The organism is Haloferax sp. Atlit-4N, from assembly GCF_003383025.1.
Classification (GTDB): Archaea; Halobacteriota; Halobacteria; order Halobacteriales; family Haloferacaceae; genus Haloferax; species Haloferax gibbonsii.
In genome coordinates this window covers 1,596,766-1,651,393 of sequence record NZ_PSYY01000001.1, presented here as the reverse complement: position 1 = coordinate 1,651,393, position 54,628 = coordinate 1,596,766, and the positions used below count along the sequence as shown (strand labels likewise).

Here is a 54,628-nt window from a genome sequence, read left to right as displayed (position 1 = left end):
CTCGCGGACGAGGTTCCGCGAGCGTTCGAACTGCTCGGCGTGGGGCTGGCTCTGGTGGAGGCCGCCCTCCGAGAGGTCGAGTTCGTACCACGTGTAGCCGCCCTGCAGGCGGTCGGGCGCGCGGAGGCTCACGACGTGGACGTGGTCGGGGAACTCCTGTGCGATAGACAGGAGGTCCTGTTCGTTCGAGCCGCGGCCGTGGAGCAGGACGACGGCGGGAGCCGGCCCGTCGCCCGGTTCCGACGGTTCGACGTGGACGTGTTCGAGAGGGATATCGGACATGGACGGCGGTAGGCCGCGGCGAGTCTTGAATCCCCGAGTGACAACGGGGTAACCGGGTGACGCCGCCGTCGACGCCGCGGTTCGCTTCGGCGTGCGTGCGGGTGTGTGACGCTCATTCGTGGGGAAGCGCGGTGGTTAAACGGCTCCGTCCGCAACGATGGGGCAATGAGTCAGGACGCCACCTCGGAGGGAGACCTTCGAAACACCGGGATGTCGCTCAAGCACGACCGGGAGTGGGACTACGAACTCGAACAGATCGTCGAAGCCATCGAGGAGCGCGACGCCAAGCGCGTCGGCCTCCAGTTCCCCGAGGGACTGAAGCGCCGCGGCCCGGCGGTCGCCGACGACCTCCGACAGCTCTGCGACGACGACGTGACGTTCATGCTCTCCGGCCAGCCGTGCTACGGCGCGTGCGACCTCGACACCTACCTCATGCGGCGGACCGACGTGTTCGTCCACTTCGGCCACTCGCCGATGAAGGAGTCGGACAAAATCATCTACGTCCCGCTGTTCTCCAACGTCGACCCCTTCCCCATCATGGAGGACGCGCTCGACGACATCGAGGGCGACGAGGTCGGTCTCGTCACCACCGCCCAGCACATGAACCGCTTCGAGGACATGTGCGACTGGCTCGAAGAGCGCGGTTACACCGTTCAGACCCGCAAGGGCGACGACCGCCTCACCTACGAGGGACAGGTCCTCGGCTGCAACTACGCCTCCGCGGACATCCCGGCGGACGACGTGCTCTACGTCGGCGGCGGCAAGTTCCACCCGCTCGGCCTCGCGATGGAACACCCCGACAAGAACGTCGTCATCGCCGACCCCGTCAACAACGTCGTCACCATCGCCGACACGCGGAAGTTCATGAAACAGCGCTACGCCTCGGTCCACAAGGCGATGGACGCCGAGAAGTGGGGCGTCATCTTCTGTACGAAAATCGGCCAGGGTCGCATGGAAATCGCCGAGAAGATTCTGGAGGACAACGAGAACGCCTACCTCATCACGATGGACGAGGTGACGCCCGACAGGCTCCGGAACTTCGACATGGACGCGTTCGTCAACACCGGCTGTCCGCGCATCACGACCGACGACGGCCCGCGCTTCCACAAGCCGATGCTCACGCCGCAGGAGTACCGCATCGCCGTCGGCGACGAACCCCTCGACTCCCTGCAGTTCGACACGTTCCACGGCACCTGGTAGCCCGAGACTCCCGGTGAGCGCCCCGCCCCGGCGCGTGGCTCTCGCGACGCCGCCGAGGGGAGCGTCCTGTTTCGACTCTTCCGCCTCGCTTCGGACGTATCCGATTTCCTGACAGTCCATCCAGAATACCTATACGGGTCGCCATTCGACGGACACGTATGGTCCCTCCACGAACACGAACCGCCCTCCTGAGCCTGCTCGGCGTCCTCGCGCTCGCGGGAACCGCCGCCGCGCAGAACCTCGAATCCGCACAGCAGCTTTCGCCGGTGTTCCGCGCCGGCGGGAGCTTCCTCATCGACCTCGTCGTCGGCGGCATCCTCGTCGCCGCGGCCCCGGCGTACACCAGAGACGCCATCGCCGAGATTCGGGACGACCCCGGCGGGTCGTTCCTCTGGGGTCTCGGCGTCGGCATCGGCGGCCTCATCGTCCTCGTCCTCCTCGCAATCACCATCATCGGCCTCCTCGTGGCGATTCCGGGGTTCCTCGCGTTCATTCTCCTCAGTATCGTCGGGAGCGCGCTCGCAACCGTTCTCCTCGGGTCGCTCGTGACCGGCGTCGCCTCCGGCGGGCCGCCCTCGCTGGGCGTCTCGCTCGTCGTCGGCGCGCTCGTCGCGGCGGTCCTGTCGCTCGTCCCCATCATCGGCGGCGTCATCCTGTTCGTCGTCGACACGCTCGGGCTCGGCGTCATCGGACGCAACCTCTACCGCTCGTGGTCCTGACCCCGCGCCGACGCTTCTGACAGGCGACTCTCAGGAGCCACCACAACATTCAGGGTACCGGTAGCGAATGGGTCAGACAGATGCCGACGACCCACCTCTCCGTCCTCGGACTCGACGTGCAGCGGGTCGTCACCCCGCTCGAAGCAGGCGACGTCGATGCCGACCGGGTTCGTCTGGTCCGCGACGAGGCCGACCCCGAGCAGGGTCGCGACCCGGACGACTGCGCACCCGGCGCGCCGCGAGCGAGCGCACACGCCGCGAAAGCCGTCAGCGAACGGCTCGCCGGTCGGGGAACGCTCGACGAGGCACGGCTCCCCTTCACCGGCTCTTTCGAGGAGCTGTACGCCGCGACGACCGACCTGCTCCGCGAGGCGGCCGCGGACGGCGACGTACGGGTGAACCTCGCCGGCGCGCCCCCGCAGGTCGCCGCCGCCTTCTACGCCGCGCGAACCGCCCTCGTCGACGGCGGCGAACTCGACCGCGGGACCGTCTCGCTTCTGACCGTCCCCGCGACCGACCGTCCCGACCTCGCCGCCATCGACGACCTCCGGACCCTCGTTTCCGACGTCGAGGCCGCGTCCGACGCGTTCGCCGAGTTCCGCCGCGTCGCCGACGGCCCCGCGGCCGCCGCCGTCGCCCGACAGCTCCGAATCGCCCTGTCGGACCTGCGAGACGCGCTCGCCGAGGCCAGCGGCGAATCTCGGTCACGTCCGAACTCCCGCGCCGGCCGAACCGCGGGCGCTCGCGGGGCGCGCTCCAACGGTGACTCGCCGCTCGGCGCGATGAGTTCCTACGTCGGGCGCGCCCGCGAGCAGCTCGCGGACCTCGTCGAGTCCGAGGCACCCCGCCCGGACCCCGAGGACACGCGCGACCCGAACGCGGTGCTCGATGCGCTCGACGCGTGGCTCGACGACGAGAGCCGCCTACTCGCGTCGGTCGAGGAGAACCCCGGCGAACTGGTCGCCCGCTTCCGAACGAGCTGTGAGGCGCGCTTCGGGAAGTTCGAAGACCGGGCGACCATCGAGCTGTTCGAGTCGCTCGACCGCTTCGAGGCGCACCTCGACGCCTATCTGGACGCCCGGGCGCAGCTCTCGGCCGCCGCCGGCCCGGTCGCCGAGCGGACGACGGACCTCACCGAACGGGCCGCCGAGGCCGCGACGAGCCTCTCGGAGCTCGACGAGGCGGGCCACGCGACGGGCGAGTCACCTCTCGAACTCGACGGCCACGCGCTCTCGCCGCTGGGCGACCTCGAAGCCACGATTCTGTCCGTCCTCGCCGGCGGCCCGCCGCGCTCCCGCCAGCGGACGCGTCGCGCGGTCGCCGCCGAACTCCGCGAGCGCGCCGAACACCACGGCATCGTCGCCGGCGCGCGCGACGAGGAGACGTGGTCGGCCTTCGATTCGTTCTGCGTGGGCGTCGCTCGCGATAGCGTGACCGGCGACCGATTCGAAAAGCGGCTCTCGAACGCGCTCGCCCCGCGCCTCGACGTGGCCGTCGAGGGACTCACCGCGAACGGGTTCGTCACGACGCGCGAGCGGGAACGCGGCCGCGACGCGCTCGAACCCACGGACGCGGGTCGGCTCTGGACGTCGACGACCGACTGGGAGTCGTTCCGAGAGACCGTCGTCGACGACCTGCTCCGCGACTGCGTCGAACGCGACGAGGGCGTCGCGGACGCGTAGCGCGGCACGGTCCGATTCTCAGACCGCGTCCTCGATGAACGACACGGCATCCTCCGGCGAGTCGCACGGTTCGAACCCGTCGAGCGAGCCGACCTGCTGGGTTCTGAGCCCGGCCGCGGGGCGGTCGAAGACGTTGGCGTAGCCGATTTCCGAGAGGGTTCCGCCGCCGCCGTCGATGGCGATGACGGCGTCGCCGTTCATGGCGACGAGCGCGTTTCTCGCGTGGCCGAGACCGGTCGCGACGGCGATATCGACGTAGGGGTTCGCCTCGTCGCGGTCCTCTCCCGGGAGGACGCCGATGGTCGTGCCGCCGGCGTCTTTTGCGCCGCGGCAAGCTGCCTCCATGACGCCGCCGAGACCGCCGCAGACGACCGTGTGGCCGCGCTGAGCGAGCAGGCGGCCCACGTCTTCGGCGATAGTTTCGACCGGGTCGGGGACGACGCTGCCGCCGACGACGCTCACGCGCACGGCGAACCCTCCGCTCCGCGCTCTGCGGTGTCCGCTCGGCGCTCGCCGTGGTGACTGATTGCTGCGGGCATGGAGTATCGGACCGCGTCGAAGAAGATAAGTGCGGGGCCGCGTCGGTGTTCGGTCGCGTCAGAACTCGTCTGTTCGCCGTGCGTCGTCGTCCAGCGGGGAAACCGCTTCCCACGCACCGCACGCGCGCATCGTCCGAGCCATCGACGAGAAATCCGCCGTTTGTTTGTGAGTCCTTGACATGGTAATTGATGCCATGTGTGCCTACACTAAATATCTTGTCGGGGTACTACCTTATACACCACATACACCACCCGATTCTATTGCGTTCTACGGTATTTTCTCGTATCGTACGGAAATCGTCCGAATTCTCGGACGCGCCACCGACGAGTGTCGCCCGCGGCGGCGACTGTCGCGACGGGTCGAACGCGAGAGAGCGCAACGCTTAGTCCCCCCGCGCGAGGACACGTGTCTATGACAGTCAGCGACTGGAGCGACTGGCTCCCGCGCGCGGTCGAATCGGCCGACCCCGAGACGGTGGCCATCTGGTATCTGGGATGCAACGGGTTCGTCATCAAGGGCAGCGAGGGCACGACGCTGTTCGTCGACCCGTACGTCGGCATCGGCGACCCGCCGCGGACGGTCCGCATGATTCCCGTCCCGTTCGACCCCGAGGACGTGACCGAGGCCGACGCGGTCCTCGCCACGCACGAGCATACTGACCACGTCCACGGCCCGAGTCAGGCACCTATCCTCGAGAACACGGGCGCGACGTTCGTCGCCCCCGACGACTCGCTCGCCGTCGCCTACGACGACGAAGCGTGGTTCGACGACTACGACCTCTCCGACGACCAGTTCGAGGAGGTCACCGAGGGCGACAGCGTCGAAATCGGCGAGTTCACGGTCCACGTCGAGCCCGCCTACGACCCCGACGCGAGCCACCCGGTCGCCTACGTCTTCGAACACGAGTCCGGCACGTTCATCCACGGCGGCGACACCAAGCCCGCCGAGGAGTTCGCCGACATCGGCGAGCGATACGACCTCGACCTCGGCATCCTCGCGTTCGGGACCATCGGCAACATCCCCGACAAGGAGACGGGCGAGCCGATTCGAACGAAGTGGTACAACGACGAGAACCAGATTATCGAGGCCGCCAGCGACCTCGACCTCGACCGCCTCGTGCCGACCCACTGGGACATGTGGAAGGGCATGACCGCCGACCCGAAGGTGCTGCACCACCACGCAAAGAGCTTCGAGGCCCCGCGCTCGCTCGACCTCGTCGAAATCGGCGACCGCGTCGACCTCTGAGGTCGCGTCCAGAACCGCGTTTCCCGCGACGGCCCTTTTAGCGACGGTCGACACAGGCGGACAGTCACCGCGTCGAAACGGTCGAATCGAGAGACCGCGGCGGGGTAGCCCCACGGCCCCCGGTTGTTTTATAATGGATGTCGGGAAAGTGGCGGCCATGAGCCGCGAGTCCGAAGGGGTTACATCGGTTTCCGACGGCGAGGTTACGGTCGAAAAGACCTTCGCCGCCGACGAGTTTCCCGTTCCCGCTATCAAGTTCGTCATCAGTTCGACGCGAGACGAGGCGACCCGAATCCGGGTCATCGACCGCATTCCGGAGTCGTTTCCCATGGAGAGCGTCGGGTTCCACCCCGAGTTCGAGAGCGACAACTGGACGGCCTACAAGGACCACCGCGTCGAGTACGAGCGGACGCTCGACCCCGGCGAGGAACTCGTGACGGTCTACGGCATCCGCATCACCGACGGCCACGACCAGACGGATTTCCTCGAAGAGCCGACGCTCGAACGCATCCCGGTCGACGGCGGTATCGACCCCGACGACATCGACGACATCCTCGGCGAGGACCGCAGTCAGCTCGTTCGAGACGTGCTCGCGGGGAACCGCGAACCGCTCCACGACGAGTCAGACGCCGACGCGGATGGCGAGGACGAAGGGGAAGTCGTCCTCGAAGAACCCGCCGCCGACGAGCCCGTTGAGGCCGAACTAGAGGCCGAACTGGAGAGCGAAGCCGAGGCGGGTTCCGCCGCGTCCGACGGTTCCGAACTCATCGACGACGCGGAAACCGACGACGACCTCGCGGCCGCCTTCGAGGGGGAAGACGACGGGGACAGCGAGGCGGGCGAGGTCAGCCAGGTCGACGCCGACGTTCTCGGCGACGACGCGGAAGTCGACGACGCGGAAACCGACGACGGCTCCGCCGACCCAACCGGCCCGCGCGCGGTCGCCACCGACACCGCGCCGGCCGTCACCGCGCATCTTGAACAGCCCGATGTCGACGCCGACGCCGGTGCGGACGCCACCGCTGACGCGGACGCCGAACCGTCGGACAGCGAGTCGGGTGAGGTCGGCGACGCGGACGCGGCCGGAAGCGCACCAGCGGCCGACGCGGACACCCTCGTCGGCGCGCTCGCGGCCGAGATTCGGTCGGGGTCGGCCGACGAGGAGGACATCGAAGTCCTGCGCGAGGCGGTCGACGCCGAGACGCGCCGGAGCACCGACGTTCGCATCCGCCGTCTCCAGTCGCAGATGGAGGACCTCGCGGCGTACTCCGACGCGCTCGCCGAGTTCATCGACGAGGAGGGGACCGGGAGCGAACTCGTCTCCGAGTTCCGCGCCGAGATGACCGCGTTCCGCGAGGACCTCGACGCCCTCGACTCGATGGTCGACGGCGCGGTCGAGTCGGTCGACGACGCGACCTCCCGGCTCGACGCGGCCGAGGAGACCATCGCCGCGGTCGACGAGCGCTCCGACCGCGTGGCGACGCGAGTCGCGGACGCCGAAGGTCGCCTCGACGACCACGACGGCCGGCTCGAAGGCCTCGCGTCCGACCTCGAAACCGCGGACGGCACGCTCGACGACCACCACGGCTGGCTCGAATCCCACAACGAGCAGTTCGAGGCCGTCGAGGGCCGCCTCGACGACCACGACGGTCGGTTCGAGGACCACGGCGAGCGGCTCGAAACCGCCTCGCGGAACATCGACGCCGGCTCCGCGCGCCTCGACAGCGTCGAGGAGACGCTCGCCAAGCGCGAGGAGGAACTCGTGACGGTCCGTGAGCGCCTCGACGACATCGCCGGTCGGTTAGACGAGACCGTCGAGCGGCTCGAAGGGACCGAAAACAGCGCCGCGGAAGCGACCGAACAGGCCTCGACGCTCCACGCCGAGGTCGGCGACATCCGCGAGGACATCGCCGAACTCGACGGAGATATCGTGGAGACGCGCGAGGCCCTCGACGACCGCCTCGCGGACGTTCAATCGCGGGTCGAAGACGCCGCGGCCGACGAGGAAATCGAGGCCCTGCGCGACGACATCCAAGAGCTAAACGACACCGTCGCCGAACTCGAAACCTTCCGCGAACGCCTCGCGGGAGCGTTCGGAACCGGCATGGGCGGCGGCCCGGCCGCCGGCGGCGACGACGACGGCGAGGCGGAGTAGCCCGACCGAGCGCGCTCCCGAGGGACGTTTTCCCGAAGCGCAACCTGTTTAGCGGGCCGTCCCGACGTTCCGATGATGACAGAGACGGTGCGCGTCGCTGTTCCGCGAAAGGGTCGCCCCCTCGAAGCGGTGCTCGAACGGTTCGCCACGACCGAGAGCATCGCCGAGGTGGCGGACGAAATCACCTCGACGCTCCGATACGAGAAGTCGGTCACGAAGGGCCATACCCAGCCGGAACACGACGTGTACGAGCGACTCGCGGACTACAGCGACCTCTCGGACCCGGCCGCGCCGGAGTACACGCTCCTGCGCGACGACCGAGACGGGATGCCGCGGCGCATCGTCTTCGACAGCGTCGTCCTCGAAATCGACGGGGTCGACATTCACCTCGTCGGGCGCGAGGAGCCGTTCCGCGCGCTCCGGACCCACGAGTTCGGTCTCGGCTTCGACAGCGCCGACCTCGTGCTCGAAGAGGTCGTCAAGCTCCGCCCCGAGGGCCTCGGGAGCATCGAGGACGTGAACGCCCGCATCGACCCGATGGACACCGACGTTCGGGTCGTCTCCGGCCTCGGCGACACGGTCTATCACACGCTCATGGCCGACCCCGAACTCCTCCCGCCGGGCTCCGAACTCGACCGCGACTTCGTCGCGGACTACGAGGGCGAACTGTGTATCTCGCCGCGCTACGAGCGCCTCGTGGAGGCGGTCCTCGGCACGCGGTGTCTCGACGACGTGACGTTCGCGTATCCGAACGGCGCGCCCGAAGAAGAGGCCGCCATCGCGGAGACCGGTCTCGGCGTCTACCTCACGATGACCGGGTCGACCGCCCGCGAGCACGGGCTCGTCCTCGGCGAACACCTGTTCCCGAGCGAGACGGTCCTGATGGAGAACGTCGCGGAGGCGACGCCGGCCGCGGAAACCGTCAAGCGGGCCATCGCGTCGCCGGAGTTGGAGACCGAACTGAAGGTCTGACTACGTCGAACTCTCGTTTTTCGGGTCCGCGTCGCCGCAGAACATCAGCGTCGAGAGCGTCCGCGCCTCGAAGCCGCCGTCGTCGGTGAGCGAGACGGTCGTGTTCGACGCGTTGCAGTCGAACTGTGATTTTTCGACGGTGACTGCTTCGGTCGTTTCCTCGCCCGACCCGTTCCGCCGAGCGACGCGGAGCGTGACCTCGCGGGCTTCGGTCAGCGACGCGCCGACCCGCGCGCCGGGTTCGAGGCGGTAGGTGCCGCCGAAGGCGACCGCGCCCGCGGGCGTTTCGTAGGCGAATTCGACCGTCTCCGCCGCGTCGGTCGGGTTCACGACGGCGAGGCCGTGGGGCTTGGTGTCCTCGGTCGGGAGGGTTCCGTCGCCGAGCGCGACCGTGACCGCGCCGTCGGCCGCGACGGTGTGCGGCCCGCAAGCCATCCGCGTCGAGGCCCCGGAGACCGAGACACCGCCGTCGCCGGGCGAGAACGCGGTCCACGAGCGGTTACAGTCGAAGTCGGCCGGCCCGACTGACTCGGTCGCCTCGGCGTCCGAGGTGATGTCGGTAACCGTCAGTTCGTACACCGCGGGAACGCGAAGCGAGACGTTTACCGTCGCGTCGCGGTCGAGTTCGTAGGTCTCCGTGTGACCCGGCCCGAGCGGGCGAGAGACGTCGATGCGGGCGGTCCACGGCTCGTCAGTCGGATTTTCGAGGCGGACGTGGTGCGGTTTCAGCCGCCCGTCGTCGCTGGCGGGGCCGTCGCCGACGACGGCCGTGAGGCGCTCGCCGGTCGCGACCGAGACGGCGTCGACCGGCTCGGGCGTCGGCGTCGGGTCGGGAGTCGGATCTGTCGTCGAGTTTCCGTCGTCGTCAGCGTCGTCAGCGCCGTTGCCGGCACTCGCGATACAGCCAGTCAGCGCCGCCGCGAGGCCGGTTCCGGCCGCGGCGAGGAGGGTTCGTCGTTGCACGTCCCTCCCAACGTGTAGGGGTCACTTCCCCCTGTGTATGGCTCAAACGCGCCTTTGAGTCCAGACCGCGCCGAGGCTCACGAGGACGGCGAGGACGACGCCGACGAGGAGAACGAGCGCACCGGGACCGGCGAGGTAGGAGGCGACGAACTCCGCGACGCTCGGTTCGGGGGCGGCCGGAGCCGGCGCGGCGTACCGGACCTGCGGTCGCCGCGCGGTCCACAGCGCCTGCACGGCGACGCTACCGACCAGCGTGACGCCCACGCCGGCGACCAGCGTCCGGAGTCCGGAGGAGAGCTTCGACTCGGTCCGTTCCGCGCCCGCGAAGAGGACGACGGCCGAGCGGGTCGGGCCGTAGACTGCCATCTCGCGGCCCTGCGCGGACACCCACGTCGTCACGGGTTCTATCAGCTCGGCGTCGACCAGTCGCTCGACGTGGTAGCCGACGGTCTGGAGCGTCGTGTCGAGTTCGTCGGCCAGTTCCGAGGCGGGGCACGGGTTGTCGTAGACGGCGGCGAGGAGCCGTCTCGCGGTGGCCGACGAGAGCGCCGACAGAACCTCGTCCGCGTCGTCGTCGTCGAGTTCGACGAGAAGCGGGCTTAGGGACCGGTCTCGAACCGATGCTGCAGCGGGTTTCAGTGGGAGCAACGAACTCACGGTCTCGGCCGTCGTTCTCGCTCCGCGGATAAAGAGACGGGCATGAGTCAAGCGTCCGTTTGACCCTCGCCCCTCGCGCGAGTACCGCTCTCCCGGAGTTAGTAGGTGCTAGCGACACGTCGATGGCCGCTCGCGGGGTAGTACGACCGTGAACCAGAGTCGAACGAACCCAACGGAGGAACGGAGATGAACGGCGACGCGGTCCGGTACGAGAGCGACCACTTCAAGGCGACCGCCGGCTGCGGTGCCCGAAAGCAGAACCTGCAACTCGTCTTCTTCGACGCGCAGTATCCCGAACCGGAGCGGACGGCGGACGGTCTCCAGTCGGTCGAGAGCCAGACGATGAGCGCGCTCGAACGCGTCGAAGCGGCCGTCGAACGCTCGGGGCTCGAGTTAGACGACGTGCTTCGGACCACGGTCTACACGACGGACCTCGACCGAATCGATGCCATCGAGTCGGCATACGACGCCTATTTCGACGCCCGACGGCCGGCGATGACCGTCGTCGGCGTCTCCGAACTCCCGAACGACGCCACCGTCCAAATCGAGGCCACGGGCGTCAAACGATAGGTCGCGCGCCCACCAATTCAATATAGCGAGATACAGTTTACAAGTCGCGCTTCGGACAGCGATTACGCACCTCAGCGGAGCGAGTAGATGTTCGATTCGTACGTCTCGCGCACTCTGTCGCCCCAATTGTGGGTGTACGTGTCGATGATGTCGCCGGCGACGTCGCCGCGGAGGTACTTGACGATGCCGCGGTCGCCGGTCCGGTCCCGGAGGTGGGTGGTGAAAAAGTGCCTGAAGTAGTGCGGCGTGACGTTCTCCTCGCGGTCGCCGCCCGCCCGGTACCACCCGGCGTCGGCGGCGTGAGAGGTGACGACGTGGTGGACGGCGTCGGGTTCCAGTCGTTGGCCCCAGCCCGATGCGGTGCCGACGAAAAGCGGCTCCGCCGGCGACGGCGAATCCGGTCGAATCGCCAGCCAGCGCAGTAGGACGCCTTCCAACTCCTCGTCGACCGGGACCACCGTCGACCGCTTTCGCTTGTTCGAGGCGGTCCGCGCTTCGCCGTTGGTGACGCTTCCGACGCTCGGGTCGGCGGCGACGTATATCGACGGCCCGCGTCCGTCGAGGGCGGCGCGGGTCGATACACCGGACAGGGGTGTATCCACTGACAACGACACGTCTCGAAGGTCGAGATTGCACAGTTCGCCGACGCGCATCCCGGTCTTGAGGAGGGTGACCACCAGCGCGTAGTCCAGCGGATGGGCGATTTCGCGGACGAACTCCCGCATCTGGGGGACCGAAAGCTCCCGACGGGCGGGGTTGGTGTCGATGCGCTCGTCCATCTCCTCCATCACGAGGCTCATCGGATTTGAGTCGAACGCGCCGACCTGCGCCATGTAGGCGTAAAATCGGTGGAGGTAGGAGGCGTACGTCGCCACGGTGCTCGGCGCGACGTCGCGGTTTCGCAGGGTGTGTATCCACGCCATGCAGTCGCGGTGGGTCGCGTCGTCGACCGACCGAGCGGTCCCGGAGGGGTTCCGCGAGGGGTCGCCGAGGAAGGACTCGAACGCCCGGAGGACGCGCTCGTAGGCGTCGCGGGTCCGGTCGGTCTTCCCGTGGTAGGTCATATCCTGCAGGAAGTAGCCGACCGGGTCCTCCGCGTCGGTGGGGCGCTCAGCGGCCATCGCGCTCCGCCAGCGTGTAGCCGCCGTGTCGCCCGCTGTACACGACTCGGCCGCTCGATTGCAGCTCCTGCAGCGTCGATTCGAGGCGGTCTTCGATGTCGTCAGTCAGCGCCGAAACGAGGTCGTCCCACGACCGGTGAGAATCGACCGCGAGCGCCTCGACGATTCGGGCCTCGAACTGGCCGTTATTTTCACCTTCATTATCTTGATTTGAACCGCCGTTCTGGAGCCCCGTTTTCACCCCGTCAACCCCGGGGGTTGTGGCCGTCTCATCGCCTCTCGCCGGAACGTCGAAATCGCGCCGACCGGCCTGTACCATCGTTCTGACAAATTCGCTCTGGCTCATCCCGAGTCGGTCCGCGTGGTCCTTCCAGATGGCCTTCTGGTGGGCCGGGAGGTAGGTTTGCACCGTCGCGCGGTCGGCCTCGTCGCTCATGGACGGGTCGACACGGGGGTCGGTATTCAATCTACCGGCACAGTCCAGAATAAGAGAAGTTATCCTGAGTAGTACATGCGAATTTCTCGCGGTGAAATTGAGTTATCCTGAATTGTGCAATCGCATTTTCGGCGGTTTGCATGTAGTATTCGGGATATTAGAATACCTCGGAGAACGCCGATTTCGGACGTTTCGAGCGAATCTGAGACTCGACCAATTTTCCGTTGCTTTCAATAGGTCGAATTTTACACAATAGCTTCCCATTTCTGTGATGACAACCCATTTTTGGATGGCATTCCTTGCATCGTTTACCCCCGGAGTAACACATGGAAGAACCACTTACACGAGTTTCGTTATTTCACTTCTTAATTTACTGAATTATTATAGAAACGGATACCGCTGGGCTTAGACTCTCTTTTATTTCTTTACAGTAATTTATGAAATATTCTAGACATAATTTCTGACTATTTTCTAGGAAATATATTTGCGAGACGACGCACTATCTGTGTTCTCTCGAACGGGTATATTTCGACCAGAAATGACTCGATATCTTTTCGATTATATCCATTATCGAACGCTGAATATATGTCGTCGGACGGTCCTTCGTTTCGGAATAAATTCAGCTGTGATTATATTGATGTCACTACGTAGAATTCTCCCGGAGTGTTGTCTGATTCGAACACGCAACTACCGGGGTGACGCCGTTCCGAATTCGCTCGAAGACGAACCTAACCGAGGTCTTTGCCGGCCCGATTCGTTCTCTTTTGACGCCTTCACAGCCCTCGTCTTCGCGGTGAGCCAGCAACTCGGGACGTGCTCCCCATCTCAGGTGAAGCGGCGCTTGACGGCGCTGTGGCCGTTCTGACGGACTCGCGTGAATCCCGAGTTTCGGTGGCTTGCTTTCGGTCGGATTCGACGAACCACTCGCTCGGCGACGATGACCGTTCGAGCGAATCACCTCCCCGACCGCCGACTCGTCGAGCTGACCGTCTCGAATTTCGAATGCGACGCCGCACTCCGTCTGCACGACCGGACTCGCGGCCGCGTCCCCGCAACCGTTGTACTTCCGACGCGATACGAACCACCGAGCCGCGAGCGACGCGGCTGTCGCTCTGTGATGCTGACGTAGATTTCAGCACTATCGACTCTTGGAACTCAGACGTTCCACGTCAGCGTTCTCAGTCATCAACTCTCTCGATATCTCGGTCCCTCTGTCGAGTCGTCGCTTGTCCGATCCGAGACTCGTATATCGTATTTCGCTATACACAACCTCGGTTCTCGGGCTCAACCGATTTCGGAAAATTCGACGTCCTGTCGAACCCAGCCGATTCGCGTCGGAGGTGTCGGGACAGCCGTGCGCTGGCGGCTCTTCCTCGGCGTGCTACGCCTCGACTCGCTCTATCAGTTCGGGGCCGTCGTTGGCGGGGCTGTTCACCCGCGTCGAGACGGGGTAGGCCGCGAGTTCGTCGTCGGGGTAGGTGTCGAGGAGCGCCGCCGCCTCGTCGGGGTCGCCGTGGAGCCACGTCTCTTCTTCCTCGGGGTCGAGGACGACGGCCATCCGGTGATGGAGCTCGGAGATGAGGTCGTTCGGCTCGGTCGTGACGACGGTGAACGTCTCAAGCGGCTCCTGTTCGCGCGAGGGGCCGCCGCTTCCGAAGTCGCCGAGGCCGGTCTGTTTGGTCGGCGGCGTCCACCGCTCCCAGAGGCCGGCCATGGCGAACGGGCGGTCGTCATCGAAGGCGACGCGGTAGGGCTGTTTTCGCCCGCCGCGGTCGACCCACTCGTAGAAGCCGTCCGAGGGAACGAGACACCGGCGGGCCTCGTAGGCGTCGGCGAAACTCCGCTTCTCCCGGACGGTCTCCGCGCGGGCGTTGATTCGGTCGTTGCCGACGCTGGCGCTGTCGGCCCACGAGGGGACGAGCCCCCACTTGAGAAAGCGGAACTCGTCGTCCGCTTCGTTGGTCACGACCGGGAGTTCCTGGCCGGGCGCGCAGTTGTACCGCGCCGAAAGCGGGCGCGTCGGCGTCGCGTCGAACCGCGCTTCGAGTTCCTCGGGCGGGGTGAACAGCGTGTAGCGGCCGCACATACCCCCGGCTTCGGGCCCTGCGGGTAAAACGCCCGCGGCGGGAGCGTCCGGGTGCGTGCCGGGAGCGCGGCCGCCGACCCACGACGACGCATTTAGGGTCGCCGACGCCCCCCTGTCGGACATGCGAATCGAGAACAGCTTCATCCCCGTCCGCGGCGTGGGCGAGCGGACGGAGCGGAACCTCTGGCGGGCCGGGTCGACCCACTGGGACGAGTTCGACGCCTCGCTCGTCGGCGCGAAGACGGGCGACCGAATCGAGACGTTCATCGCGGACGCGTACGCCCACCTCGACGACGGCAACTCGCGGTTCTTCGACGACTGCTTCCCCTCGGGCGAGCGCTGGCGACTGTACGAGAACTTCCGCGACGAGACGTGCTTTTTCGACATCGAGACGACCGGCCTCTCGCCCGAGCGCGACTCGGTGACGACCGTCTCGTTCTATCAGGACGGCGAGACGACGACGCTCGTCAGTGGGGAGGACCTGACCGCCGACGCCCTCCGCGAGCAGTTCGCCGACGCGAAACTCATCGCGACGTTCAACGGCGCGCGCTTCGACGTGCCGTTCCTCGAGACCTCGTTCGACGTCTCCGTCGACGTGCCACACGTCGACTTGATGTATCCGTGCCGAACGCTCGACCTCACGGGCGGACTGAAGCAAATCGAGAAAGACGTGGGTATCGACCGCGACCGCCCGGACATCTCCGGCCGCGACGCCGTCCGCCTCTGGCGCGAGTACGAGCGCGGCGACCAGTCGTCGCTCGATACGCTCGTGTCGTACAACCGCGAGGACGCGGTCAACCTCGAACGCCTCATGGAGACGGTCACCGGCCGTCTCCACGACCGCGCCTGCGAGGGACTCGACGCCGAACTCGCCTGAATCGGTCGCCGAGGCGTGTTCGCGGCCGTATTCGGTGAGGGTCGACGACCCGCGAGCGCGTGCCGGAACCCCGCGCTTTTTTCATCCCCCGAAGCGACGCGCCGCACATGACCGACGACCCCGACGCCGACGCCGAGGCGGACGACCCCGCCGATTCGACCCCGCCGTCCGAGGATGCGACCGAACCGACCGACGGCGACGAGCCGGGCGACGCGGAAGCGACCGTCGAAGCGGCGGACGGCGGCACGGACGAGCGCGACAACGGCAACGGCAACGGCGACGATACCGTCCCGCACGTCGAACTCGACCTCTACGAACTCTCCGTCCGCGTCAGCGGGCAGTCGAGCGACGAACTCGACGACGTGGAAGCGTCGGCGACCCGCCTCATGGACTACCTCGTCGACCACGCGAAAGAACTGGAAGACCAGCCTGATAGCCGCGGACTGAGCTAACACCGGCCCTTGCACGCCACGTTTTTGGCAAACCTAAAAGTTCAAGAGTGACGGTCGATAACCCCGTCCAATGACCGAGTACACCTTCGACGACCTCGCGGTCGTGATGGGGACGTACAACGAAGAACAGGCCATCGGGTCCGTTCTGGCGGACATCGACCGAATCACCGACGGGCGCGCCGAGGTCGTCTGCGTGGACGGTTCCGACGACCGAACGCCCGAAATCGCCCGCAAGATGGGCGCGCGCGTCATCGAACAGGAACCGCAGGGGTACGGCGTCGCGGTCGAGGCCGCGGTGCTCGCGCCCGACCGGCCGGTCGTCGTCACCACCGACTGCGACGACACCTATCCGATGGAGTATCTGCCGAAGTTCCTCGACCTCATCAACGACGGCTACGACGTGGTCTCCGGGGACCGAATCACGAAGGGCGCGGAGACGATGCCCCGGCTCAACCGCGCGGGGAACATCGCATTCGCCCGCCTCGCCAGCTACCTCATGGGCGCGACCGTCCACGACACGACCACCGGGATGCGGGCGTACCGCCGGGAACTCCTCCACGACATCGAGTGGACCGAGAACACGGGGTTGTCGGCCGAACTCCTCATCCGCCCCGCGATGCGCGGCTACAAAATCGCCGAGGTGCCCATCCCCTACCGCGAGCGCGCCGGCGAGACGAAACTCGACCCCTTCGCCGGCGGTGCAGCCATCGGAAAGTCCATCGTCAAGGTCTGCCTGGAAGAGCGACTTCGGCTCTGAGCGGCCGTTTCGATCGCTTTCTGCCTTCAGGCCCGACTCCGAACTGACGACCCGCGACGGTCGTGCGCATCGATACCTAACCGCACACTTCTCATAGGCGACTCGGTCGAATATCGGGTATGGATTCGACAACGAACCGACGCCGGGTTCTCGCCGCACTCGGTGCCGGTGTCGCTCTGTCCGGCTGTCTCGGAAGCGACCCGCCGGTCGCGGACGACGACGCGGGAACCGATGGCGCGTCCGAGCCCGCCGACACATCCGATTCCACCGCGGGCGAGTACTCGGGTCCGTTCGAGCTTCCGGTCCCCGAGGACGAACTGCGCCGCGGCGCGTCGAAAGACGCCATCCCGGCCATCACCGCCCCCGTCTTCGCGGCCGACTGGAGCGGGTTCGACGAGGTGGACGCGACGCTCGACGACGGCGACGAGGTGGTCGGCGTCGAACTCGACGGCGTCGCCCGCGCCTATCCGCTCGCGGTCCTGAACTGGCACGAAATCGTCAACGACGACTTCGACGGTCGTCCCGTGGTCGTGACCTACTGTCCGCTGTGCGGGAGCGCCGTCGTCGCCGACAGGCTCGCCGGCGGCGAGCCGACGTACTTCGGCGTCTCGGGCCTGCTTTGGATGTCCGACCTCGTGATGTACGACGACCGGACGAACTCGCTGTGGAGCCAGGTGCTCGCGACCGCGATTCGCGGGGAACTGACCGGCGAGACGCTATCGCTTCTCCCCTCGACTATCTCGACGTGGGGCGAGTGGCGGGCGGCCCACCCCGAGACCGAGGTGTTGGTTCCGCCGCCGGTCTCCGGCACGATTCGCGGGCGGCAGACCCGCCGGTACGACGTGAACCCCTACGCGAGCTATCAGCAGTCGAGCGCCATCGGCATCGGCTTCAACGACGCGGCGGACGACCGACTGCACCCGAAAACGTCGGTCGTCGGCGTCGCCGCCGATGGTGTCGCCCGTGCTTATCCGCTCGACGCGGTCGAGCGCGCGGGCGTCGTCAACGACACCGTCGGCGGCCTCCCGGTCGTCGTGGCGGCCTCCGCCGAGGGAACCCTCGTCGCCTACGTCCGCCGGGTCGACGGCGACTCCGTCGAGTTCGAACGCGACGGGCCGGTTCTCGTCGCCGCCGGGTCGCGGTGGACCCTCCTCACCGGCCGGGCGCTCGACGGCCCCCACGAGGGGTCGGTCCTGACGCGGGCCAACGACCGCTCGCCGATGTTCTGGTTCGCGTGGGCAGACTTCAACCCGGAGACGGAGATTTACGGGGTAAAGAGCGCGACCGGCGAGGAGGAGTAGTCGTTCGCGCGGCGAGCGCGCGTGGTTCGAGGGCGATACGCGGAGAAACGGAGTTTCGGTCGTTCGGACGGCGGTTACGACGAGTTCAGGATGTCGCGGACGCGCCGGGGCTCGCCGGAGAGGGAGGGCTCCTTCTCGACGATTTTCAGCACCTCGTGGTCGGTCACGTCGGGGTAGGACTTCCCGATGGCCTCCTCGATGAGGGCCTTTTCGAGACGGAACTCCGTTCCCTCGTAGACCACGTCTACGCCGTCGTCGTCGAAAGAGAGAATCGTCATACCTGTCTTTGTTTTCCGCGAGTAGTTAAATACGCGTCGTCGTCGCGAAACCGGCGGCCCCCGTCGTGTCTGACGGTCGTCTTGCGGACGGTTTATTACGGCACGGGTGTTGGTTCGGAGCGTGTCACTGGGTACGGACCCGCTCGATGCGCTCGAAATTCCCGACGGGACGACGGTCGAGGAACACGACCTCGTCACCGACGGCGACGTCGTCGTCGGCGGGCAGAGCACCGTCGAGTTCGGCGTCCGCGGGCGGAACGTCCTCGCGGGCGAGCGCGTCACCTTCGGCGGCGATATCGAGGCCGAAGCCGACTGCCGACTCGACATGCTCGACGACGTGGCCGGCAACGTGCTCGTCGGCAACGACGCCTACCTCGGCGAGCGCGTCCACATCGCCGGCCGCCTGATGGTCTCGGGCGACCTCGACATCGGCGACGACGTCGACATCGAAGAGGGGTTCGAGGCCAACGGCTGGATCGTCATCCGCAACCCGATTCCGACGCTCGTGTTCTACTTTATCGTCCTCTCGCAACTCCTCCGACTCGGCGAGGACGAGGCGGCCGACGAACTCGCCGAAACCCTCTCGGGCGAGTCGCCGCACGACCCGCTCGTGATTCCCCGGAACGCCACCGTCTCAGACGACGCGTGGCGCGTCTCGACGCCCGCCCACGTCGGCTCCGGCTGTCGAATCCACGGCAACATCCGCGCGAAGTCCATCGACCTCGCCGAGGACAACAACGTCTTCGGGAGCCTCCGCGCCCGCGACGACATCGTCGTCGGGAGCGGAACGCGCATCCACGGCGACGTCACCACCCGAAACGGCGAGGTCCGCATCCACGAGGACGCTCGCGTCCTCGGCGACGTGTCCTGTAACGACCTCGTGCTCGAAGCCGGCGCGCACGTCGACGGCACGATGCGCGCCCGGGGCGAGATGCGCATCCACCGCGATAACCTCCCCCGCGAGGCCGAGTAACCGGAACCGGGTCGCCCGAGCGACCATGCCGCCCGTGCGCCGCGATAGCAACAGTCGCCGTTTGTGCTTACCCAACGATTAATCCCTCACGTGGTGAGTGTCGTCTATGGACAATCGACTGAAACTTCTCTCGGTCGCCCTCCTCGTCCTTCTCGCCGGGTGTACCGGCGGCGCGGCTGACGGCGGTGCGGGCGGGTCGGAGAGCGTCTCGCTCGCCGCCGATACGACCGTCTCCACGGAGGCCGAACAGGCGGGCGGCGACGACCTCCCGCAGGTCCAGCGGCGGGCGGTCATCAAGAACGGCCAGATAGAACTGACCGTCGACGAGTTCAACGAGTCGCGCGACGCGGTCGAATCGACCGCCGAATCCTACGGCGGCTACGTCAGCGACTCCAACGAGTACGTCAACCGCCGGAGCGGCGGCACCTACCGCTCGGGCCAACTCGTCGTCCGCGTCCCCTCCGAGGACTTCTCGGCGTTCATGGCCGACATGAAGGACCTCGGCGAGGTCGAGCGCGTCGAGACGAACTCGCAGGACGTGACCGACCAACTGGTCGATATCGAAGCGCGGTTGAGCAATCTCCGCGCGCAGCGCGACCGCCTCCGCGAACTCTACGAGTCGGCTAACACGACCGAAGACGTGCTCGCGGTCGAAGAGCGCCTGACGGACGTCCAGACCGAAATCGAGCGGCTCGAAGCCCAGAAGCAGTCGCTCGAAGACCGGGTCGCGCTCTCGACCGTCCGCGTCTCGCTGTCGGAGCGGCCGCCCGGCCCGGCGCAGTGGTACGACACGCCGGTCTTACAGGCGTTCTCCGAGTCGGTCAACGGCGCGTTCGTCGCCCTTCGGGCGCTCGTCGTCGCCGTCGCCTACGCGATCCCGTACCTCGTCGTCTTCGGCGGCCTCCTCGCGATTCTCGGGAGCGGGGTGGTGCTCGCCGGCCGCGCCGCCTACAGACGACTGACGGACTAACTGTTCGCCGGCTTCTTTTCGTCGCTCGCGCCTCCTCGCACGCGAGCGTTTTTCCGCGTCCGCGACCATCGTCGAGCTATGCTCTCTCTCGCGTTAGCCGGCAAGCCGAACGCCGGCAAATCGACGTTCTACACGGCCTCGACGCTCGCCGAGGTCGACGTGGCGAACTACCCCTTCACGACTATCGACGCGAACCGCGGCGTCACGCACGCCCGCACCCGCTGTCCCTGTCTCGACCGCGACGAGCGCTGCGGCAACTGCGAGGACGGTATCCGCTACGTCGCCGTCGAACTCGTGGACGTGGCCGGGCTCGTCCCCGGCGCGCACGAGGGCCGCGGCCTCGGCAATCAGTTCCTCGACGAACTGACGAACGCGGACGCCATCGTCAACGTCGTCGACGCCTCTGGGGGAACGAACGCCGAGGGCGAACCCGTCGAAGTCGGGAGCTTCGACCCCGTCGAGGAGGTCGACTTCATCGAGGAGGAACTCGAACAGTGGCTCGCCGGCATCGTCCACAAGAACTGGGAGTCCGTGGTCCGCAAGTCGCGGTCGCCCGACTTCGACATGGACGACGCCCTCTCGGACCTCCTGACGGGCGTCGGCGCGAGCGAGTACGACATCGCCGCCGTCCTGCGCGACCTCGACTACTCGCCGAACCCCCAAGACTGGGACGACGAGGACCGCGTGGAACTCGCCCGCGCGATTCGCCGGCGGACCAAGCCCATCGTCCTCGTGGCCAACAAGGTCGACATCGCGCCCCCGGAGAACCTCGAACGACTCGCCGAGACCGGAAAGCCCGTCATCGCCGCCACCGCGGACGGCGAACTCGCCCTTCGGCGGGCCCGCGAGGCGGGCATCATCGACTACCACCCCGGCGACGACGACTTCGAACTCGTCGGCGACGTGAGCGGCGCACAGGAGAAGGGCCTCGAACGAATCCGCGACCTGATGGGCGAACACGGCGGCACCGGCACGCAGGAGGCCATCGACACCGCGGTCTACGACGTGCTCGACCGAATCACGGTCTACCCGGTCCAAAACGAGTCGAAGTGGACCGACGGCACGGGTAACGTCCTCCCCGACGCCTTCCTCCTTCCGCGGGGGTCGACGCCGCGGGACCTCGCGTACGCGGTCCACTCCGACATCGGCGACGGCTACCTCCACGCGGTCGACGCGCGAGCGAAACGCCGCATCGCCGAAGACCACGAACTCGAAGAGGGCGACGTCATCAAAATCGTCTCGACGGCGAAGTAACTGTCACAGATTCGTCTTTTCTGCGAATTTTGTCGCTCTTCTTGGGTCAGTACCTCGTCCGCCACGCTACTGATAAACTAAATAACGCTATACAGAATTGGAGTTCAGCAGCTCACCGACGTACGACAGAGGAACGGGTCGAGAGTATCGTTCACCGGGGCGTGGCGGTCGCTCGTCCGGGTTTACGCGATAAAAATGGAATCACCGGTTCCTAACCGACTGCGGCTTAGAGGTCTTTGGCGACGCGAAGTTCCGTATCGGTGACCGTCTCCACCGACGCGGCGGGTACTTCGATGTCGTCGCCGTCGGCGTCGCCGAAGCCGAGGCCCTGTACGACTGCCTCGGCGATGTCTGGGTCGGGTTCGACGTACGCGATTTGGGCGTCCGTGTCGACTTCGGTCACGATTCCGATCTGTTCGGCTTCCTCGTCCATGAGGAACTTCCCTTCGTCGGCGGTCGAGAGAACTGACATCCGTCCAATCGTTACTTCCGAGTGACATAATAACCTACGGCCCCGTACGAACGCTGATACTCCTCGCCCGCGTACGGAACGCATGACAATCAGTTCACAGGTCTCCGAGGCCGACGCTCGTCGGCTCCCGCTGTCCGAGACGCGGGTGCTTCTCGGCGTCGGACTGGCGATTGCCCTCGTCGCCGGACTCGTCTTCCGCGTCGTCGGCCAACTCGTGTTAGTGCCCTCCCGCCCGCTGGTCACGGCCGCGGTGTTCGCGCTGACGGTGCCCGTGATGTGGGCGCTCGCGGTCGGCATCTTCCGGTGGCGCGGGCTCTCCGGCGGCGCGAAACGGGAGGCTGCGGCGCTGCTCGTCGTCCCGGGCATGCTCGTCGACGCGGTCTCGACGGCGCTGTTCTCGGTCGTCTACCCGAACATGGGCCTCGAAGCCGCGGGGCTCTTCGGGGGGCTGTTGCTCTTGGCGTACGCGACGGTCCTGGTCGCGGGCTTCGTCGGTCGGTGACCCGATTCGGGCTGACGCTCCCATCGTCCAGCCGCCGCTCGGCGACGGTGCGGCTCTCCTTTCCTCTCTCCTCCTCAGCCACGCGCGATGACGCGAAAAATAGGACGCGAAGCGGCGGTTTGATTCCGACTCGTCAGTCGGAGTCCGACGAGGAACCGAAGGCGGTCGGGACGCTCACGTCGGCGTGTTGCGAGAGGTAGTACGCGAACGCGAACAGCGCGACGACGCCGATGCCGAGGAGCGCCAGCGAGCCCACCCCGTAGCCGCTCGCGAGGAACAGCCCCGTCGCGACGGCTCCGCAGAGGACGGCGTACGGAATCTGCGTGTTCACGTGGTCGACGTGGTCCGCGCCGGCGAACATCGACGAGAGGACCGTCGTGTCGCTGATGGGCGAACAGTGGTCACCGAACAGCGAGCCGGTGAGGATAGCGCCGATGGCACCGGGGAGCGGCGCGCCGAGCTGGTAGGCAAGCGGCACCGCGACGGGGAACATGATACTCATCGTTCCCCACGACGTGCCTATCGAGAACGAGATGATGGCCGCGGCGAGGAAGACGACCGCGGGCAGGATTTCTGGCGTGATGACGCCCTCGGCGACGCTGACGACGAACGCACCGACGCCGAGCGCCTGGCTGACGCCGCCGATGGTCCACGCCAGCGAGAGAACGGCCACGGGGAACATGACCATCTTGAATCCCTCGAAGATGGCGTCGCTGACGGCTTCGAGTTCGACGCGGGCGTGGCCGACGAGGATGGCGAGCAGCAGCGCGCACGCCGAGAAGACGCCCCAGAGGATGGCGTCGGCGGTGGCCGCATCCTTCAGCGCCTCGACGGGTGCGACGCCGGGCCAGCCGCCGGAGTACAGCAGGCCGAAGCCGGTGACGGCGACGAGCGCGACGATGGGCGCGGCGAAGTACCACCAGCGCGAGTCGACGTGCTCGGGCGTGACGATGTCCTCCTCGCGCGTCTCGATGAGGGGGTCGGCGTCGTCGCCGAGGAGCTTCCCCTCTTCTTTCGCGCGGCGCTCGGCGCGCTTCATCGGCCCGAAGTCCCAGTCCATCACGACGAGGATGAACACGAGCGCGACCGCGAGCAGGCTGTAGAAACGGAACGGAATGCTCTGGAGGAACACCACGAAGGCGCTCTGGTCGATGCCGAGCGAGGCGAACTGCTCGCGGATGAGTCCGACCTCGAAGCCGACCCACGTCGAGACGACGGCGACGCTCACCACGGGCGAGGTGGTCGAATCGAGCAGGTACGCGAGCTTCTCGCGGCTGATGTCGAACTTGTCGGTGATGGGGCGCATCACCGAGCCCGTAATCATCGTGCTCGCGTAGGAGTCGACGAAGATGAGCATCCCGAGGACGCTCGTCCCCAACGCGGCCTGTTTCCGTGTCTTGATGCGGGCGATGATGCGCTGTGCGAGCGCGTTCATCCCGCCCGAGAGGAATATCATCCCGAGCATCGCGCCCGAGAGGAAGGTAAACAGGAGGAGTTTGCTGTTGAACGACTCGGTCACGTTGTTGATGACCAACTGGAGGGAGTACGCCGCCCCGCCGATGGGGTTCCATCCCACCAGGATGGTCGCACCGATCCAGATGCCGGTGAAAAGCGAGAGGAGCACCTGCCGGCTGAGCAGCGTCAGCACGATTGCGAAGAGCGCCGGCAGCAGGCTGATGACTCCCTGCGTCTCTGCGGGCATGACAAACGTTTCGTCACCGGCTCCCGAATTTAAGGGTTTTCACTTCGAACGCCGAGAATAAGACGTATCGGATGCCGTGAGTTGTCGTAGTTCGGTCGACGAATCGTCCGATAACGGCCGTGAGCGAATTTCAGACGACCGCGTCGTACGCCTCGCCCATTATCTCGATGGCCTCGCGGAGCGACTCGGTGTCGGTCGCGTACGACAGGCGGGCGTAGCCGTGGCCGTGCTCGCCGAACGCCTCGCCGGGGACGATAATCACGCCGCGGTCGATGCACTCGTCGACGAAGCCCTCGGGAACCTCGGGCATGACGTAGAACGCGCCGCCCGGCGACGGGACGGTGAGGCCGATGTCCTCCAGCCCCTCGACGACGAGGTCGCGGCGCTCGCGGAACGTCTCGGTCATCTCCTCGATTCGGTCCTGCGGGCCGCTGAGCGCGGCTTCGGCAGCGAACTGCGCCGGCGCGGAGGCGCACGCCTGCACGTACTGGTGGACTCGGAGCATGCGCTCGACCCGGCGGGTAGAGCCGTACACCCAGCCCAGTCGCCAGCCGGTCATCGAAAAGAGCTTCGAGGCCGAGTTGACGACGACGACGTTGTCGGTCTCGGCGAACTCGATGGGCGAGCGGTGTTCGCCCTCGAAGACCGTGTACTCGTACACCTCGTCGGAGATGCAGAGCACGTCGTGCTCGTCGGCGATGCGGGCGAACTCGGCGATGTCGTCGGGCGGCGACACCGCGCCCGTCGGGTTGCCGGGGCTGTTGACGACGAACGCCGCGGTGTCGTCGGTGATGGCCTCTTCGACCGCCTCGGGGTCGAGCGTCAGGTCGTCGCGGAGGGGGACCGGCACCGGTTCGCCGCCGGCGAGTTTGGTGAGCGCGTCGTAGGAGACGAAGCCGGGGTCCGGGATGATGACCTCGTCGCCCTCGTTCACGTGCGCCTCGATGGCGATGTGGAGCGCCTCGCTCCCCCCGGCCGTGGCGATGACGTCGCCGGGGTCGAGGTCGACGCCCTGGTCGCGGCGGTGCTTCTCGGCGATTGCCTCGCGCAGGCTCGGGAGCCCCTTGTTCCCCGTGTAGCCGTCCGCCTCACCGGCCTCGATGGCCTCGACGGCCGCCCGTCGAGCGTGGTCCGGGGCCGGGAAGTCTGGCTGGCCCAACCCGAGGTTGATAGCGTCTTCGCCAGCCGCCTCGAACACCTTGCGAATGCCGCTGATGGAGATGCGCTCCACCCGGTCGGAGAAGTGCGTCATATCCTATCCCGCGTCGCGGTTCGGGATAGTTCTTCCCACGCACGGTCGCGGCCGACCCGTCGGCTCCGTGACGTGACCGACGTACAGTAACGGATTTTACTGCCGCTATCTTGGAGGAGACAATTCAGGAAAACCGACTGTTTCAACCCCGAATGCGGCCGTGAGATGGATTTTCATCGGTTCTCGCGCGTCATCTACCGCGTCTATCGTTACCGCGTACGCGCCCGGAATAAGGCGCTGATTCGTAACGATGGCAATGACAGAGGCACCACGCTCGACTTCACTCAGCCGTAGACGATTCCTGCAGGGCTCCGGCCTCGCCGCGACCGCCGGCCTCGCGGGCTGTCTCGGCGGGTCCGGCGGGAGCGGGCTGGACGAACTCAACGTCGCCTACATGCCCATCTACCCGGACATGCAGTACTTCGTGTTGGAAGAAGAGGGGCTGTTCGACCAGCTTTCGGTCCCGGTCGCGGGCAAGAAGTTCTCCGACGGTCCGAGCATCGTGCAGGCGTCGGCGACGGGCGACTTCGACGTGATGATGTTCGGCATCGTCCCGGCGATGATTGTCATGGACAAGGGCATCCCCGCGAAGATCACCGCGGCGAACATCAAGAACGCGATGCAGATTCTCGCCACCGACGACTTCGCCGCCCTCTGGGAGGAACACGGCGCGGACGCCTTCGCCGAGTTCGAGGCCCGAGAGGGCCGGAAGTTCACCTTCGGCACGTTCCCGCCGGGGTCGGTCCCCGACATCCTGCTCCGCTACTGGATTCAGAACACGCTCGGGCTCGACCCCGAGGAGGACGTGAACATCAAGGGCCTCGGCGGCGCGGCCGCGGTCCAGCAGGCGCTCCTCTCGAACAACATCGACGGCACGAGCATCATGGAGCCCGTTCCGACGGTCATCGAGGCCAACGACGCGCCGTTCCAGCCCATCGCGTGGGCGGGCGACTTCATGCCCGGCCAGCCCGCGGCGGTCACGCTCATGCACGACCGCCTCCGGCAGGACAACCGCGACCTCGCCACGGAGTTCGTCGAACTCCACCAGCGGGCGACGAACTTCGTCGCCGACAACCCCGACACGGCCGCCCAGCACGCGAGTTCGGTCATCGGCGAGAGCGCGCTCCCGGTCGAGACCGCTCGCGCGGCGCTCGACTCCCCCGCGTCGGACTTCATCACCGACCCCCACGATATCGAAGGCGGCGCTGAAATCTTCGCCGACTACGCCCAGACGCTCGGGAAGACGGAAGCGCAGTTGACCGTCGACGAGATGTTCGATTACGGCATCTACGACTCGCTATGAGCAACGACGAAGTCGGCAGCGGCGTCGCCCTCTCGGAGACGGAGGCGGACGAGCGACTGCTCGACCGGCTCGCGGGGTTCTCCTCTGAACAGACGGGGCTCGCGGTCGCCGGCTTCGCGGGCTTTCTCGCCGTCTGGTACGTCGCCGCGCTGTTCCAACCGACGTATCTGCTCCCCTCGCCCGTCGAGGTGCTGGCGGCGTTCGTCGTCGAACTCACCGCGCCGGCGTCGCTTTCGATTCCCTTCACCGGCGCGGAACTCCCGGCGACTCGACTGGTGGTCAAGCTGATTCAGAGCCTCTACCACTACGTGCCGGGCCTGCTCATCGGGACCTCGCTCGGCGTCTTCGCGGGCGTCGCCATGGGCTGGAACACCCGCGTCGACAGCGTCTTCACGCCCGTCACGCGCCTCCTCCGGCCGATTCCGCCGCTGGCGTGGATCGGCTTCGCCGTCATCTGGCTCGGCGTCAACCACCAGGGCGCGACGTTCATCGTCGCCATCGGCTCCTTCTGGATTAACTTCTACAGCGCCTACGGCGGCGTCGAGGGGGTCTCCGAGGACCTCAAAGAGGTCGCCGCGAGCCTCGGCGTCGACGACGACTGGACGATGATTCGGAAGGTCGTCATCCCGGCGGCCAGCCCCTCGATCATGACCGGCATCCGGACGAGCATCGGCCAGTGCTGGATGATCGTCGTCGCGGCCGAACTCATCGTCGGCGTCGGCGTCGGCTACGAGATTCTCAACACGGCGCAGAACCTCGCCATGGACGTGTCGGTCGCCTACATGCTCGTCATCAGCATCGTCTTCCTCGTGAGCGACGGCCTGTTCCGCCGGGTCGAACGGCGGGCGCTGGAGTGGAGAGCATGAGCGGGGACGCGAACGCGGGAGCCGACGCGACCGCGACCGACCCCGACGAGACCGCGACGGTCCGGGTCGATTCGCTCGGCAAGACCTACGCTTCCGACCGCCGGACGGTCGAGGCGCTGTCGGACGTCGAGTTCGCGGTCGAGGACGGCGAGTTCGTCTGTATCGTCGGTCCCTCCGGCTGCGGCAAGACGACGCTGTTCCGCATCATCGCCGGCCTCGAAGACGCCACGTCGGGCGCGGTCACCCTCGACGGCTCGCCCGTCACCGGCCCCGGCACCGACCGCGGCATGGTGTTTCAGGAGTACGGGCTGTTCCCGTGGCGAACCGTCGCCGAGAACGTCGCTTTCGGCCTCGAAGAACAGGGCGTCGAGGAGCCGGCGCGCTCGGAGCGCGTGACTGAGATGCTCGAACTCGTCGGTCTCGACGGCTTCGCCGACGCCTACCCGAAGGAGCTGTCCGGCGGGATGAAACAGCGGGTCGGCATCGCCCGCGCGCTCGCGGTCGACCCCGAACTGCTCCTCATGGACGAGCCGTTCGGCGCGGTCGACGCCCAGACCCGCGACATGCTCCACGGCGAACTGCTCGACATCTGGGCGGAGACGGACAAGACGGTGCTGTTCGTCACCCACGACGTCGAAGAGGCCGTCACGCTCGCCGACCGCGTGGTCGTCATGGCCGCCAACCCAGGCCGCGTCCGCGAAATCGTCTCGGTCGACATCGACCGCCCGCGCGAGCGGACCGAAAGCGAATTTGCAGAATACGTCGAGCGGATTCGCGGGCTGATAGGCGAGTAAGCTTTTCACCCTCGATTCGGTACCTCGGTTTATGATATCTAGACGACAGGTCATCGCTGGCGCAGTCGCCGGACTCGGTGGCATTGGCCTCGCCGGCAATGCGGTGTATCAGGAGTTCAGGCCGAAGCTGTTGCTCTCGGTGATGAACTTCCACGACCAACCGCACTCCTTGACCGTGCAACTCGTTCGCCGAGGCGCCGACGAGTGGAGCGAAGGACTCGCATGGATGGAGTATATCGACATCGAGGCGCAACCCGAGGACGGAGACGTTCCGAGACTGAATTTTCCGGCGGTTGCTCCCGCTCGGCCGTACATCGTCCACATCGAAGCCCGGAGCAACAATATTGGCGACCGAGAGTTCACGTACCTGCCCGACTGTTCTGGGTACGACTCACCAACCCCCGGACTGTACATCGTCATCTCCACGGAGGGGGAGATTAAACTCAAAGGGACCGGGTGTAGCGATGATTCGCTGTGGTACTGAACTACTCCCGCGCCGCTCGCAACTCGTCGATGTGTGCGTCGATGACCGACAGCGTCGCGTCGGCGTCGACGTAGCCCTTCTCGTACTCCTTCATCGCGCTGTTGTAGTCGCTGAGGAACTGTGCGACCGCGTCGTCGAGGTCGTCGCTCATACACGTCCGTAGCCCCGCCATCGGATTTGAACCTTCGGCCCGCGGACGACGGGACCGGAAGCGCACGGGACTCCGGCCCGACCGCCGCACCGCGGGACCGTCGATTTATGACCGCGCCCCGCCAACGCGCCGGTAGTGACGACCCTCCGCTTCGAGGACGGAACGATTCACCTCGCTACCGACCTCGATATCTCGATTCCCGGCGTCGAAGCCGACCCCCGAAGCGGCGGCTATCGAGCCCCAGCGATGCGGTACGCCGCCATTCGGGACGAATTAGAGCGACGGGGAACCGAGTTCGAAGACACGCTCGCCCTCGACGCCCCCCTCTCGCTTTCGACGACCTACGACCTCCGCGACTACCAGCGCGCCGCGCTCGACGCGTGGCTCGACGCGGGCGGTCGCGGCGTCGTGGAACTGCCGACCGGCGCGGGCAAGACGGTGCTCGCGGTCGCCGCGATGGTCGCCCGCTCCGTGCCGACGCTCGTCGTCGTGCCGACCATCGATTTACAGGACCAGTGGATACGCGAACTCGAAACCGAGTTCGACGTGCCGGTCGGTCGGTTCGGCGGCGGCGAACAGACCCAAGAGGCCATCACGGTCTCGACGTACGACTCGGCGTACCTCCGCGCCGACGACGTGGGCGGCGACTTCGGTCTCGTCGTCTTCGACGAGGTCCACCACCTCGGCGGCGAGGGATACCAAGACATCCCGCGCTTTCTCGCCGCACCTTCCCGCCTCGGCCTGACGGCGACGTTCGAGCGCCCCGACGGCGCACACGAGCGCGTCGAGGAACTCGTCGGCCCGCGGGTGTACCGCCTCGACGTGGACGACTTGGCAGGCGACCACCTCGCCGACTACGAGGTCCGCCGAATCGAGGTGGAACTCACGGCCGACGAGCGCGAGACGTACGACGAGGCACAGGAGACGTTCGTGAACTACCTGCGCACCTCGGGGCTGTCGATGCAGTCGGGCAGCGACTACCAGAAACTCGTGATGCGCTCCGGGAACGACCCGAGAGCGCGGGCGGCGCTCCTCGCCAAGCAGCGCGCCCGCGACGTGATGATGAACTCCGAGGCGAAGGTGGACAAACTGGCCCGGTTGCTCGCGCGACACCGCGAGGACCGCGTCATCGTCTTCACCGCCTCGACCGACCTCGTCTACCGCATCTCGCGGCGCTTCCTCGTCCCGCCGATAACCAACGAGACCGGCACGAAAGAGCGCCGCGAAATCCTCGACCGCTTCCGCGACGGCACCTACGACACCGTCGTCGCGGCCAACGTGCTCGACGAGGGCGTGGACGTGCCCGACGCGAACGTCGGCATCCTCCTTTCGGGGTCGGGGTCGGAACGCGAGTTCACCCAGCGCCTCGGTCGCATCCTCCGACCGAAGGCCGACGGCGCGACCGCGACGCTCTACGAACTCGTGAGCGTCGAGACGGCGGAAGAACGGGTCGCGGCCCGGCGTCGGTGACGCGGGTCGGCACCGGCGGGAAAGCGGTCGCCTTCGGAGTCAGGCCAGCGAGACGTTCAGGTCGCCGTTGTTGGCGAAGGCGTCGTACTCGAACTCGAACTCGATTGCGAAGTCGGCGCTCCCGGCTGCCGGGACGGCGAGCTCCTGCGACCGGGTCGACTCCTCGTCGCGGACGCTGACGCGGGCTTCGACCGTGGCGATTCGCTCCGCCCCGCTGTCGTTGACGACCGTCCCGAAGACGCGGAGGCGGCCGTCGTCGGTCGCCTCGAAGTCGACCTCGGAGATACGAACCGGCGGTACCTCCGGGGTGTCTCGGGGCTCCCCTGCCGGTGCCTCGGGCGGGTTTCGCGGACCCGTCGCGCCCGGAAGCGACCCGAGACAGCCGGACGACAGGCCGACCGCGACCAGTCCGAGGAGGCGTCGTCGCTCCATACGATGGCGTCCGCCGCGGGCGCAATGAACCTTGTCGTCCGCGCCGTCGGCCGTGTCCGCCCGCGCCGTCGGCCGGTGTCCGCCCGCGCCGTCGCTCGCTTCTTGCCCACGCCGCCCGAGTCGTTTTTGTCCCGCGGTCCCGTCGTGGCGAGCGTGCTGACGAAGGACCTGCTTCGCGTGTCGCGGGCGGGCGGCGGCTACCACCCGCAGTTCGCCGACCGGGGAGACCGCCCGCTGGCCGCGAAGGCCATCGGCGTCTTCCGGCGACACGTCGGCGACGCGCGGGCCGACCTCGACCACGCCCTCGCGGACCTCGAAGCCGAGGCCGACGACTTCAAACTCGCCCGCGGCTTCGCGTCGCTGCTCGACCGCGAGGCGGTGTTCGAGACGGCGGCTCCCCTGCCGCCCGTTCGCGCCCGCCGCGCCGCGTTCGAGGCCGCGATGGCGGTCGGTGGCGTAACGACCGACGAGGAGCGAGCCGCGGCGCTCGACCGCGCGGCGTCCTCGCTCGGGTCGTCGCCCGAGGCGGTCGACGAGTCGCTCACGGCCGACCGCGAGGTCGAACAGGTGCTTTCCGAGTTCGACCCGCGGTGGACGCCCGACGAACTGCTCGCGCAGTACAACCTTTCGCTCGCCCAGACCGCCCTGTTCGACGCGACCGAGGTTCGGGTCCGAAGCTCCGACCCGAAGGCCGTCGTCTCGGCGGTCAAGCGCCTCCGCCTCATGTACGAGGTCCGGAAGACCGACGCCGGGCGCGAGGTCGTCGTCACCGGTCCCGACGCGCTCTTTCAGCGAACCAGACGCTACGGAACCGCCTTCGCCCGCCTGCTTCGGTCGGTCGCAACCGCCGGCGACTGGCGACTCGTGGCGACCATCGACGACCGCGGGACGGAACGCGAACTGACGCTCACGAGCGAGGACGTGTCGGTCCCCGGCGTCGAGCCGATGGCCGAACCCGGCTTCGACAGCGACGTGGAGTCCGACTTCGCCGCCCGCTTCCGCGGCCTCGACCTCGACTGGTCGCTCGTCCGGGAGCCGGAGCCCCTCGAAACGGGGACGAGCGTGATGATTCCCGACTTCGCGTTCGACTACGCGCACGCCGACTTCCGCGTCTTCTTCGAGATTATGGGCTTTTGGACGCCCGAGTACGTCGAAAAGAAGCTGGGCCAACTCGCCGAGGTGGAAGACGTGGAACTCGTCGTCGCCGTGGACGAGTCGCTCGGCGTCGGCGAGGACATCGCCGCCCGCGACCACCGCGCGGTCCCCTACTCCGGCTCCGTGCGCGTGAAGGACGTGGTGGACGTGCTGCGCGACTACGAGTCCGACCTCGTCGCCGACGCGGCCTCGTCGCTCCCCGCCGAACTCGCGCCGGACGACGACGTGGTCACCCTGTCCGACCTCGCGGCGGCCCGCGGCGTCTCCGTCGACGCGCTCGACGACGTGGTCTTCCCGGAACACGAACTCGTCGGGCGGACCCTGGTTCGGCCCGCCGTCCTCGACGCGCTCGTCGGGGAAGTCGAGGCGGGGATGTCGCTGTCGGCGGTCGAGTCCGTCCTCGACGACCGCGGCCTCGACGACGCGAGCGCGGTCCTCTCGCGGCTCGGCTACCGGGTCGAGTGGGAGGGTCTGACCGGCGGAACGGTCAAAGAGAAGTAGTCTCGGGGGGCGACCCCGAACCGCTCAGTCGAGTTTGACGAGTTCTTCCTGCCGACCCTTCGGGACGGTCGAGCGGAGTTCCCCGTGGAGGTAGAGCCCGACGCCGAGCGGTTCGAGTTCGCCGGCGATTTCGTGGGCGGCGGTGAGGTAGCCCCAGTCGCCCTCCCATCGGTCGAGCTGTTGGTCGTGGCCGTCGACGAACGCCTTCGCCTCGCCGGGGCTCAGTTCGATGACGTTCTTCGTCGCGTCGCCGCAGAACCGCTGGACCGCGTTGGTCGAGGGCTTCCAGTGGCGCTGACGGGTCCGGAGGATGCGCATTCCGAGCCCCTCGACTTTGATGGGGTCGACGACCTCGCCGTGGAACGCCCAAATCTTGCCCGCGCCCTTCTCCCAGAACGTGTAGCCGTCGAAGACCGCCGGGTCGACGCCGAACCGCTCTTCCCACCAGTCGATGACCTCCTCGCGGGAGGGCCGCCCCTCGACGACGCGGTCGTCGGCCGTCGGCGGCAGGCGGTCGAACTGCTGGCCCCAGTTCTCGTCGGGGGCGGTGTCGTCGCTCATGCGTTCACCTCCAGTTTGGCGGTGAAGAAGCCGCCCGTGTCGTTGTGGTGCGGGTAGACGCGGCGGGCCTTGGTCACCGACGGGTCGTACTCGTCGCCCTCCCACTCGGTGATGCCGGGCGCGGTCTCGAAGCCGTCGGGGACGTCCCACTCGACGACCTCGCAGTCCTCCCGTTCGAGGACGAAGTCGAGGATGGCCTCGTTCTCCTCGGGCGCGAAGGTACACGTGGAGTAGACGACGGTGCCGCCGGCTTTCGTCACCTGCACGGCGCGCCGGAGGATGCCCTTCTGGATGCCGGCGACGCTTTTGACGTGGTTCATCGTCCACTCGTCGAGCACGTCGGGGTTCTTCCGGCAGGTGCCCTCGCAGGAACAGGGGGCGTCGACGAGGACGCGGTCGAACTGCTCGAACGACCCGGACTTTTCGGGGGTTCGCTCCCCGAAGGGCTTCATCGAGAAGTTGCGGGCGTCCTGATTCGACACGACGAGGTTGGTCACGCCGAGGCGCTCGGCGTTGTGGCGGAGCGCCGACAGCCGACCGAGGTTGTTGTCGTTGCCGACGAGGACGCCCTCGTCGTCCATCATGGCGGCAATCTGGGTCGTCTTCGACCCCGGCGCGGCGCAGGTGTCCCAGACGCGCTCGCCCGGTTGCGGGTCGAGTGCGATAGCCGGGAGCGCCGACACCTCCTCTTGGCCGTGGAGCCAGCCGTGGAAGTACGGCCAGTTCGTCCCCGGACTGCTGTCTTCGAGCTTCAGGATGCCGGGGTGCCAGTCGGTCGGTTCGTAGGCGACGCCCTCGTCGTCGAGCGCCTCGCGGGCGCGCGCCACCGTCGTCTTGATGGTGTTGACGCGGACGACGGAGGGAAGCGGCCGCTCGCAGGCCGCGAAAAAGGCCTCCTCGTCGTCCACGAGCGGCGCGTACCGCTGGAGCGGGTTCATGACACTCGATTCCGCGGGGGCGCGCTTGTCGGTTTCGGAGTCGTCGGGTGACGAGCTCGGAGCCGCGGGGAGGCGACGCGGGACGGTTCACGGACGCGGACCCGTCCGTCGATAGCGACGCAGTCGCCCGTCGGATTTACTTCGCCCCGGCGACCATGTTCACGTATGGCACGCATTCGCGTCCTCGCGGAGGAACTCACCGACGAACTGGAGTCGCCGACGCTGGTCGAAGGACTGCCGGGCGTCGGGTTAGTCGGCAAAATTGCGGCCGACCACCTGGTGGAGGCGTTCGACATGACCCACTACGCGGACGTGTTCTGCGAGGGCGTCCCGAAGGTTGCGGTCTACATGAAGGACGACCCGACACTCCACCCGCCGGTCAGGCTCTACGCCGACGCGGAGCGGGACCTGCTCGTCCTCCAGAGCGACATCCCCATCCGACCCGACGCGGCGACCGAACTCGCCAGCTGTCTCGGCCCGTGGTTCGAAGACCTCGACGTGCTTCCCGTGTTCCTCTCGGGCATCGCCCACGAGAAGTCCGAGGACGTGCCCGCGCTCTACGGCGTCGGCACCGACGGCGCGACGTCGCGGCTCGAAGACGCCGGCATCGACCGTCCGACGGAGACCGGCCTCGTCTCGGGACCGACGGGCGCGCTCCTGAGCAACGCCGTCTCGGTCGGCCGCCCGGCGCTCGCGTTGGTCGTCGAGTCGGACCCGCAGTTCCCGGACCCCGAGGCGGCCCGAGTCATCATCAAGCACGGCATCGAACCGCTCGTCGGCGTCGAGGTCCCCGTGGACGACCTCGTGGACAGCGCCACCGAGATACGGCAGGCGAAAGAGCAGTTGGCCCGGCGGATGCAGCAGTCCGACGAGGAGAGCACGCAGGCCCGGCCGCTCGGGATGTACCAGTAAGGCCGCTGTCGGTCGGTGACGGCGGGTATCGACCCGCGCGGCCGCCCCACGGTGAGAAGCGTTTCGGCCGGCCCGCAGTCTACACGTTTAAGCCGCGCCGGCCACTTCTCCCGCCCATGAGCGACGACCCTGCCGAGTCGGCCACGGACGCGAACGCGGAATCCGAGCCCGACGCGGCACCCGACGCAGCGGCGCAGGCGGCCGAAGACGCGGCGACGGACGCCGAGGGCGAGGCGTCGAGCGCCGAGTCGGCGGCCGAGGACCCCGACGCGACGGGCGACGGGCCGGCCGTCTCCGACCGCGTCGCCGAGTACGACGACGACCTCGCGGCCGAGGTCGCGGCGCTCGAAGCCCGCGTCGCCGACCTCGAAGCCGAGCGCGACGAGGCCGAAGCGACGGCCGAGGAACTCCAGTCCCGCCTCAAGCGCACGCAGGCGGACTTCCAGAACTACAAGAAGCGCGCGAAGAAGCGACAGGACCAGATAAAAGAGCGCGCCACCGAGGACTTCGTCGAGCGCGTCGTCACCGTCCGCGACAACCTCGTCCGCGCGCTCGACCAGGACGAGGACGCCGACATCCGCGGCGGCCTCGAATCGACGCTCAAGGAGTTCGACCGCATCCTCGAAGACGAGAACGTCGAAATCATCGCCCCCGAACCGGGGACGGACGTGGACCCCAACCGCCACGAGGTGATGATGCGCGTCGACAGCGACGAGCCCGCGGACACCGTCGCCGACGTGTTCCAGCCCGGTTACGAGATGGCCGACAAGGTCATCCGCGCCGCGCAGATCACGGTCAGTAAGGGCGAGTAGTCGCGAGCGACGCGGCTGTCTCCCCGCGGCCGGCCACGGCGGCTTGACGCGTCGCCGACCCGGGGAGGACTTTTGTTCTCACCTCGCAATCACTACGGCATGCGACTTCGTTCCCGTCGGCGGCGGCCGACCGTGCGCGTCACCCAACACGGTGACCCCGGCGACGACGACCTGCTTTTCGTCCTCGGATGGGGCAACAAGCCGGGTCACCGGAGCGTCGAGTGGCTCCTCGACCGCCTCACCTACGAGGGCTACCACGTCCACGCCGTCGAACTCCCGACGAACGGCTGGGAGTTCGAGGGCCAGTACGTGAGCCCGGTGCGGGCGTACGCGGTCGACCGCGACATCGACCTCGTCCTCAGCCACAGCACCGGCGGCCTCGTCGCCGCCCACCTCGACCTCGCGGTCCGGAACGTCTTTTTGAGCCCGTGGTGGGGGACCGCGACCGCCGGCCTCGATGGCCTGCTGCTCCCCGTCGTCAGGCGGTTGCCGACGACGCGCCCGTTCGTCCCCGCGGGCATCTCTCGTACGGACCTCGGCGAACTGAAACTCGCCGCCGAACTGGCCGACGGCCCGGACAACGCCTCGCCCGCCTTCCTCCGCATGATTCACGGCGCGCAGGAGTCGCTGCCACCGTTCCGTCCCGACGACGTGGTCTTCGTCTCGCTGTCGGACCGGGTCGTCGACGTTCGCGCAATCGGCGACCGGACCCCCGCGTCGAACCTCGTCCCGTACGACGGCGGCCACGAGTTCTTCGCCAGCGAGGGCAGGGAGCGGACGCTCTCGGTGGTGCTCGACGCCCTCGACGGAGCGGACCCGTCGTCGCTCCGACTCGGCGGTGCGGGCGTGCCCGGCTCCGACGACTCGACCGACGGAACGGAGCGACCGCAGTCGATGGACTGAGACGCCGTCGCCATCGACATCGACTCTGCCGGACGCGACGCTGGCGACGCGGTCGGCGGTTCTACATAAATCGACCGACCTGTTTCGACGCGAGAACGCAAAATCGCAAGACAGCGTCGACCTCGGTGCGCGCCGTGTGTCGCAGTATCTAGTAACCTTTAACCGGCAAAAGACGGTATTTGCGGGCAAGATGGCGAGCAACAAGATTCTGGGTATCGACCTCGGCACCACGAACAGCGCGTTCGCGGTGATGGAGGGCGGCGACCCGGAGATTATCGTGAACGCAGAAGGCGACCGAACCACCCCCTCCGTCGTCGCGTTCACCGACGACGGTGAGCGGTTGGTCGGCAAGCCGGCGAAGAACCAGGCCATCCAGAATCCCGAGCGCACGATTCGGTCCATCAAGCGCCACATGGGCGAGGACGGCTACTCCGTCGACATCGAGGGCGAGGAGTACACGCCGGAGCAGATTTCGGCGATGATTCTCCAGAAGATCAAGCGCGACGCCGAGGACTATCTCGGCGACGAACTGAAGAAGGCCGTCATCACCGTCCCCGCGTACTTCAACGACAAGCAGCGTCAGGCGACGAAGGACGCCGGCGAAATCGCGGGTCTCGAAGTCGAGCGCATCGTCAACGAGCCGACCGCGGCCTCCATGGCCTACGGCCTCGACGACGAGTCGAACCAGACCGTGCTCGTCTACGACCTCGGCGGCGGCACCTTCGACGTGTCCGTCCTCGACCTCGGCGGCGGCGTCTACGAAGTGGTCGCCACGAACGGGGACAACGACCTCGGCGGCGACGACTGGGACGAGGCCATCATCGACTGGCTCGCCACCGAGTTCAAGAACGACCACGGCATCGACCTCCGCGAGGACCGACAGGCCCTCCAGCGCCTCAAGGACGCGGCAGAGGAGGCCAAAATCGAGCTCTCCTCGCGCAAGGAGACGACCATCAACCTCCCGTTCATCACGGCGACCGACTCCGGGCCGGTCCACCTCGAATACGACCTGACCCGCGCGAAGTTCGAGTCGCTCACCGCTGACCTCATCGACCGGACGGTCGAGCCGACCGAGCAGGCGCTCGAAGACGCCGGCTACGACAAGGGCGACATCGACGACGTCATCCTCGTCGGCGGCTCCACCCGGATGCCGCAGGTCCTCGACAAGGTCGAAGAGCTGCTCGGCTCCGAGCCGAAGAAGTCCGTCAACCCCGACGAGGCCGTCGCGCTCGGCGCGGCCATCCAGGGCGGCGTTCTCGGCGGCGAGGTCGACGACATCGTCCTCCTCGACGTGACGCCGCTGTCGCTCGGTATCGAGGTCAAAGGCGGCCTCTTCGAGCGCCTCATCGAGAAGAACACGACGATTCCGACCGAGGAGTCGAAGATATTCACCACCGCGGCCGACAACCAGACGACGGTGCAGGTCCGCGTCTTCCAGGGCGAACGAGAGATGGCCGAGGACAACGAGCTCCTCGGCGAGTTCACGCTCTCCGGCATCCCGCCGGCCCCCGCGGGCACCCCGCAGATCGAAGTCGGCTTCAACATCGACGAGAACGGCATCGTCAACGTCTCCGCCGAGGACAAGGGCTCCGGCAACGCCGAGTCCATCACCATCGAGGGCGGTGCGGGCCTCTCCGACGACGAGATCGACCGCATGCAGCAGGAGGCCGAACAGCACGCCGAAGAGGACAAAGAGCGCCGCCGCGCCGTCGAGGCCCGCAACGAGGCCGAGGGCGCGGTCCAGCGCGCCGAGACGCTCCTCGAAGAGAACGAAGAGAACGTCGACGACGAACTCCGCGCCGACATCGAGGCGGCCATCGAGGACGTCGAAGCGGTCCTCGAAGACGACGACGCCTCCACGGACGAACTCGAAGACGTGACCGAGGACCTCTCGAAGGAACTGCAGGAAATCGGCAAGCGCATGTACCAACAGCAGGCGCAGGCCGGCGGTGCCGGCGGCGCTGGCGCTGGTGCGGGCGCGGCCGGCGGCCCCGGCGGTGCGGACCCCGAGGACTTCGTCGACGCCGACGCGGACTTCGACGAGGAAGACGAGGACAACTAACGCTAACCACCTGACCGACTCTCGGGTCGCCGAGAGACCCGACGCCGGCGGTCGAATCCGGTCGGAATCCCGGATTTGACGCCGCTCGCGCTCGCCGCGATACGAGAGACGGACTTTTCAAATACCTTCACCGGCTACAAGAGAGCAACTGATGAGCGAGGACTTCTACGACGTACTCGGGGTCTCGCGGGACGCCTCGAAAGACGAGATCAAGAACGCGTACCGCAAGAAGGCCGCGAAGTACCACCCCGACGTTTCCGACGAGGACGACGCCGAGGAGAAGTTCAAGAAGGTCCAGAAGGCAAAGGAGGTGCTCACGGACGACGAGAAGCGGCAGATGTACGACCAAGTCGGCCACGAGCGCTTCCAGCAGTCCCAGAAACGCGGCGGCGGTGGCGGCGGCCGCGGGGGAGGCAATCCCTTCGGCGGCGGCAACCCCTTCGGCGGGATGGGCGGCGGCGGTGGCGGCTTCGAGGACATCTTCAACAACCTCTTCAACGGCGGCGCGGGCGGCCAACAGCGCAACCGTCCCCAGCAGGGTCGCGACGTGGCCCAGCGCATCTCCATCGACCTCGAAGACGCCTACCACGGCGTCGAGCGCGACGTGACGATTCGCCGCCGCGAGGTCTGTCCCGAGTGCGACGGCGAGGGCCACCCCGAGGACGCCGACGTGAACACCTGTTCGGAGTGTAACGGCTCGGGCCAGCAGACGACGGTCCAGCAGACGCCCTTCGGCCGCGTCCAGCAGACGACGACCTGTCGCGCCTGCGGCGGCGAGGGCGAGACCTACAGCGAGGACTGCTCGGAGTGTCGCGGCAGCGGGCGCGTCCGCCGCACTCGCGACGTGACCATCACTATCCCCGCCGGCTTCCGCGACGGCCAGCGCCTCCGCTACCGCGGCGAGGGCGAACCCGGCGAGAACGGCGGCCCCAACGGCGACCTGTTCGTCGAGGTCAACGTCCGCGACCACGAGGAGTTCGAGCGGGACGGCGACGACCTCCGCTACACCCACCCCATCTCCTTCCCGCAGGCCGTCTTCGGCGCGACCGTCGAGGTGCCGACGCTCGACGGCGAGGAGGAACTGAAGGTGCCCGCGGGCACCCAAAGCGGGTCGACGTTCACCGTCTCCGGCGCGGGGATGCCCCACCTCGACGGTCGGGGCCACGGCGACCTGCACGTCGAGGTCCACGTCGTCACGCCCGAGGACCTCAACAAGGAACAGCGCGAGGCGCTCAAGGAGTTCGCCGAGGCCGGCGGCGAGGAGGTCAAAGAGGGCCTCTTCCAGAAGCTGAAGAACTCGCTGTAACGGATTTCCGGCACCACCACGCTCTCTTGTCCGGCGGCCGTCAGTTCAGGCGATGTCCTACACGAAAGCGAACTACGAGGACGTAGACGCGGTCGGCGGCGGCCTCCATTTCCTGCGAGACGAACTCGACTGCGTCGAACTCGGCTTCAGCGTGTTAGAGACCGACCCCGACTGGTCCGGCAAGCCGCACGACCACGCCGAACAGGGCCACGAAGAAGTGTACTTCCTCGTCTCCGGCGGGGCGACGCTCGTCGTCGAAGACAAGAAAGTCGACCTCGAACCCGGCGACGCAGTACGCGTCTCGCCCGAGGACACCCGCGAACTCCGAAACGGTCCCGAAGAGAGCACGTTCGTCATCGCGGGCGCGCCCTGAGCGACGGAGCCGAGACTCAGACGTCGACGCCCGCCCCGCCGCGTTCTCGGACCGCGAGAGCGCCTCGGGGCCTTTTTTCGCGCCGACTCCCTACGACCGGCCATGGACGTTATCGGCGACCTCATGGCCCGCGACCGGCGGAGCGACCGACTCGCCCTCCGGGTTGACGGCCCCGGCCGGACCTACACGTACCACGACCTCATCACGACCTCGTACAAGGCCGGGAACGTCCTCCGCTACCTCGGCGTCCGCAAGGGCGCTCGCGTCGCGGTCGACCCGGTCTCGCTCCCCGAACCGCTGTTGACGTTCCTCGGGGCGGCCCAACTCGGCGCGGTGACCGCGTTCGACCCGGCGGTCGAGGCGCGAGCGACCGTCGTCGCCGTCGACCGCGAGACGGAGTTCGCCGACCTGCCGCCGGGACAGAAACTCGCCGTGTTCGGTGGCCCGCCGAGTTCGCCCGCGACGACGCACTGGGAACAGGAGGTCTGGAGCGAGAACCCGGCGGTCCACCCGGAAATCGTCGCACCCGACGACCCAGCGCTCGTCGCCGACGACCGCGAGTTCACCCACGGCGACCTGCTGGACGCGGCCCGACGGGTGGCCGCCGACTTCGACCTCGGCGAGGACGACACGGTCGCGGTCAGGTCGTCGCTCAGCCACCCGGGAACCGTCGTCGCCGGCGTGCTCGCCCCGCTTCTCGCCGGCGGGACGATTCGAATCCCCGCGGGCGACGAGGCCGTCGAAGCGGCGCTCGCAGTCGGCGACGGGGTTCCCGAAGCGGTCGCCCTCGCGCCGGACGACGCGTACTGACGACGACGCGTGGGGTGGAGAGAAATCACCGAAGACTCCAACTATTAATTCATATTTGAGATTGAATTCTACCTCGGTGTTAAATTCAGGATTTCCACCGCTATATTTATATTCTGGCTGTATCGTTAGTGCAAACACGTTACATGTCACAGTCTAGCATTGTGTCTCTGTGGAACCGGTATCGGTCGGTCGGCATCGTCTACCGAATCGGGGTCGCGTTCGTCCTCGGGTCGCTCGTCGGCCTCGTCGTCGGTGAGCCGGCGACGGCCCTGAAACCGGTCGGCGACCTGTTCGTCCGACTGCTGAAGATGCTCATCGTACCCATCGTGGTGTTCACGCTCCTGATGGGCGTTCGACAGCTCTCACCGTCGTCGCTCGGCCGCGTCGGTGCGCAGGTAGTCGGGCTGTACGCGCTCACGTCCGCGTTTGCGGTCGCCATCGGACTCGGCGTGAGCAACCTCGTGTCCCCCGGCTCTCGCGGGCTCGAAGAGCTGCTCGCCGGCGCTGAAGCCCAGAGTGCGGAGGCCCCGAACGCGGTCGAGGTCGTCCTCAACATCGTCCCGACGAACCCCGTCGGTGCGATGGCCGAGGGCAGCGTGCTCCCGACCATCTTCTTCGTCGTCGTGTTCGGCCTCGGCCTCACGCTGGCGTGGGAAGAGACGGACGACGAGCAGGTCAAACGCGGCATCGAGGCGTTCTTCGACCTCGCCGACGCGGGCGCAGAAGCGATGTACAAGGTCGTCTGGGGGGCGATGGAGTTCGGCGTCCTCGGCGTCTTCGCGCTCATGGCGAACGTCTTCGGCACCGCCGGCGTCGACGCTATCCTGCCCTTCGCGCTCCTCATCGGAACGATGCTCCTCGCGGCCGTCGTCCACATCGGGGTCGTCTACCTCGGCACGTTCGTCGTCGGGGTCGCGGGTCGGTCGCCGGTCGCGTTCCTCTCCGGCGCGCGCGACGCGATGGTGACCGCGCTGAGCATCCGGTCGTCGTCCGGGACGCTCCCGGTGACGATGTCCGACGCGGACGACAACCTCGGCATCGAAGAACGCATCTACGGCTTCACCCTCCCGCTCGGTGCGACCATCAACATGGACGGCACGGCGATGTATCAGGGCGTCGCGGCCATCTTCGCGGCGAACATCGTCGGCGTGAACCTCTCTCTGGCCGACCAGTTCGCGGTCGTCGCGGTCGCCGTGCTGGCGAGCATCGGGACTGCCGGCGTCCCCGGGTCGGGGCTCATCATGCTCACGCTCGTCTTGACGCAGTTGGGACTCCCGCTGGAAATCGTCGGTCTCGTCGCCGGCGTCGACCCCATCCTCGACCGCATCCGGACGATGGTGAACGTGACCGGCGACCTCGCAGTGACGACCGTCGTTGCCACGTGGAACGACGCGGTCGACTTCACCGCCGACGCGTGGAACGACGGTGTCGGCGCGGCGCTGTCCGACTGAACGAAGGCGGAAAAAACCGCTTCAGGACGCGTTTTCTATCTTTTCGAGCGACTCGGGGTTCTCGATACTGCTCATGTCGCCGAGGTCCTCGCCCGCGTAAATCGAGGCGATGGCGCGGCGGATGATTTTGCCCGACTGCGTCTTCGGGAACTCGTCGACGAACAGGATTTCGCGCGGGCGGAACGGCTTGCCCAACTCGTCGCCGACGACGCCGCGAAGCTCCTCGCGGAGGTCGTCGCTCTCTTCGACGCCGTCTTCGAGGACGACGTAGGCGACGACGGCGGTCCCGGTGGTGTCGTCGGGGACGCCGACGGCGGCGGCCTGATTCACCGCGTCGTGTTCGATGAGCGCGCCTTCGACCTCGGCGGGGCCGACCTTGCGGCCGGCCACGTTGAGGGCGTCGTCGGCGCGGCCGTGGAGGAACCAGAAGCCGTCTTCGTCCTTCTGCGCCCAGTCGCCGTGGTCCCAGAGGTCGTCCCACGACGACCAGTAGGTGTCGAGGTAGCGCTCGTCGCCCTCCCAGAGGCTCTTGGTCATCGACGGGCAGGAGTCGCGGGCGACGAGGAAGCCCCGTTCGTGGGTGTCGGCGATGGATTCGCCCGAGGAGTCCACGATGTCGATGTCCATCCCGAGGCCGGGGCCGCCGAGCGAGCAGGGCTTGAGCGGTTGGGTCGGCATCGGCATGAGGAAACAGCCGCAGATTTCGGTGCCGCCGGAGATGTTGATGATGGGGGCTTCGCCGCCGCCGACGCGCTCGTAGAACCACATCCACGACTCGGGGTCCCACGGCTCGCCGGTCGACCCGAGCAGGCGGAGGCTCGACAGGTCGTGTTTCTCGACCTCCTCGTCGCCGTACTTCCGCAGGGCGCGGATGGCCGTCGGCGAGATGCCGAAGGTGGTGATTCGGTGGCGCTCTATCATGTCCCAGAAGCGGTCCGGGTTCGGGTAGTCGGGCGCGCCCTCGTACATGAAGACCGTGCCGGCGAAGGTGTGGTTCCCGATGAGCGTCCACGGCCCCATCATCCAGCCGATGTCGGAGACCCAGAAGAAGCGGTCTTCGGGCTTCTGGTCGAAGCCGAAGTGAATCTCCTTGGCGGTCTGCATCTGGACGCCCGCGTGGGTGTGGACGATGCCTTTCGGCTTGCCGGTCGTCCCCGAGGAGTACAGGAGCATCGACTCGGCGTCCGACGGCAGGCGCTTGGTTTCGTACGCCGCGTCGGCCTCGCCGACGGTGTCGTCCCACCACTCGTCGCGGCCCTCGGTCCACGGCACGTCGGCGTCGCTACCCCCGCTTTCGTCACCGAACCGCCGGTAGACGACGACGTTCTCGACGCAGTCCGCCTCCGCCATCGCCTCGTCGGCGGTCGGCTTCAGTCGGACTTCGGAGCCGCGGCGGTAGAAGCCGTCGGCGGTGAAAAGCACCGAGCACTCGGGGTCTTCGAGGCGGGTCGCGGTGGCGTCGACGCCGAACCCGGAGAAGATGGGGACGGCTATCGCGCCGACCTTGAAACAGCCGTAGAGGATGGAGATGACTTCGGGGACCATCGGCATGTAGAGGCCGACGGTGTCGCCGGTCTCGACGCCGTACGATTCGAGGACGTTGGCGACGCGGTTGGCCTCGCGGTAGAGGTCGTGGTAGGTCCGCTGGACGACCTCGCCGTCTTCGCCCTCCCAGATGCAGGCGACGCGGTTCCGGTTCCCGGAGTCGACCGCGGCGTGGCGGTCGAGGGTGTTGTGGGCGACGTTGATTTCGCCGCCGGGGTACCAGCGGGAGAACTGCGGTCCCTCCGAGTCGTCGCGGACGGCGTCGTACTCCTCGTAGAAGTCGATATCGAGGTAGTCGACGAGTTCGTCCCAGAACCACTCGACGCCCGAGGCACCGACGCCCGGGACCTCGGTCGTCGTCCGCTCGATGAGTTCGTCGTAGTCCTCGATGTCGTGTTCCCGCATGAATCGGGTGACGTTGGCGTCCTCGACGAACGCCGGGTCCGGTTCGTGTACCACGGTGTCGGTGTCGGGTACGTCCATGAATCGAGGTACCGCGACCGCGACCATGAATCTTTAGTGTTCTTTCGTTGAGTTCGCCGGACGCGGCGGGAATCGTCGTACCGGCCCGAGTCGTTTTTGTCGGCCGGTGTGCTACGAGTAAGCATGTACGTCCGAGACGCGAAGAACCGAGACGAGGTCTGGTTGCTCGACTCGCTGGAGGAACTCGGACTCGACGACGGCTCCTTCCGGTCCCGCGATTACGTCATCGCGCTCGACGAGGAGTCCGGCGAGAAGGCGGGGTTCGGGCGAATCCGGGTCCACAAGACCGACGAGCCGTTCTGCGAGGTCACCTGCGTCGGCGTTTCGGAGCGGTGGCGCGGACAGGGCGTCGGCGCGCACGTCGTCGAGCGACTGGTCGACCGCGCCGCGGCCGAGGAGTTCGAGACGGTTTACGGCTTCACCTCGGACCACGGCTACTGCGCGCAGTTCGGCTTCGAGGCGGTCGACGCCGAGGACCTCCCGGCGGGACCGCGTCGGCGACTCGACCGGGTCAGAGAGGTCGACGGCGACGCCATCGCGCTCCGACTCGACCGCGAGGCGTTCTCGATGCCCGAGCGCCTCCGCGAGCGGTTCAAAGTCGCCGCGCCCGCGAGCGTCGGGGACGCCGAGCCGGAGCTGACCGCCGAGGACTTCGGCTACGACGAGGAGACGCCGACGAAATACTCCACGAACCTGCGGCGCTGAATCTCCGGCACCGAGCCGGGACCGAGTCAGGTCCGGTCGTCGAGGAAGTCGGTGCTGAAGACGATCCAGGTCAGCACGCTACAGAACAGAATCGGCGGGAGGATGGCGAACCCCCAGAGGGGTTCGAGCCCCTGCAGGAGGATGAGCACCACGTCGGCCAGTCCGAGCGCGAGGAACGGCGCGGTCGCCAGCGCGGCGCGCTTTCGGTTCTTGCCGCCCGTGTCCTCCGGGAGCGGGCCGGGCGAGGCGTCGCCGGCCGAGGCGTCCGAGGTCGAGGTCGACGAGGGCGCGTCCATGCGGGTTCGTCGGGGCCGGACGAGCAAAAACGGTCCGCCTTTCGGTCGGAGTTCCCCGGCCGATACGCCTTCGCCGTCAGCGTCGGTAGCCGCCGTCCTATCGGGCGTTTTCGACGCGCGAGGCGTACTCGACGAGCGCGAACAGCGCGCCGAGGATGACGGCCGAGAACACCATCCCGTAGAGGCTGAACGCGAGCGGGGTCGTCGGCAGCGAGAGGAGGCCGAACAGCGATATCTCGGCGGCGACCTGGCCGCCGTTCTCGCCGATGAAGACGCCGAGGATGCCCGAGATGGCCACGACGCTCGCGCCGACGAGGAGCAGGATTCGTCGTCCGCCGGATGTGTCGTTCACGACGCCGCGTTAGGGCCGAGCCGTATAGTCGCTTGCGGGACGACGCGACGGGCGAGCGACCCCGTAATCTCGCCCGTGTCGGTCCGTGTCCGTCGGCCGACACGACAGTCTCGGGGAGCCGAACGAACTAAGCCACCCCACGCGAATGAGCGCCCAATGCCCGAAGCACTCGTCGAACGCGCCCGCGAAGCGCTCGACAACGCCTACGTTCCCTACTCGGAGTACACCGTCGGAGCGGCGCTCAGGACCGCCGACGGCGAGGTCTACGTCGGCTGCAACATCGAGAACGCGAACTACTCGAACAGCCTCCACGCCGAGGAGGTCGCCGTCGCGGAGGCGGTAAAGAACGGCCACACGGAGTTCGACCGCCTCGTCGTCACCTCGGGCGCACGCGACGGCGTGACGCCCTGCGGGATGTGCCGCCAGACCCTCGCGGAGTTCTGCGACGAGGACCTCCCGGTCGTCTGCGACCTCGGCGGCGACGACGTCGCCGAGTACGCGCTCGGCGAACTCCTCCCGAACACCATCTCGCTGGACACGCTGGAGGCCGCCGCGGCGAAGCGCGACGCCGACGCCGAGCCCGACGAATAACGTGTCCCTCGCCGTCGGCCGCGGAACCGCCGCCCTCGCGCTCGCCCTTCTCGTGGTACTCTCTGGGTGCACGTCTCTGTCGCCCGCTCCACCCGTCGTAGACGCGGCCCTCGGAGCTCCGGCCGACGCGACCGACGGCGACGACGGAGCCGTCTCGGCCGTCCGCGGCGGAACCGGCTCCGCGGCGATGCCGGAGACGCGACCCGCGGACAACCCGTGGCGTCGCGCGCCCATCGTCGTCGGCATCGACGCGCCCGCGGACGGCCGCGACTACGCCTCGCTCGTCGAATCGGCGGTCGACTACTGGCGAGCGAACGCGTCGGCGACCGCCTACGACCCGGCGTTCGTCGTGGTGCCGAACGCCTCGGCCCCGGACGTGACCGTCTCGGTCGTCGAGCGAATCGACGCCTGCGGCGACTACGACGGCACCGACGCGGTCGGCTGTGCGCCCCTCTTGGACGGCGACGACCCGACCGCGCCCAGCGAACCGGTGTCGGTGGTCGTCGCCGCCGGCTACGACGACCGGACGACCAAGACGGTCCTACGCCACGAGTTCGGCCACCTGCTCGGGCTGACCCACGACGACGCCGGCGACTTCGCCGTGCTGTCCGAGCGCATCGAGACGACGCGACTGCCCGAACCGGACGCCGCCGACCGGGAGACGCCCTTCCGCGAGCGGACCGTCGCGGTTCACGTCGACCTCTCGAACGTCTCGCCCGACGACCGGGCGACCTACGAGGCGGAACTCGACCACGCGCTGTCGTACTACGAGGCCGGGGGCGACGGCGTCGCGCCCGCGAACCTCTCGTTCGAGCGCGTTTCCGACCCCGCGATGGCGGACGTGACGCTCTCGGTGTCGGCGTTCGGCGACGGCGACTCGGGCGTGCGCTGGCGGCGGACCGGTGTCGACGCCGACGACGACGAGGCGCTGGAGTGGTACACCGGCGGTGACCTCGTCGTCGACGCCGACCTCGACCCGTCGCTCGTCGACTGGTACGTCGGCGCGGGACTCGGCTACCTGCTGGCGGCCGACGAGCGCGCCGACCTCCCGCCGCCGTTCCGCGACGGCGACCTCTCCGACGACCCGGCGTGGCGCGGGGTCGCGGGCGAGGCGACGGTCGACGCGACGGTCGAGAGACCGACAGGGAACGCGACGACGCCTCCGGAGAACGCAAGAATTTCCACCGCTGGCCCGCGAGTAGAGCCATGAACGATAGCGAGGACCCGAACGACGAGGTTCAGTACCACCTCGAAGTCGGTCCCGAGGACCTCGCCGACGCGGTGTTGCTCCCCGGAAATCCCGAGCGCGTGGACAAGGTGACGGCGCTGTGGGACGACCACGAGGAGAAGGCCTACCACCGGGAGTACCGGACTGCGACCGGGAACTACGACGGAACGCCGATTTCGGTCACCTCGACGGGTATCGGCAGCCCCTCGGCGGCCATCGCGGTCGAGGAACTCGCCCGCGTCGGCGCGGACACCTTCATCCGCGTCGGCTCCTGCGGCGCGATTCAGCCCGAGATGGACGTGGGCGACCTCGTCATCACCTCGGGCGCGGTCCGACAGGAGGGCACCTCCAAGGAGTACGTCCGCGAGGACTACCCCGCTGTCGCCGACCACGAGGTCGTCTCGGCGCTCGTCGCGGCCGCGGAACGCCTCGGCTACGACTACCACGTCGGCCTCACGATGAGCGCCGACTCCTTCTACGCGGGACAGGGACGCCCCGGCTTCGAGGGCTTCCGCGCCGCCGGCTCCGACTCGCTGGTCGAGGAACTCCGCGAGGCGAACGTGAAGAACATCGAGATGGAGGCCGCGGCGCTTCTGACCATCGCCAACGTCTACGGTCTCCGCGCGGGGGCCGTCTGCTCGGTCTACGCGAACCGAGTCACGGGCGAGTTCCGCACCGAAGGCGAGTCGCGCGCGGCGGAGACCGCCAGTCTCGCGGTCCACCTCCTCGCCAAGATGGACGCGGTCAAGCGAGACGCGGGCGTCGACCGCTGGCACGCGGGTCTCAGCCTCGATTAATCCGACAACCGTCGAACCCGTATTTCGACGCCCTGGGGCCGTGGAGGCCAAAATTACCACAGTCGTGGAGACGGTTTCAAAGCCCCTTTATCGGATGACTGCACAGACGACGACATGAGCACGCAGGTCGTCGTTCTCGGCTCGGGGTACGCCGGGGCCGGCGCGGTCAAAACCCTCGAAGAAGAGCTCGGTCACGACGCACAACTCACGTGGGTCGCCGAACACGACTACCACCTCGTCCTCCACGAGGTCCACCGCTGTATCCGCGACCCGAGCGTCGAGTCCAGCATCGCCATCCCCGTCGACGATGTCAAGGAGGACTCGACCGACTTCGTCAAGGGCCGCGCGACCGACGTGAACGTCGACGACCGGGTCGTCGAACTCGAAGGCGGCGACACCGTCGACTACGACTATCTGCTGGTCGCCATCGGCTCTTCGACCGCCTTCTTCGGCATCGAGGGCCTCGAGGAGTTCGCCCACCAGCTCAAGGGTCTCGACGACGCCCGCGAGATTCACCAGGACATCAAGGAGGCAGCCGCCGACGCCTCCCGCGACGACCCCGCGCAGGTCGTCATCGGCGGCGCGGGCCTCTCGGGCATCCAGACGGCCGCCGAGGTCGCCGAGTACCGCGACACGAACCGCGCGCCCATCGACATCAAACTGGTCGAGGGGATGGACGAAATCTTCCCCGGCAACGACCCCGAACTGCAGGGCGCGCTCCGGCGTCGCGTCGAAGACCTCGACATCGACATCCTCACCGGCGACTTCATCTCGAAGGTCGACGAGGAGACCGTCTTCATCGGCGGCGGCGAGGACGAAGCGCCCGAGGAACTCGCCTACGACGTGCTCGTCTGGACCGGCGGCATCACCGGCCAGCCCGAGGCGTCCGACGTCGAACTCGAACAGGACGAGCGCTCCCACCGCTTCTTCGCCGAGGAGGACTTCCAGACCAGTAACGACCGCGTCTTCGCGGTCGGCGACTGCGCCCTCGTCGAGCAGGGTCCCGACAGCGTCGCGCCGCCGACGGCGCAGGCCGCCTGGGACGCCGCGGACGTGGCCGGCGAGAACATCGCCCGCGCCATCGCCGGCAAGCCGCTCAAGCGCTGGACGTTCACCGACAAGGGGACGGTCATCTCCATCGGTCACGACGCCGTCGCCCACGGCGTGAAGTTCCCCGTCTTCGGCGAGTTCCCCGTCAACGTCTTCGGCGGCCCGCTCGCGCGGACGCTGAAGAAGGGCATCGCCGCGAACTGGATTGCGGACGTGACGTCGCCGAAGCGCGCGCTCTCCGCCTGGAACGACCTGTAACTCGGTCGCCGCGCCCGGCCGCCGGGTGACGCGACGCCCGACGCTCGCCGACTCGGTTTCGATTTCTCTCGTTTTCACGCGCCGAGCGACGCGTCGTCACGCGCAGAGCTCAGTCAGTCACGCGCGAATCTCGGCCCCGGGTGGGTCGACCGCCCACCGTCCGAACGCCGGACCCGTCGGTCGGAGCGCGCGGAGAGTGCCCGGAAAAAGACGAAGAGAGGAGCGTGGTTAGTGCTGGGGCTCGCCGACGGGTGCCTTCATGTCGTCGATGCGGAGGATGAGGATGTTGCTCGTGTCGTCCTTGCCGTCGAGCGTGCCGTCGATGACGAGCTTCGAGAGGGGCGTCGGACCGACGCGAATCTTGTCACCCTCGTGGAACTCACGGACCGAGCCCTGAACGTGAATCTCGGCGCGGCACAGCTCGGGGTGGTGGACGCTGGAGAGGTCGATTTCGTCCACGTTGACGCCTTCGACTTCCTCGTCGTTGTGGAACAGGGGGACGAACGCGGGCTCGTCCATCTTGTCCACGTCGAGCGCCTCGTAGGCGTTCGCGGTCGGCTTGTAGCCGCCCTTCGGACCGGGTACGCCCTCGACCAACTGGAGCGCCTTCAGGCTCTGCATCTGGTTTCGGATGGTGCCGGGGTTTCGGTTGACTTCGGTCGCGATATCCTCACCCTTCACGGCGTCCTCGGAGTCCCGATAGAGGTTGATGAGGGCGGTCAAGATAGTTTTCTGACTCGAAGTGAGCTCGATTGATGACATGGAGAGTGGTTCGCTACATACGTCCTTAAATCCGATGGATGACGCCTCGAATCTGCCGTTCGTCTACTTTGTAACCGCGGGACACTCATGAATGTTCATTTTGAACCCTAATTCGGCCTCGATGCTGTCGATAGCACTATACGGCTCACGAGAGTTTGGTAGCACATGAATGGGAAACGAGTCCTCGTCACCGGCGGTGCCGGCTTCATCGGCTCGAACCTCGCGAACCATCTCGCGGCGGAAAACGAGGTCGTCGCGGTCGACGACCTCTACCTCGGAACGCCCGATAACCTCGACGACGCGGTCGAATTCCACGACGCGAGCGTCCTCGACGACGACCTCCCGACCGAGGGCGTCGACGTGGTGTTTCACCTGGCGGCGCTGTCGTCGTACAAGATGCACGAAGAGAACCCGACGAAAGGCGCGCGCGTCAACGTCGAAGGCTTCGTGAACACGGTCGAACAGGCCCGAAACGACGGCTGCGACACCGTCGTCTACGCCTCCACCTCCTCGATTTACGGCTCTCGGACGGAGCCCTCGCCGGAGGACATGCCGGTCGAAGCGCGCACGGGTTACGAGGCGTCGAAACTCGCCCGCGAGCGCTACGCGGAGTACTTCCACCACCACTACGACATGCGGACGGCCGGGCTCCGGTTCTTCTCGGTGTATCAGGGCTTCGGCGGCGCGGAAGCACACAAAGGCGAGTTCGCCAACACGGTCGCGCAGTTCGCCGACCAGATTGCCAACGGCGAGTCGCCGGAGCTGTTCGGCGACGGCACTCAGACGCGCGACTTCACGCACGTCGACGACATCGTCCGCGGCATCGAACTCGCCGCCGACCACCGACTCCAGGGTATCTACAACCTCGGGACTGCCGAGAGCTACTCGTTCAACGAGATGGTCGGGATGATAAACGAGACCCTCGGAACCGACGTCGACCCGGTTTACATCGAAAACCCCCTCGACGTGTACGTCCACGACACGATGGCCGACTGCACGAAGATACGCGAAGAGACCGGCTGGGAGCCCCAGATTTCCTTCGAGGAGGGCGTCCGACGCGTCTGCGAACCGTACCTCGACGAGTAGCGCCTCGTTCTCCGGACGCTCGTCTCCCTTTCAGTCGGTCACGACGGCCCCGACCGACTCCGCTGTTCGAAGTTCACAGTCACGACGACGTCCTCTCCAGTCGCCTCGCGTATTCGGTCTCCGATTCGCGACGACAACTCCGGGTACTGACGACCGACCGGGTGTTGGACCGCGACCGTCACCCGTCGCGGGCCGTCGTCGAGCCCGGCGGTTCCGAACTCGACGCCGACCGACAGCAGTTCGAGCGAGTCGTACTCCGAGTCGTCGAGGACGGTTTGGACGCCCCCGGTCGCACGGTTCTCGAACGCGATTTGCGAGGCGAGAAGCGACCCCGGGCCGAGCACGGTGAGCCCGAGGAGGACGAGCGCCACCCACGTCGCTCTGGTCCCGAAGAACGAGCGAAGCCGCCGTCTCGTCGACCCCGGCGAGTCCCAGTAACTCGGCCGGTATCCGAGGTACCAGAGCGCGAGCGTCCCCGCGAGGACGATGCTCGCCACGTTGACCGCGAGGAGCGTGAGCGCGCCGACGGCGACCGCCGGAATCGCCCAGGCGACGCCGATACCGACGGCCGCGGCCGCGGGGACGGTCGCGGCCGCGACCGCGACGCCGACGATCGAGACGGGGAGTTCAGTCGCCAAGCCGACGCCTCCGGCCGCGCCCGCACAGAGCGCGACGACGAGCGTCAACAGCCCCGGCGACGACCGACTGGCAATCTGCTGGACCGTGGTCACGTTCAGCGCCGACGGCACGAACTGCGCCGTCTTGAGTCCCCACCCCAGCGCTGCGGCGGCGACGATGGCCACGGCGAGGCCGACGACCGTCGAGCGAACCCCGCCCGTGAACATCGCGTCCTCGCCGAGCGCCGCGCCGACGCTGGCCATGAGCGCCGCGCCGATCTGCGGGGCGATGACCATCGACCCGACGACGAGCGCGGGCGAGTCGAGCAACAGCCCCGCCGTGGCGACGAGCGCGCTCAGCACCGTCATCCCGTAGTACGCCGTCGGCTGGGGGTTGAGGTCGTGCGCCTTCGTCAGAATCTCCTCGTTCGAGACGCGCTCTTCTTCCTCGTCGCCCTCGACGTACCGCTCGACGAGTCGGTCGTAGTGCGGCGTCGTCGCCGACTCGATGTTACCGATGACGAGGTAGCGTTCCTCGAACCCCGCCTCGGAGAGCGTCTCTCTGATTCTGTCGACCGCCTCCGTCGGCAGCGGGAACTCGATAAGGTACGAGCGAGCGTCGGCGTCGGACTCGCCGACCGGGAGGACGACCGGGTCGACGTCCTCGCCTCGGAGCGCATCGACGACCGCGTCGAGTTCCCCCGCCTCGACGCGAATCTGCAAGTGCCGCATGGCACTCGATACGACGCGGTCGCGGAAAAGCGAGACGGGCCTTGCGACCGGCCGGAGCCCATTTCGCCACGCGGCGACCTCCCAGAAGGCGACGGGCGGCATTATCGATAGGGGTGTTTTTCCGATGCCACTAAACGCCCCGAACGAGTGGGTGAACTATGGAACGGAACGTCAGGATTCTCGGTGCACCGACGGACTACGGTGCCAATCGACGCGGGGTGGACATGGGGCCCTCCGCGATTCGATACGCCGGACTCGCGGGGCAACTCGAGTCCGCCGGCGTCTCGCCGACAGACGCGGGCGACCTCGCGGTCCCGCACCACGCGACGCGGGACGCGGACGCCGGGCCGGCGAACGCGAAACACGTCCAGGAGGTCGAAGAAGTGACGACGAGCCTCGCAGACGCCGTCTCGACCGCGCTCGCGGAGGGGACGACCCCGCTCGCGCTCGGCGGCGACCACTCCATCGCCATCGGCTCGCTGGTCGGGAGCGCCCGCGACGCCGACATCGGCGTCATCTGGTTCGACGCCCACGGCGACTTCAACACGCCGAGCACCTCGCCGTCCGGAAACGTCCACGGTATGCCGCTGGCCGCCGCGCTCGGCATCGGCGACTTCGAGGGCGTCGAGTGGGCGAACGCCGCCGGTCTCGAAGCGGGGAACGTCGCCATCGTCGGCCTGCGCTCCGTCGACGGCCCGGAGGCCGAGGCGATTCGCGACACCGACGTCACGGTCTACACGATGTCGGACATCGACGAGCGCGGCATCACCGACGTGACGAACGACGCCCTCGACGTGGCGACCGACGGCACCGACGGCGTCCACATCAGCCTCGACCTCGACTGGCTCGACCCCCGCGAGGCCCCCGGGGTCGGGACGCCCGTCCGCGGCGGCGTGACCTACCGCGAGGCCCACGCGGCGATGGAGCTCGTCGCCCGCTCGGAGGCCATGCGCTCGTTCGAACTCGTGGAGGTCAACCCCATCCTCGACGAGCACAACGAGACCGCGACGCTCGCGACCGAACTCGCCGCAAGCGCCTTCGGCAAGCGCATCCTCTGATGTCGACGCCGAGAGAAGCCCCCGCTCCGCACGACCTGGCCGCCGGCGTCGTCGTCCTACAGGAGAACTCGGTGCTCGCGGTCTACGAGAAGGATCGCTGGGGGCTGCCGAAAGGCGGCTCCGAACCCGGCGAGTTCTTCTTCGAGACCGCCGCCCGCGAGGCCGCAGAGGAGACCGGCGTCGAAGTCGAAATCCAGTCGCTGGCCTTCACGAGCGAGATTCGCGCGCCAGACCACCGCATCTATCTCCAGCGGTTCTATCACGCGACGCCCGTCGCCGACGACCCGACCCCGTCGCCGAGCGACCCCGACGACGAAATCGAGGCCGCGAAGTTCCTCCCGCTCACCGCGCTCGGGTCGACGCTCA

The 54,628-nt window shown here is 67.4% G+C and carries 57 protein-coding genes (2 of these 57 running past the window's edge); 37 read left to right on the top strand and 20 right to left on the bottom strand.

Features of this window, described 5'->3' with window-relative positions; translation table 11 throughout:
• On the bottom strand, positions 1-282 hold the 5' portion of the coding sequence (locus tag C5C07_RS08580; RefSeq protein ID WP_004976730.1) for an alpha/beta hydrolase. It extends 372 nt beyond the left edge of the window; only the first 282 of its 654 coding nucleotides appear in the window; its start codon is at positions 280-282; its stop codon lies beyond the left edge, outside the window.
• 165 nt (positions 283-447) lie between these two features.
• Between C5C07_RS08580 and dph2 the strand changes: the two genes are divergently transcribed.
• From dph2 to C5C07_RS08565, 3 genes are all read left to right on the top strand, one after another.
• On the top strand, positions 448-1,482 hold the full coding sequence (dph2, locus tag C5C07_RS08575; protein WP_050459127.1) for a diphthamide biosynthesis enzyme Dph2: 1,035 nt from the start codon (positions 448-450) through the stop codon (positions 1,480-1,482).
• Between the two features lie 158 nt (positions 1,483-1,640).
• Entirely contained in the window at positions 1,641-2,201 is a 561-nt protein-coding gene (locus C5C07_RS08570) for a hypothetical protein (protein WP_004976733.1), read from the top strand.
• An 80-nt stretch (positions 2,202-2,281) separates the two neighbouring features.
• The gene (locus C5C07_RS08565; RefSeq protein WP_050459125.1) at positions 2,282-3,883 is read left to right on the top strand and encodes a hypothetical protein; all 1,602 of its coding nucleotides are present in this window, start codon (positions 2,282-2,284) and stop codon (positions 3,881-3,883) included.
• An 18-nt stretch (positions 3,884-3,901) separates the two neighbouring features.
• On the opposite strand, the gene C5C07_RS08560 is transcribed toward C5C07_RS08565, so the two are convergent.
• A complete protein-coding gene (locus C5C07_RS08560) occupies positions 3,902-4,351 on the bottom strand; it encodes a TIGR00725 family protein (RefSeq protein ID WP_050459124.1) in 450 nt (149 codons plus the stop codon).
• A 483-nt stretch (positions 4,352-4,834) separates the two neighbouring features.
• Here C5C07_RS08560 and C5C07_RS08550 point away from each other — a divergent pair, with 483 nt between their 5' ends.
• From C5C07_RS08550 to C5C07_RS08540, 3 genes are all read left to right on the top strand, one after another.
• On the top strand, positions 4,835-5,668 hold the full coding sequence (locus tag C5C07_RS08550; RefSeq protein ID WP_004976740.1) for an MBL fold metallo-hydrolase: 834 nt from the start codon (positions 4,835-4,837) through the stop codon (positions 5,666-5,668).
• 157 nt (positions 5,669-5,825) lie between these two features.
• On the top strand, positions 5,826-7,823 hold the full coding sequence (locus C5C07_RS08545) for a hypothetical protein (protein WP_115804884.1): 1,998 nt from the start codon (positions 5,826-5,828) through the stop codon (positions 7,821-7,823).
• A 75-nt stretch (positions 7,824-7,898) separates the two neighbouring features.
• Positions 7,899-8,795 (top strand): hypothetical protein, encoded by an 897-nt coding sequence (locus C5C07_RS08540; protein WP_115804883.1) that lies wholly within the window; start codon positions 7,899-7,901, stop codon positions 8,793-8,795.
• Here C5C07_RS08540 and C5C07_RS08535 read toward each other — a convergent pair whose 3' ends face one another.
• Complete coding sequence (locus tag C5C07_RS08535; protein ID WP_115804882.1) at positions 8,796-9,758, bottom strand: hypothetical protein; 963 nt, start codon at positions 9,756-9,758, stop codon at positions 8,796-8,798. It abuts the gene before it with no gap.
• 42 nt (positions 9,759-9,800) lie between these two features.
• On the bottom strand, positions 9,801-10,415 hold the full coding sequence (locus C5C07_RS08530) for a helix-turn-helix domain-containing protein (protein WP_004976746.1): 615 nt from the start codon (positions 10,413-10,415) through the stop codon (positions 9,801-9,803).
• 186 nt (positions 10,416-10,601) lie between these two features.
• Between C5C07_RS08530 and C5C07_RS08525 the strand changes: the two genes are divergently transcribed.
• Positions 10,602-10,985 (top strand): RidA family protein, encoded by a 384-nt coding sequence (locus C5C07_RS08525; RefSeq protein WP_115804881.1) that lies wholly within the window; start codon positions 10,602-10,604, stop codon positions 10,983-10,985.
• A gap of 71 nt (positions 10,986-11,056) precedes the next feature.
• Here C5C07_RS08525 and C5C07_RS08520 read toward each other — a convergent pair whose 3' ends face one another.
• The 3 genes from C5C07_RS08520 to C5C07_RS08505 form a co-directional block, all read right to left on the bottom strand.
• Positions 11,057-12,106, bottom strand: coding sequence for a tyrosine-type recombinase/integrase (locus C5C07_RS08520; RefSeq protein ID WP_115804880.1), 1,050 nt, complete (start codon positions 12,104-12,106; stop codon positions 11,057-11,059).
• A complete protein-coding gene (locus tag C5C07_RS08515; RefSeq protein WP_050459117.1) occupies positions 12,096-12,542 on the bottom strand; it encodes a DUF5805 domain-containing protein in 447 nt (148 codons plus the stop codon). The genes C5C07_RS08520 and C5C07_RS08515 overlap by 11 nt, the downstream gene beginning before the upstream one ends.
• Before the next feature lie 1,381 nt (positions 12,543-13,923).
• Entirely contained in the window at positions 13,924-14,628 is a 705-nt protein-coding gene (locus C5C07_RS08505) for an SOS response-associated peptidase (protein WP_004976762.1), read from the bottom strand.
• Between the two features lie 121 nt (positions 14,629-14,749).
• Here C5C07_RS08505 and C5C07_RS08500 point away from each other — a divergent pair, with 121 nt between their 5' ends.
• The 4 genes from C5C07_RS08500 (at position 14,750) to C5C07_RS08485 (ending at position 18,015) form a co-directional block, all read left to right on the top strand.
• Positions 14,750-15,505 (top strand): ribonuclease H-like domain-containing protein, encoded by a 756-nt coding sequence (locus tag C5C07_RS08500; RefSeq protein WP_004976764.1) that lies wholly within the window; start codon positions 14,750-14,752, stop codon positions 15,503-15,505.
• 107 nt (positions 15,506-15,612) lie between these two features.
• Complete coding sequence (locus C5C07_RS08495; RefSeq protein ID WP_004976768.1) at positions 15,613-15,957, top strand: hypothetical protein; 345 nt, start codon at positions 15,613-15,615, stop codon at positions 15,955-15,957.
• Positions 15,958-16,027: 70 nt separating this feature from the next.
• Positions 16,028-16,714: a dolichyl-phosphate hexose transferase gene (locus tag C5C07_RS08490; protein ID WP_004976770.1), complete on the top strand. Its 687-nt coding sequence runs from the start codon at positions 16,028-16,030 to the stop codon at positions 16,712-16,714.
• A 119-nt stretch (positions 16,715-16,833) separates the two neighbouring features.
• A complete protein-coding gene (locus C5C07_RS08485; protein WP_115804879.1) occupies positions 16,834-18,015 on the top strand; it encodes a DUF3179 domain-containing protein in 1,182 nt (393 codons plus the stop codon).
• 74 nt (positions 18,016-18,089) lie between these two features.
• Here the strand turns inward: C5C07_RS08485 and C5C07_RS08480 are convergent, their stop codons facing one another.
• Complete coding sequence (locus C5C07_RS08480; RefSeq protein WP_004976775.1) at positions 18,090-18,293, bottom strand: DUF5800 family protein; 204 nt, start codon at positions 18,291-18,293, stop codon at positions 18,090-18,092.
• 121 nt (positions 18,294-18,414) lie between these two features.
• On the opposite strand from C5C07_RS08480, the gene C5C07_RS08475 reads away from it, so the two are divergent.
• The 3 genes from C5C07_RS08475 to C5C07_RS08465 all read left to right on the top strand — a co-directional run bounded on the left by C5C07_RS08475 (position 18,415) and on the right by C5C07_RS08465 (position 21,490).
• Positions 18,415-19,266: a polymer-forming cytoskeletal protein gene (locus tag C5C07_RS08475; protein ID WP_042666655.1), complete on the top strand. Its 852-nt coding sequence runs from the start codon at positions 18,415-18,417 to the stop codon at positions 19,264-19,266.
• 106 nt (positions 19,267-19,372) lie between these two features.
• Positions 19,373-20,236, top strand: a complete 864-nt coding sequence (locus tag C5C07_RS08470; protein ID WP_115804878.1) for a DUF4349 domain-containing protein — start codon at positions 19,373-19,375, stop codon at positions 20,234-20,236.
• A 78-nt stretch (positions 20,237-20,314) separates the two neighbouring features.
• Positions 20,315-21,490: a redox-regulated ATPase YchF gene (locus tag C5C07_RS08465; protein WP_004976783.1), complete on the top strand. Its 1,176-nt coding sequence runs from the start codon at positions 20,315-20,317 to the stop codon at positions 21,488-21,490.
• A 226-nt stretch (positions 21,491-21,716) separates the two neighbouring features.
• Here C5C07_RS08465 and C5C07_RS08460 read toward each other — a convergent pair whose 3' ends face one another.
• Positions 21,717-21,962, bottom strand: coding sequence for a hypothetical protein (locus C5C07_RS08460; protein ID WP_008093558.1), 246 nt, complete (start codon positions 21,960-21,962; stop codon positions 21,717-21,719).
• A gap of 82 nt (positions 21,963-22,044) precedes the next feature.
• Here C5C07_RS08460 and C5C07_RS08455 point away from each other — a divergent pair, with 82 nt between their 5' ends.
• On the top strand, positions 22,045-22,464 hold the full coding sequence (locus C5C07_RS08455) for a DUF5367 family protein (protein WP_115804877.1): 420 nt from the start codon (positions 22,045-22,047) through the stop codon (positions 22,462-22,464).
• Positions 22,465-22,597: 133 nt separating this feature from the next.
• On the opposite strand, the gene C5C07_RS08450 is transcribed toward C5C07_RS08455, so the two are convergent.
• Together C5C07_RS08450 and C5C07_RS08445 are read right to left on the bottom strand one after the other, a co-directional pair.
• Positions 22,598-24,166 carry a Na+/H+ antiporter NhaC family protein gene (locus C5C07_RS08450; protein ID WP_115804876.1) on the bottom strand — a complete coding sequence of 523 codons (1,569 nt, stop codon included), beginning with the start codon at positions 24,164-24,166 and terminating at the stop codon, positions 22,598-22,600.
• 130 nt (positions 24,167-24,296) lie between these two features.
• Positions 24,297-25,418 (bottom strand): pyridoxal phosphate-dependent aminotransferase, encoded by a 1,122-nt coding sequence (locus tag C5C07_RS08445; RefSeq protein WP_115804875.1) that lies wholly within the window; start codon positions 25,416-25,418, stop codon positions 24,297-24,299.
• A gap of 256 nt (positions 25,419-25,674) precedes the next feature.
• Between C5C07_RS08445 and C5C07_RS08440 the strand changes: the two genes are divergently transcribed.
• The 4 genes from C5C07_RS08440 to C5C07_RS08425 are packed head-to-tail and all read left to right on the top strand — an operon-like array spanning position 25,675 to position 28,865.
• Positions 25,675-26,721 (top strand): ABC transporter substrate-binding protein, encoded by a 1,047-nt coding sequence (locus C5C07_RS08440; RefSeq protein WP_050459109.1) that lies wholly within the window; start codon positions 25,675-25,677, stop codon positions 26,719-26,721.
• Entirely contained in the window at positions 26,718-27,587 is an 870-nt protein-coding gene (locus C5C07_RS08435) for an ABC transporter permease (protein ID WP_050459108.1), read from the top strand. Before C5C07_RS08440 ends, C5C07_RS08435 begins: the two co-directional genes overlap by 4 nt.
• Positions 27,575-28,381 (top strand): ABC transporter ATP-binding protein, encoded by an 807-nt coding sequence (locus C5C07_RS08430; protein ID WP_004976803.1) that lies wholly within the window; start codon positions 27,575-27,577, stop codon positions 28,379-28,381. The genes C5C07_RS08435 and C5C07_RS08430 overlap by 13 nt, the downstream gene beginning before the upstream one ends.
• Positions 28,382-28,412: 31 nt before the next feature.
• The gene (locus C5C07_RS08425; protein WP_115804874.1) at positions 28,413-28,865 is read left to right on the top strand and encodes a hypothetical protein; all 453 of its coding nucleotides are present in this window, start codon (positions 28,413-28,415) and stop codon (positions 28,863-28,865) included.
• A gap of 1 nt (position 28,866) precedes the next feature.
• Here C5C07_RS08425 and C5C07_RS21665 read toward each other — a convergent pair whose 3' ends face one another.
• Entirely contained in the window at positions 28,867-29,016 is a 150-nt protein-coding gene (locus C5C07_RS21665) for a hypothetical protein (RefSeq protein ID WP_004041491.1), read from the bottom strand.
• A 135-nt stretch (positions 29,017-29,151) separates the two neighbouring features.
• Between C5C07_RS21665 and C5C07_RS08420 the strand changes: the two genes are divergently transcribed.
• Entirely contained in the window at positions 29,152-30,486 is a 1,335-nt protein-coding gene (locus tag C5C07_RS08420) for a DEAD/DEAH box helicase (protein WP_115804873.1), read from the top strand.
• A 39-nt stretch (positions 30,487-30,525) separates the two neighbouring features.
• Here the strand turns inward: C5C07_RS08420 and C5C07_RS08415 are convergent, their stop codons facing one another.
• Positions 30,526-30,918, bottom strand: coding sequence for a hypothetical protein (locus tag C5C07_RS08415; protein WP_049905210.1), 393 nt, complete (start codon positions 30,916-30,918; stop codon positions 30,526-30,528).
• Positions 30,919-31,071: 153 nt separating this feature from the next.
• Between C5C07_RS08415 and C5C07_RS08410 the strand changes: the two genes are divergently transcribed.
• Entirely contained in the window at positions 31,072-32,574 is a 1,503-nt protein-coding gene (locus C5C07_RS08410) for a DUF790 family protein (RefSeq protein ID WP_115804872.1), read from the top strand.
• A 24-nt stretch (positions 32,575-32,598) separates the two neighbouring features.
• Here C5C07_RS08410 and C5C07_RS08405 read toward each other — a convergent pair whose 3' ends face one another.
• Together C5C07_RS08405 and C5C07_RS08400 are read right to left on the bottom strand one after the other, a co-directional pair.
• Entirely contained in the window at positions 32,599-33,135 is a 537-nt protein-coding gene (locus C5C07_RS08405; protein WP_115804871.1) for a hypothetical protein, read from the bottom strand.
• Complete coding sequence (locus C5C07_RS08400) at positions 33,132-34,073, bottom strand: RsmB/NOP family class I SAM-dependent RNA methyltransferase (RefSeq protein WP_004976813.1); 942 nt, start codon at positions 34,071-34,073, stop codon at positions 33,132-33,134. The genes C5C07_RS08405 and C5C07_RS08400 overlap by 4 nt, the downstream gene beginning before the upstream one ends.
• Positions 34,074-34,238: 165 nt before the next feature.
• Here C5C07_RS08400 and C5C07_RS08395 point away from each other — a divergent pair, with 165 nt between their 5' ends.
• The 8 genes from C5C07_RS08395 to C5C07_RS08360 all read left to right on the top strand — a co-directional run bounded on the left by C5C07_RS08395 (position 34,239) and on the right by C5C07_RS08360 (position 42,702).
• A complete protein-coding gene (locus C5C07_RS08395) occupies positions 34,239-34,985 on the top strand; it encodes a proteasome assembly chaperone family protein (protein WP_050459102.1) in 747 nt (248 codons plus the stop codon).
• Positions 34,986-35,101: 116 nt separating this feature from the next.
• Positions 35,102-35,797, top strand: coding sequence for a nucleotide exchange factor GrpE (locus C5C07_RS08390; RefSeq protein WP_004976816.1), 696 nt, complete (start codon positions 35,102-35,104; stop codon positions 35,795-35,797).
• Positions 35,798-35,929: 132 nt separating this feature from the next.
• Entirely contained in the window at positions 35,930-36,700 is a 771-nt protein-coding gene (locus C5C07_RS08385) for an alpha/beta hydrolase (protein ID WP_199522730.1), read from the top strand.
• Positions 36,701-36,890: 190 nt separating this feature from the next.
• Entirely contained in the window at positions 36,891-38,762 is a 1,872-nt protein-coding gene (gene dnaK, locus C5C07_RS08380) for a molecular chaperone DnaK (protein WP_004976822.1), read from the top strand.
• Positions 38,763-38,913: 151 nt separating this feature from the next.
• A complete protein-coding gene (dnaJ, locus tag C5C07_RS08375) occupies positions 38,914-40,068 on the top strand; it encodes a molecular chaperone DnaJ (RefSeq protein WP_115804869.1) in 1,155 nt (384 codons plus the stop codon).
• Positions 40,069-40,120: 52 nt separating this feature from the next.
• A complete protein-coding gene (locus C5C07_RS08370; protein ID WP_004976826.1) occupies positions 40,121-40,441 on the top strand; it encodes a cupin domain-containing protein in 321 nt (106 codons plus the stop codon).
• Positions 40,442-40,543: 102 nt separating this feature from the next.
• Positions 40,544-41,251, top strand: coding sequence for an AMP-binding protein (locus C5C07_RS08365; RefSeq protein WP_115804868.1), 708 nt, complete (start codon positions 40,544-40,546; stop codon positions 41,249-41,251).
• Between the two features lie 143 nt (positions 41,252-41,394).
• Positions 41,395-42,702 (top strand): dicarboxylate/amino acid:cation symporter, encoded by a 1,308-nt coding sequence (locus C5C07_RS08360; protein WP_049905196.1) that lies wholly within the window; start codon positions 41,395-41,397, stop codon positions 42,700-42,702.
• A 21-nt stretch (positions 42,703-42,723) separates the two neighbouring features.
• Here the strand turns inward: C5C07_RS08360 and C5C07_RS08355 are convergent, their stop codons facing one another.
• Positions 42,724-44,730 (bottom strand): AMP-binding protein, encoded by a 2,007-nt coding sequence (locus C5C07_RS08355; protein ID WP_115804867.1) that lies wholly within the window; start codon positions 44,728-44,730, stop codon positions 42,724-42,726.
• 123 nt (positions 44,731-44,853) lie between these two features.
• On the opposite strand from C5C07_RS08355, the gene C5C07_RS08350 reads away from it, so the two are divergent.
• Positions 44,854-45,435: a GNAT family N-acetyltransferase gene (locus tag C5C07_RS08350; protein ID WP_004976834.1), complete on the top strand. Its 582-nt coding sequence runs from the start codon at positions 44,854-44,856 to the stop codon at positions 45,433-45,435.
• A 26-nt stretch (positions 45,436-45,461) separates the two neighbouring features.
• On the opposite strand, the gene C5C07_RS08345 is transcribed toward C5C07_RS08350, so the two are convergent.
• Complete coding sequence (locus C5C07_RS08345) at positions 45,462-45,731, bottom strand: hypothetical protein (RefSeq protein ID WP_004976836.1); 270 nt, start codon at positions 45,729-45,731, stop codon at positions 45,462-45,464.
• 97 nt (positions 45,732-45,828) lie between these two features.
• Positions 45,829-46,083: a hypothetical protein gene (locus tag C5C07_RS08340; protein ID WP_004976838.1), complete on the bottom strand. Its 255-nt coding sequence runs from the start codon at positions 46,081-46,083 to the stop codon at positions 45,829-45,831.
• A 156-nt stretch (positions 46,084-46,239) separates the two neighbouring features.
• Between C5C07_RS08340 and cdd the strand changes: the two genes are divergently transcribed.
• The 4 genes from cdd (at position 46,240) to C5C07_RS08320 (ending at position 50,007) form a co-directional block, all read left to right on the top strand.
• A complete protein-coding gene (gene cdd, locus C5C07_RS08335; protein WP_004976840.1) occupies positions 46,240-46,674 on the top strand; it encodes a cytidine deaminase in 435 nt (144 codons plus the stop codon).
• A 1-nt stretch (position 46,675) separates the two neighbouring features.
• The gene (locus C5C07_RS08330) at positions 46,676-47,884 is read left to right on the top strand and encodes a hypothetical protein (protein WP_115804866.1); all 1,209 of its coding nucleotides are present in this window, start codon (positions 46,676-46,678) and stop codon (positions 47,882-47,884) included.
• Positions 47,881-48,699, top strand: a complete 819-nt coding sequence (locus tag C5C07_RS08325) for a nucleoside phosphorylase (RefSeq protein ID WP_004976843.1) — start codon at positions 47,881-47,883, stop codon at positions 48,697-48,699. Before C5C07_RS08330 ends, C5C07_RS08325 begins: the two co-directional genes overlap by 4 nt.
• A 114-nt stretch (positions 48,700-48,813) precedes the next feature.
• Positions 48,814-50,007 carry an NAD(P)/FAD-dependent oxidoreductase gene (locus C5C07_RS08320; protein WP_004976845.1) on the top strand — a complete coding sequence of 398 codons (1,194 nt, stop codon included), beginning with the start codon at positions 48,814-48,816 and terminating at the stop codon, positions 50,005-50,007.
• A gap of 228 nt (positions 50,008-50,235) precedes the next feature.
• On the opposite strand, the gene C5C07_RS08315 is transcribed toward C5C07_RS08320, so the two are convergent.
• Positions 50,236-50,769, bottom strand: coding sequence for an Rrf2 family transcriptional regulator (locus tag C5C07_RS08315; RefSeq protein ID WP_004976849.1), 534 nt, complete (start codon positions 50,767-50,769; stop codon positions 50,236-50,238).
• Positions 50,770-50,934: 165 nt separating this feature from the next.
• On the opposite strand from C5C07_RS08315, the gene C5C07_RS08310 reads away from it, so the two are divergent.
• Positions 50,935-51,855: an NAD-dependent epimerase/dehydratase family protein gene (locus C5C07_RS08310; protein ID WP_004976851.1), complete on the top strand. Its 921-nt coding sequence runs from the start codon at positions 50,935-50,937 to the stop codon at positions 51,853-51,855.
• Between the two features lie 38 nt (positions 51,856-51,893).
• Here C5C07_RS08310 and C5C07_RS08305 read toward each other — a convergent pair whose 3' ends face one another.
• Entirely contained in the window at positions 51,894-53,204 is a 1,311-nt protein-coding gene (locus tag C5C07_RS08305) for a DUF389 domain-containing protein (protein WP_082220646.1), read from the bottom strand.
• A 158-nt stretch (positions 53,205-53,362) separates the two neighbouring features.
• Between C5C07_RS08305 and rocF the strand changes: the two genes are divergently transcribed.
• Positions 53,363-54,262 carry an arginase gene (rocF, locus tag C5C07_RS08300; protein ID WP_115804864.1) on the top strand — a complete coding sequence of 300 codons (900 nt, stop codon included), beginning with the start codon at positions 53,363-53,365 and terminating at the stop codon, positions 54,260-54,262.
• Positions 54,262-54,628: the 5' portion of an NUDIX domain-containing protein gene (locus C5C07_RS08295; protein WP_004976857.1), read on the top strand. It continues 104 nt past the right edge of the window; the window shows 367 of its 471 coding nt (coding positions 1-367); the start codon lies at positions 54,262-54,264; its stop codon lies off the right edge, out of view. The genes rocF and C5C07_RS08295 overlap by 1 nt, the downstream gene beginning before the upstream one ends.

What these genes read in the sequence shown, in the direction of transcription:
- dph2 (WP_050459127.1), top strand. Translation starts at nt 448, where the DNA reads ATGAGTCAGGACGCCACCTCGGAGGGAGACCTTCGAAACACCGGGATG.
- C5C07_RS08570 (WP_004976733.1), top strand. Translation starts at nt 1,641, where the DNA reads ATGGTCCCTCCACGAACACGAACCGCCCTCCTGAGCCTGCTCGGCGTC.
- C5C07_RS08565 (WP_050459125.1), top strand. Translation starts at nt 2,282, where the DNA reads ATGCCGACGACCCACCTCTCCGTCCTCGGACTCGACGTGCAGCGGGTC.
- C5C07_RS08550 (WP_004976740.1), top strand. Translation starts at nt 4,835, where the DNA reads ATGACAGTCAGCGACTGGAGCGACTGGCTCCCGCGCGCGGTCGAATCG.
- C5C07_RS08545 (WP_115804884.1), top strand. Translation starts at nt 5,826, where the DNA reads ATGAGCCGCGAGTCCGAAGGGGTTACATCGGTTTCCGACGGCGAGGTT.
- C5C07_RS08540 (WP_115804883.1), top strand. Translation starts at nt 7,899, where the DNA reads ATGACAGAGACGGTGCGCGTCGCTGTTCCGCGAAAGGGTCGCCCCCTC.
- C5C07_RS08525 (WP_115804881.1), top strand. Translation starts at nt 10,602, where the DNA reads ATGAACGGCGACGCGGTCCGGTACGAGAGCGACCACTTCAAGGCGACC.
- C5C07_RS08520 (WP_115804880.1), bottom strand. Translation starts at nt 12,106, where the DNA reads ATGGCCGCTGAGCGCCCCACCGACGCGGAGGACCCGGTCGGCTACTTC.
- C5C07_RS08515 (WP_050459117.1), bottom strand. Translation starts at nt 12,542, where the DNA reads ATGAGCGACGAGGCCGACCGCGCGACGGTGCAAACCTACCTCCCGGCC.
- C5C07_RS08505 (WP_004976762.1), bottom strand. Translation starts at nt 14,628, where the DNA reads ATGTGCGGCCGCTACACGCTGTTCACCCCGCCCGAGGAACTCGAAGCG.
- C5C07_RS08500 (WP_004976764.1), top strand. Translation starts at nt 14,750, where the DNA reads ATGCGAATCGAGAACAGCTTCATCCCCGTCCGCGGCGTGGGCGAGCGG.
- C5C07_RS08495 (WP_004976768.1), top strand. Translation starts at nt 15,613, where the DNA reads ATGACCGACGACCCCGACGCCGACGCCGAGGCGGACGACCCCGCCGAT.
- C5C07_RS08490 (WP_004976770.1), top strand. Translation starts at nt 16,028, where the DNA reads ATGACCGAGTACACCTTCGACGACCTCGCGGTCGTGATGGGGACGTAC.
- C5C07_RS08485 (WP_115804879.1), top strand. Translation starts at nt 16,834, where the DNA reads ATGGATTCGACAACGAACCGACGCCGGGTTCTCGCCGCACTCGGTGCC.
- C5C07_RS08480 (WP_004976775.1), bottom strand. Translation starts at nt 18,293, where the DNA reads ATGACGATTCTCTCTTTCGACGACGACGGCGTAGACGTGGTCTACGAG.
- C5C07_RS08470 (WP_115804878.1), top strand. Translation starts at nt 19,373, where the DNA reads ATGGACAATCGACTGAAACTTCTCTCGGTCGCCCTCCTCGTCCTTCTC.
- C5C07_RS08465 (WP_004976783.1), top strand. Translation starts at nt 20,315, where the DNA reads ATGCTCTCTCTCGCGTTAGCCGGCAAGCCGAACGCCGGCAAATCGACG.
- C5C07_RS08460 (WP_008093558.1), bottom strand. Translation starts at nt 21,962, where the DNA reads ATGTCAGTTCTCTCGACCGCCGACGAAGGGAAGTTCCTCATGGACGAG.
- C5C07_RS08455 (WP_115804877.1), top strand. Translation starts at nt 22,045, where the DNA reads ATGACAATCAGTTCACAGGTCTCCGAGGCCGACGCTCGTCGGCTCCCG.
- C5C07_RS08450 (WP_115804876.1), bottom strand. Translation starts at nt 24,166, where the DNA reads ATGCCCGCAGAGACGCAGGGAGTCATCAGCCTGCTGCCGGCGCTCTTC.
- C5C07_RS08445 (WP_115804875.1), bottom strand. Translation starts at nt 25,418, where the DNA reads ATGACGCACTTCTCCGACCGGGTGGAGCGCATCTCCATCAGCGGCATT.
- C5C07_RS08440 (WP_050459109.1), top strand. Translation starts at nt 25,675, where the DNA reads ATGACAGAGGCACCACGCTCGACTTCACTCAGCCGTAGACGATTCCTG.
- C5C07_RS08435 (WP_050459108.1), top strand. Translation starts at nt 26,718, where the DNA reads ATGAGCAACGACGAAGTCGGCAGCGGCGTCGCCCTCTCGGAGACGGAG.
- C5C07_RS08425 (WP_115804874.1), top strand. Translation starts at nt 28,413, where the DNA reads ATGATATCTAGACGACAGGTCATCGCTGGCGCAGTCGCCGGACTCGGT.
- C5C07_RS21665 (WP_004041491.1), bottom strand. Translation starts at nt 29,016, where the DNA reads ATGAGCGACGACCTCGACGACGCGGTCGCACAGTTCCTCAGCGACTAC.
- C5C07_RS08415 (WP_049905210.1), bottom strand. Translation starts at nt 30,918, where the DNA reads ATGGAGCGACGACGCCTCCTCGGACTGGTCGCGGTCGGCCTGTCGTCC.
- C5C07_RS08405 (WP_115804871.1), bottom strand. Translation starts at nt 33,135, where the DNA reads ATGAGCGACGACACCGCCCCCGACGAGAACTGGGGCCAGCAGTTCGAC.
- C5C07_RS08400 (WP_004976813.1), bottom strand. Translation starts at nt 34,073, where the DNA reads ATGAACCCGCTCCAGCGGTACGCGCCGCTCGTGGACGACGAGGAGGCC.
- C5C07_RS08395 (WP_050459102.1), top strand. Translation starts at nt 34,239, where the DNA reads ATGGCACGCATTCGCGTCCTCGCGGAGGAACTCACCGACGAACTGGAG.
- C5C07_RS08390 (WP_004976816.1), top strand. Translation starts at nt 35,102, where the DNA reads ATGAGCGACGACCCTGCCGAGTCGGCCACGGACGCGAACGCGGAATCC.
- dnaK (WP_004976822.1), top strand. Translation starts at nt 36,891, where the DNA reads ATGGCGAGCAACAAGATTCTGGGTATCGACCTCGGCACCACGAACAGC.
- dnaJ (WP_115804869.1), top strand. Translation starts at nt 38,914, where the DNA reads ATGAGCGAGGACTTCTACGACGTACTCGGGGTCTCGCGGGACGCCTCG.
- C5C07_RS08370 (WP_004976826.1), top strand. Translation starts at nt 40,121, where the DNA reads ATGTCCTACACGAAAGCGAACTACGAGGACGTAGACGCGGTCGGCGGC.
- C5C07_RS08365 (WP_115804868.1), top strand. Translation starts at nt 40,544, where the DNA reads ATGGACGTTATCGGCGACCTCATGGCCCGCGACCGGCGGAGCGACCGA.
- C5C07_RS08360 (WP_049905196.1), top strand. Translation starts at nt 41,395, where the DNA reads ATGTCACAGTCTAGCATTGTGTCTCTGTGGAACCGGTATCGGTCGGTC.
- C5C07_RS08355 (WP_115804867.1), bottom strand. Translation starts at nt 44,730, where the DNA reads ATGGACGTACCCGACACCGACACCGTGGTACACGAACCGGACCCGGCG.
- C5C07_RS08350 (WP_004976834.1), top strand. Translation starts at nt 44,854, where the DNA reads ATGTACGTCCGAGACGCGAAGAACCGAGACGAGGTCTGGTTGCTCGAC.
- C5C07_RS08345 (WP_004976836.1), bottom strand. Translation starts at nt 45,731, where the DNA reads ATGGACGCGCCCTCGTCGACCTCGACCTCGGACGCCTCGGCCGGCGAC.
- cdd (WP_004976840.1), top strand. Translation starts at nt 46,240, where the DNA reads ATGCCCGAAGCACTCGTCGAACGCGCCCGCGAAGCGCTCGACAACGCC.
- C5C07_RS08325 (WP_004976843.1), top strand. Translation starts at nt 47,881, where the DNA reads ATGAACGATAGCGAGGACCCGAACGACGAGGTTCAGTACCACCTCGAA.
- C5C07_RS08320 (WP_004976845.1), top strand. Translation starts at nt 48,814, where the DNA reads ATGAGCACGCAGGTCGTCGTTCTCGGCTCGGGGTACGCCGGGGCCGGC.
- C5C07_RS08315 (WP_004976849.1), bottom strand. Translation starts at nt 50,769, where the DNA reads ATGTCATCAATCGAGCTCACTTCGAGTCAGAAAACTATCTTGACCGCC.
- C5C07_RS08310 (WP_004976851.1), top strand. Translation starts at nt 50,935, where the DNA reads ATGAATGGGAAACGAGTCCTCGTCACCGGCGGTGCCGGCTTCATCGGC.
- C5C07_RS08305 (WP_082220646.1), bottom strand. Translation starts at nt 53,204, where the DNA reads ATGCGGCACTTGCAGATTCGCGTCGAGGCGGGGGAACTCGACGCGGTC.
- rocF (WP_115804864.1), top strand. Translation starts at nt 53,363, where the DNA reads ATGGAACGGAACGTCAGGATTCTCGGTGCACCGACGGACTACGGTGCC.